At 67.6% G+C, this 44,680-nt stretch carries 42 protein-coding genes (1 of these 42 only partly in view); 27 read left to right on the top strand and 15 right to left on the bottom strand.

Annotated elements, in window-relative coordinates; all coding sequences use genetic code 11:
- Window positions 1-368: GlsB/YeaQ/YmgE family stress response membrane protein (locus tag ACIQF4_RS09880; protein WP_400579949.1), on the top strand; the 368-nt coding region annotated here is incomplete at its 5' end.
- A 123-nt stretch (window positions 369-491) separates the two neighbouring features.
- On the opposite strand, the gene nhaA is transcribed toward ACIQF4_RS09880, so the two are convergent.
- A complete protein-coding gene (nhaA, locus tag ACIQF4_RS09875) occupies window positions 492-1,844 on the bottom strand; it encodes a Na+/H+ antiporter NhaA (RefSeq protein WP_400514798.1) in 1,353 nt (450 codons plus the stop codon).
- 233 nt (window positions 1,845-2,077) lie between these two features.
- On the opposite strand from nhaA, the gene ACIQF4_RS09870 reads away from it, so the two are divergent.
- The 3 genes from ACIQF4_RS09870 to ACIQF4_RS09860 all read left to right on the top strand — a co-directional run bounded on the left by ACIQF4_RS09870 (window position 2,078) and on the right by ACIQF4_RS09860 (window position 4,360).
- Window positions 2,078-2,854 carry a hypothetical protein gene (locus tag ACIQF4_RS09870; protein ID WP_400514800.1) on the top strand — a complete coding sequence of 259 codons (777 nt, stop codon included), beginning with the start codon at window positions 2,078-2,080 and terminating at the stop codon, window positions 2,852-2,854.
- Between the two features lie 33 nt (window positions 2,855-2,887).
- Window positions 2,888-3,592, top strand: coding sequence for a sortase domain-bontaining protein (locus ACIQF4_RS09865; protein WP_400515175.1), 705 nt, complete (start codon window positions 2,888-2,890; stop codon window positions 3,590-3,592).
- A 99-nt stretch (window positions 3,593-3,691) separates the two neighbouring features.
- Window positions 3,692-4,360, top strand: coding sequence for a hypothetical protein (locus ACIQF4_RS09860; protein ID WP_400514802.1), 669 nt, complete (start codon window positions 3,692-3,694; stop codon window positions 4,358-4,360).
- Window positions 4,361-4,366: 6 nt separating this feature from the next.
- On the opposite strand, the gene ACIQF4_RS09855 is transcribed toward ACIQF4_RS09860, so the two are convergent.
- Window positions 4,367-5,038 (bottom strand): PAS and ANTAR domain-containing protein, encoded by a 672-nt coding sequence (locus ACIQF4_RS09855; protein WP_400514803.1) that lies wholly within the window; start codon window positions 5,036-5,038, stop codon window positions 4,367-4,369.
- 290 nt (window positions 5,039-5,328) lie between these two features.
- Here ACIQF4_RS09855 and ACIQF4_RS09850 point away from each other — a divergent pair, with 290 nt between their 5' ends.
- The 4 genes from ACIQF4_RS09850 to ACIQF4_RS09835 all read left to right on the top strand — a co-directional run bounded on the left by ACIQF4_RS09850 (window position 5,329) and on the right by ACIQF4_RS09835 (window position 9,173).
- Window positions 5,329-5,664: a heavy-metal-associated domain-containing protein gene (locus ACIQF4_RS09850; protein WP_400514805.1), complete on the top strand. Its 336-nt coding sequence runs from the start codon at window positions 5,329-5,331 to the stop codon at window positions 5,662-5,664.
- Between the two features lie 54 nt (window positions 5,665-5,718).
- Complete coding sequence (locus ACIQF4_RS09845) at window positions 5,719-7,902, top strand: copper-translocating P-type ATPase (RefSeq protein ID WP_400514807.1); 2,184 nt, start codon at window positions 5,719-5,721, stop codon at window positions 7,900-7,902.
- A gap of 61 nt (window positions 7,903-7,963) precedes the next feature.
- Window positions 7,964-8,482 (top strand): hypothetical protein, encoded by a 519-nt coding sequence (locus ACIQF4_RS09840; protein ID WP_350002745.1) that lies wholly within the window; start codon window positions 7,964-7,966, stop codon window positions 8,480-8,482.
- Between the two features lie 73 nt (window positions 8,483-8,555).
- Window positions 8,556-9,173, top strand: a complete 618-nt coding sequence (locus ACIQF4_RS09835) for a DUF305 domain-containing protein (protein ID WP_350002747.1) — start codon at window positions 8,556-8,558, stop codon at window positions 9,171-9,173.
- Window positions 9,174-9,232: 59 nt separating this feature from the next.
- Here the strand turns inward: ACIQF4_RS09835 and ACIQF4_RS09830 are convergent, their stop codons facing one another.
- Window positions 9,233-10,480, bottom strand: coding sequence for an FAD-dependent oxidoreductase (locus ACIQF4_RS09830; protein ID WP_400514809.1), 1,248 nt, complete (start codon window positions 10,478-10,480; stop codon window positions 9,233-9,235).
- Between the two features lie 238 nt (window positions 10,481-10,718).
- Here ACIQF4_RS09830 and ACIQF4_RS09825 point away from each other — a divergent pair, with 238 nt between their 5' ends.
- The 6 genes from ACIQF4_RS09825 to ACIQF4_RS09800 all read left to right on the top strand — a co-directional run bounded on the left by ACIQF4_RS09825 (window position 10,719) and on the right by ACIQF4_RS09800 (window position 17,598).
- The gene (locus ACIQF4_RS09825; protein WP_400514812.1) at window positions 10,719-11,357 is read left to right on the top strand and encodes a low molecular weight phosphatase family protein; all 639 of its coding nucleotides are present in this window, start codon (window positions 10,719-10,721) and stop codon (window positions 11,355-11,357) included.
- A 100-nt stretch (window positions 11,358-11,457) separates the two neighbouring features.
- Window positions 11,458-12,612 (top strand): LCP family protein, encoded by a 1,155-nt coding sequence (locus ACIQF4_RS09820; protein WP_400514814.1) that lies wholly within the window; start codon window positions 11,458-11,460, stop codon window positions 12,610-12,612.
- Window positions 12,613-12,783: 171 nt separating this feature from the next.
- Window positions 12,784-13,845 carry an LCP family protein gene (locus ACIQF4_RS09815; protein ID WP_400514816.1) on the top strand — a complete coding sequence of 354 codons (1,062 nt, stop codon included), beginning with the start codon at window positions 12,784-12,786 and terminating at the stop codon, window positions 13,843-13,845.
- A gap of 246 nt (window positions 13,846-14,091) precedes the next feature.
- On the top strand, window positions 14,092-15,792 hold the full coding sequence (locus ACIQF4_RS09810) for an alkaline phosphatase D family protein (RefSeq protein WP_400514818.1): 1,701 nt from the start codon (window positions 14,092-14,094) through the stop codon (window positions 15,790-15,792).
- 119 nt (window positions 15,793-15,911) lie between these two features.
- Window positions 15,912-16,688 (top strand): histidine phosphatase family protein, encoded by a 777-nt coding sequence (locus ACIQF4_RS09805; RefSeq protein ID WP_231456995.1) that lies wholly within the window; start codon window positions 15,912-15,914, stop codon window positions 16,686-16,688.
- A complete protein-coding gene (locus ACIQF4_RS09800) occupies window positions 16,672-17,598 on the top strand; it encodes an NAD(P)H-hydrate dehydratase (RefSeq protein ID WP_400514820.1) in 927 nt (308 codons plus the stop codon). Before ACIQF4_RS09805 ends, ACIQF4_RS09800 begins: the two co-directional genes overlap by 17 nt.
- Window positions 17,599-17,810: 212 nt before the next feature.
- Here the strand turns inward: ACIQF4_RS09800 and ACIQF4_RS09795 are convergent, their stop codons facing one another.
- Both ACIQF4_RS09795 and ACIQF4_RS09790 read right to left on the bottom strand, forming a co-directional pair.
- The gene (locus ACIQF4_RS09795) at window positions 17,811-18,233 is read right to left on the bottom strand and encodes an Hsp20/alpha crystallin family protein (RefSeq protein WP_400514821.1); all 423 of its coding nucleotides are present in this window, start codon (window positions 18,231-18,233) and stop codon (window positions 17,811-17,813) included.
- A 241-nt stretch (window positions 18,234-18,474) separates the two neighbouring features.
- Complete coding sequence (locus ACIQF4_RS09790; protein WP_104184607.1) at window positions 18,475-18,666, bottom strand: hypothetical protein; 192 nt, start codon at window positions 18,664-18,666, stop codon at window positions 18,475-18,477.
- Between the two features lie 324 nt (window positions 18,667-18,990).
- On the opposite strand from ACIQF4_RS09790, the gene ACIQF4_RS09785 reads away from it, so the two are divergent.
- Window positions 18,991-21,222 (top strand): S9 family peptidase, encoded by a 2,232-nt coding sequence (locus ACIQF4_RS09785; protein WP_400514822.1) that lies wholly within the window; start codon window positions 18,991-18,993, stop codon window positions 21,220-21,222.
- Between the two features lie 86 nt (window positions 21,223-21,308).
- On the opposite strand, the gene ACIQF4_RS09780 is transcribed toward ACIQF4_RS09785, so the two are convergent.
- On the bottom strand, window positions 21,309-21,761 hold the full coding sequence (locus ACIQF4_RS09780) for an SRPBCC family protein (protein WP_400514824.1): 453 nt from the start codon (window positions 21,759-21,761) through the stop codon (window positions 21,309-21,311).
- Window positions 21,762-21,947: 186 nt separating this feature from the next.
- On the opposite strand from ACIQF4_RS09780, the gene ACIQF4_RS09775 reads away from it, so the two are divergent.
- From ACIQF4_RS09775 to ACIQF4_RS09765, 3 genes are all read left to right on the top strand, one after another.
- Window positions 21,948-24,548 (top strand): AMP-binding protein, encoded by a 2,601-nt coding sequence (locus ACIQF4_RS09775; RefSeq protein WP_400514826.1) that lies wholly within the window; start codon window positions 21,948-21,950, stop codon window positions 24,546-24,548.
- Between the two features lie 146 nt (window positions 24,549-24,694).
- Window positions 24,695-24,901: a DUF2945 domain-containing protein gene (locus ACIQF4_RS09770; RefSeq protein ID WP_104184611.1), complete on the top strand. Its 207-nt coding sequence runs from the start codon at window positions 24,695-24,697 to the stop codon at window positions 24,899-24,901.
- Between the two features lie 4 nt (window positions 24,902-24,905).
- On the top strand, window positions 24,906-26,102 hold the full coding sequence (locus tag ACIQF4_RS09765) for an NAD(P)/FAD-dependent oxidoreductase (RefSeq protein ID WP_400514828.1): 1,197 nt from the start codon (window positions 24,906-24,908) through the stop codon (window positions 26,100-26,102).
- 94 nt (window positions 26,103-26,196) lie between these two features.
- Here the strand turns inward: ACIQF4_RS09765 and ACIQF4_RS09760 are convergent, their stop codons facing one another.
- Complete coding sequence (locus ACIQF4_RS09760) at window positions 26,197-27,351, bottom strand: acetate kinase (RefSeq protein ID WP_400514829.1); 1,155 nt, start codon at window positions 27,349-27,351, stop codon at window positions 26,197-26,199.
- Window positions 27,352-27,487: 136 nt separating this feature from the next.
- On the opposite strand from ACIQF4_RS09760, the gene ACIQF4_RS09755 reads away from it, so the two are divergent.
- Window positions 27,488-27,787, top strand: a complete 300-nt coding sequence (locus ACIQF4_RS09755; protein WP_400514830.1) for a hypothetical protein — start codon at window positions 27,488-27,490, stop codon at window positions 27,785-27,787.
- 59 nt (window positions 27,788-27,846) lie between these two features.
- Here the strand turns inward: ACIQF4_RS09755 and pta are convergent, their stop codons facing one another.
- Window positions 27,847-29,928, bottom strand: coding sequence for a phosphate acetyltransferase (pta, locus tag ACIQF4_RS09750; RefSeq protein ID WP_400514832.1), 2,082 nt, complete (start codon window positions 29,926-29,928; stop codon window positions 27,847-27,849).
- A 306-nt stretch (window positions 29,929-30,234) separates the two neighbouring features.
- Between pta and ACIQF4_RS09745 the strand changes: the two genes are divergently transcribed.
- The 5 genes from ACIQF4_RS09745 (at window position 30,235) to ACIQF4_RS09725 (ending at window position 34,339) form a co-directional block, all read left to right on the top strand.
- Window positions 30,235-30,765: a hotdog fold thioesterase gene (locus ACIQF4_RS09745; RefSeq protein WP_400514833.1), complete on the top strand. Its 531-nt coding sequence runs from the start codon at window positions 30,235-30,237 to the stop codon at window positions 30,763-30,765.
- 7 nt (window positions 30,766-30,772) lie between these two features.
- Window positions 30,773-32,140 carry a phenylacetate--CoA ligase PaaK gene (paaK, locus tag ACIQF4_RS09740; protein WP_400514835.1) on the top strand — a complete coding sequence of 456 codons (1,368 nt, stop codon included), beginning with the start codon at window positions 30,773-30,775 and terminating at the stop codon, window positions 32,138-32,140.
- 69 nt (window positions 32,141-32,209) lie between these two features.
- Window positions 32,210-32,827: a TetR/AcrR family transcriptional regulator gene (locus ACIQF4_RS09735; protein WP_350002777.1), complete on the top strand. Its 618-nt coding sequence runs from the start codon at window positions 32,210-32,212 to the stop codon at window positions 32,825-32,827.
- A gap of 84 nt (window positions 32,828-32,911) precedes the next feature.
- Window positions 32,912-34,021, top strand: coding sequence for a S1C family serine protease (locus ACIQF4_RS09730; RefSeq protein ID WP_400514836.1), 1,110 nt, complete (start codon window positions 32,912-32,914; stop codon window positions 34,019-34,021).
- Window positions 34,022-34,033: 12 nt separating this feature from the next.
- Window positions 34,034-34,339, top strand: a complete 306-nt coding sequence (locus ACIQF4_RS09725; protein WP_350002780.1) for a hypothetical protein — start codon at window positions 34,034-34,036, stop codon at window positions 34,337-34,339.
- A 357-nt stretch (window positions 34,340-34,696) separates the two neighbouring features.
- Here the strand turns inward: ACIQF4_RS09725 and paaZ are convergent, their stop codons facing one another.
- Entirely contained in the window at window positions 34,697-36,808 is a 2,112-nt protein-coding gene (paaZ, locus tag ACIQF4_RS09720; protein WP_400514837.1) for a phenylacetic acid degradation bifunctional protein PaaZ, read from the bottom strand.
- Window positions 36,809-36,975: 167 nt separating this feature from the next.
- Between paaZ and ACIQF4_RS09715 the strand changes: the two genes are divergently transcribed.
- Window positions 36,976-37,425, top strand: coding sequence for a hotdog fold thioesterase (locus ACIQF4_RS09715; RefSeq protein WP_350002784.1), 450 nt, complete (start codon window positions 36,976-36,978; stop codon window positions 37,423-37,425).
- 60 nt (window positions 37,426-37,485) lie between these two features.
- Here ACIQF4_RS09715 and ACIQF4_RS09710 read toward each other — a convergent pair whose 3' ends face one another.
- Entirely contained in the window at window positions 37,486-39,630 is a 2,145-nt protein-coding gene (locus tag ACIQF4_RS09710; protein WP_350002786.1) for a peptidase, read from the bottom strand.
- A complete protein-coding gene (locus tag ACIQF4_RS09705) occupies window positions 39,627-40,346 on the bottom strand; it encodes a tyrosine-protein phosphatase (RefSeq protein WP_400514838.1) in 720 nt (239 codons plus the stop codon). The genes ACIQF4_RS09710 and ACIQF4_RS09705 overlap by 4 nt, the downstream gene beginning before the upstream one ends.
- Before the next feature lie 97 nt (window positions 40,347-40,443).
- On the opposite strand from ACIQF4_RS09705, the gene ACIQF4_RS09700 reads away from it, so the two are divergent.
- Window positions 40,444-41,274 carry an SGNH/GDSL hydrolase family protein gene (locus ACIQF4_RS09700; RefSeq protein WP_400514840.1) on the top strand — a complete coding sequence of 277 codons (831 nt, stop codon included), beginning with the start codon at window positions 40,444-40,446 and terminating at the stop codon, window positions 41,272-41,274.
- Window positions 41,275-41,284: 10 nt separating this feature from the next.
- Here the strand turns inward: ACIQF4_RS09700 and ACIQF4_RS09695 are convergent, their stop codons facing one another.
- Window positions 41,285-41,893, bottom strand: coding sequence for a GNAT family N-acetyltransferase (locus ACIQF4_RS09695; protein WP_400514841.1), 609 nt, complete (start codon window positions 41,891-41,893; stop codon window positions 41,285-41,287).
- 78 nt (window positions 41,894-41,971) lie between these two features.
- On the opposite strand from ACIQF4_RS09695, the gene ACIQF4_RS09690 reads away from it, so the two are divergent.
- Window positions 41,972-42,205, top strand: coding sequence for a DUF6480 family protein (locus ACIQF4_RS09690; protein WP_350002791.1), 234 nt, complete (start codon window positions 41,972-41,974; stop codon window positions 42,203-42,205).
- A 9-nt stretch (window positions 42,206-42,214) separates the two neighbouring features.
- On the opposite strand, the gene ACIQF4_RS09685 is transcribed toward ACIQF4_RS09690, so the two are convergent.
- The 3 genes in view from ACIQF4_RS09685 to ACIQF4_RS09675 are tightly spaced (each overlapping or abutting the next) and all read right to left on the bottom strand, a layout consistent with a single transcriptional unit that may run on beyond the window.
- Window positions 42,215-43,099, bottom strand: coding sequence for a 3-hydroxyacyl-CoA dehydrogenase family protein (locus ACIQF4_RS09685; RefSeq protein ID WP_400514844.1), 885 nt, complete (start codon window positions 43,097-43,099; stop codon window positions 42,215-42,217).
- Window positions 43,096-43,947 (bottom strand): enoyl-CoA hydratase/isomerase family protein, encoded by an 852-nt coding sequence (locus ACIQF4_RS09680; RefSeq protein ID WP_350002795.1) that lies wholly within the window; start codon window positions 43,945-43,947, stop codon window positions 43,096-43,098. Before ACIQF4_RS09680 ends, ACIQF4_RS09685 begins: the two co-directional genes overlap by 4 nt.
- A protein-coding gene (locus tag ACIQF4_RS09675) for a thiolase family protein (protein ID WP_400514847.1) crosses the window boundary here: on the bottom strand, window positions 43,947-44,680 show its 3' portion. 493 nt of this gene lie beyond the right edge of the window; only the last 734 of its 1,227 coding nucleotides appear in the window; its start codon lies off the right edge, out of view; it ends in the stop codon at window positions 43,947-43,949. The genes ACIQF4_RS09680 and ACIQF4_RS09675 overlap by 1 nt, the downstream gene beginning before the upstream one ends.

Below are 44,680 nucleotides of genomic sequence, written 5' to 3'. Positions count from 1 at the left end.
CGACGCCCGGAACACACCCCTGCCCGCGGCGCATCATCTCGCACCGGTCACGCCAGGACGGCCAGCCGAAGGCTCATCGGTGGATCGAGGCTAAGGAGCACACCGTGATTGGATTCATCGTTGCCGGCCTGATCATTGGCGCATTGGCCCGCCTCATCAAGCCGGGCAAGCAGAACTTGGGCCTGCTGGCCACTCTCCTGCTCGGCCTGGCCGGCTCGGTCATCGGCGGAGTGATCGCTTCGCTGCTGGGCACCGGCGACATCTTCGAGCTGAACTTCCTGGGCTTTATCGTGGCCGTCATCGCCGCGGTGCTGTTGGTGGGAACAGCCGAGGCCATCGTGGGCCGCCGGAGGTCGGTGCGCCGCTAGGCGCCCTCGCCGGTCCGGGCTGCACCGCCCACTGCTACGCCAAAACGCGGGGTCGTTCCGCACCCTCCCGAGGTTTCGGGAAGGCGCGGAACGACCCCGCGTTGCTGTTAGGTGAGTGCGCCGTCAGTTCCGTTCCTGGTACACGTCCGGGATGCCGTCCTGGTCCGCGTCCACCTTCTCCAGCGCCTCGGCTTCCCGGTACTGCCGGTTCCTGGTCTTCAGCACGGCAGTGGCCAGCAGCGCCGCCAGGACGGATGCGGCCAGGATGCCCACCTTGGCGTGGTCGTCGTGCAGGCTGCCCTGGCCGAAGCTGAGCTCGGCCACCAGCAGGGACACGGTGAATCCGATCCCGGCCAGGAGTGCCACGCCGAAAATATCGATCCACTTGAAGGACTTGTCCAGCTCCGCCCGGGTGGCCTTGGTCAGGAGCCAGGTGACGCCCAGGATGCCGATGGGCTTGCCCACCACCAGGCCCACGATGATGCCCAGCGCCACCGGATCCGCAAGGGCTGAACCGAGCCCCTCCCAGCCTCCAACCGCAACGCCGGCGGAGAAGAACGCGAAGATGGGAACGGCCACGCCCGCCGAGATGGGCCGGAAGCGGTGTTCGAAGATTTCCGCCAGGCCGGGCCCTGCATCCGGACCGCCGGAAGCCTGGGAGCGGAAGACGGGGACGGCAAAGCCCAGCAGCACGCCGGCCACCGTGGCGTGGATGCCGGACGCGTGGACAAGGGCCCAGGTGACCATGCCAAGCGGCAGCAGGATGAACCAGGCAGCGGAGGCCTTCATGCCGAAGAAGTGGCGGTATTTGTGCGCCAGGAAGGCGTAGAGCGCCAGCGGAATGAGGGCCAGGAGCAGCGGCGTGACGTCCAGGTCGCTGGTGTAGAAGAACGCGATGATGGTGATCGCAATGAGGTCGTCCACCACAGCGAGCGTCAGCAGGAAGATGCGCAGGGCGCTGGGCAGGTGGGACCCGATGATGGCCAGAACCGCCACCGCGAATGCGATGTCCGTGGCCGTGGGGATGGCCCAGCCGCGCAGGGTTTCGGGGCTGGTGAGGTTGATGGCAACGTAGATCAGCGCCGGAACCACCACGCCGCCCGCGGCCGCGGCAACGGGGACGATCGACTTGCTGATCTGGCGGAGGTCCCCCGCCACGAACTCGCGTTTGAGCTCCAGGCCAACCAGGAAGAAGAAGATGGCCAGCAGTCCGTCCGCCGCCCAGGCCCCAAGGCTGAGTTCAAGGTGCCAGGGCTCGTAGCCAACCTTCAGATCCCTGAGGGCAAAGTAGCTGTCCGACGCCGGCGAGTTGGCCCAGATGAGGGCGATGACCGCAGCGGCAACCAGCAGGGCGCCGCCAACGGTTTCCTTGCGGAGAATCTCCCCGATCCGGAGTGCCTCGGCGTAACTGCCACGGGAAAGGACTGCGGATTTCCCCGGCCTGGACGGGGGTGTAGGGGGCGTGGGCTGGTTCATGGAGTCTCCTGGCATTTGGGGTCTACAAGACTATGCCGACCAGACTTCCCGGCGCACCTTCGTTCCATCCTACAGGGGTGCGTTGCCCTTGCCCCCGCCGGGTTTTGCGTACCGCACGGCACCGGCCGCTGTGGTTCATTTCACTTATTTCCCATCCGTAACAGCAGTGGCTCCGAAGTACTCCTGTCCCTCATCTGGGACGAACGCCACGTGTATGAGGAGACTGCTTTCCGATGAACAAGACACTTCGCTTCCTTGCCGTACCTACCCTGGCTTTGGGCGCCCTTGCGCTTTCAGGCGCCCCCGCCATGGCCCACGACGGCGCCGACCACTACCAGTCCACCCTGGGCCAGATCAACGGCAGCTCAGCCTCCGGCACCATCACCGTTGATGTCACGGGCAACCAGGCCCACGCCGTCCTCAAGGTCTCCGGCCTGGCCGCAACCTTCATGGACGCCCCCTACCCCCACGTCCAGCACATCCATGGCGGAGCCCAGGGCGTGTGCCCGGCACCGTCCGCGGACAAGGACGGCGACCAGGTTGTCTCCACCACCGAAGGCGCACCAAGCTACGGCGGCATTGTCACCACCCTGTCCACCAGCGGCGACACCAGCCCCGCCGCCGGCCTTGACCTCAAGGTGGCGGGCCAGGGCGCAAGCTACACCGTGGACCGCACCTTTGAAGTGAACGCCGAGACGAAGGCCGCCCTGGAAGCAGGAACCGCCGTGGTTGTGGTCCACGGCCTCGACCCGGCAACCCTGAGCGCAGCAGGCCAGGCAGCCAAGAGCGACCTTGTTCCCGAGCTTCCGCTGGCGGCCACCTCCCCCGCCCTCTGCGGGACCCTGACCGCCGGACAGATGAAGATGCCCGCGGGCGGCGCTGACACCGGCATCGCCCAGGAAACCGGCACTGACACCGGCGCCCTGGCCCTCGGTGGCGGCCTGGCCCTGGTTGCCCTTGCCGGCGGCGCCTACGTTGTCCGTCGCCGCAGCGCCGGATCCGAAGCCTAAGCCCGGGCTGACTGGACCAATACTGTGACACTCATGAAATCCGGCCGCCGCGGGGGCCTTCGGGCCACCACGGCGGCCGGGCTTCTGCTCATTCTGGCCCTTACCGGCTGCGGCACCTCAGGTGCCGGGCCGTCCGACGCCGGTGCCGCACCCTCCGCTTCCGGCGCACCTTCGGCATCCGGGGCGCCTTCCACGGCGCCCGCCCCTCCTGCGGCCGGCCGGGCGGTGCCGGCACCAGCCCCGTCCACTCCGGCGCCTGCGGCCGCCGAACCGCCAGTCCTGTCCCGGTCAGAGCCGGTGGTCCTGGAAATCCCCGCCATCGGGGTGCGGACCGATCTGCTCAAGCTGGGCCTGCGGGAGAACGGCTCACTTGAGGTACCGCAGGACTCCGGCAGCGGCGCTCCGGCCAGCTGGTACAACGGCTCCCCCACCCCCGGCGAACGTGGACCGTCCGTCATGCTGGGCCACGTCAACTCTCCCAGCGGCCGTGGCGGAGTGTTCGCGGACCTCCGCAAGCTCACCCCGGGAGCCGAGATCAACGTCTCGCGAACCGACGGCAGCACCGCCGTGTTTACCGTTGACCGCGGAGCCCTCTACAGCAAAAACGACTTCCCCACGCTGGAGGTCTATGGAAACACGGCAGGGTCCGAACTCCGGCTGATCACCTGCGACGGCTACGACCCCGCCACGGGGCTCTTCGACGACAACTACGTCATCTACGCCAAGCTCAAAGCCTGAACTGCTACCCGCCAAACCTTTCCCGCCGACGCCCAATCCCCCAGGAACCGAACAAACGGCCGCGAACCCGTACAGGAGTGCGGCCAGGACGGACGAGTCATGACCCACCGCACCCCGCTGCTTGCTTCGCTTGCTGTCTCAGCCCTGCTGCTCTCCGGCTGCGCTGCTGCGGCGGGGTCCGTGGGAGCGGCTCCAGCGCCGTCGTCGGACATTTCCTCTCCTGTGGACGGAGCACCGGAAGCCGAATCCCCGTCAGCCGCGTCCCCCTCAACGCAGGGCGGCCACGCGGGGCACCACGGCGGGGGCTCCCCCTCTCCGCGCACCGCCGCCAGCGGACCCAGTGAAGCCGCCAAGATGGTGTGCGGTGAACAGCCAATGGACCGGCTCACCGAGATCCTGGACCTTGGGCAGGATCCGCACACAGTGGACAGCTGGGCGGACAGCATCTTCACGTGCACGTACCACCTGAATGAAGGTGCCTTGGACATTTCCGTCAGGGAGGCGCCGGGCAAGGCCGCCGCGCTGACCTACTTTGACGCCATGCAGGCGCTGGCGGTGGACGCGGCGCCTATCGAAGGGCTCGCCAACCTCGGCTTTCCGGCCTACGAAACCGCGGACGGATCGGCAGTGTTCCAGAAGGACAACTTCGTCCTGCACGTGGACGCCTCGGACCTGCCGGAGGCCATGGGACCGGACGGCATCAGCCGCAATGCGCTGGCCTACCAGTTGTCCACCACCATCCTGGCGTGCTGGGTGGAGCATCACTAACCGGCCCTAGACAGCCCGCTTCCGCGTCGCGGCAGTTCCCCGGCCATCCATCTGGATGGCCTTGACGGCAGCGTCCAGGTACTGGCGCGACTCTGCCACGTTGGCCAGTTGCACCAGCTCCGCTGCCACCACCACCAGCTTCACGTTCCGGTGGCTGCTGGTGCTCACCAGCATCTGGAAAGCGTCCTCGGAGCCCATACCCAGCTGGCCCATGAGGATGCCCCGGGCCTGGTCTATGACAGTCCGCGTTGACGTGGCTCCAATGACCGCTTCCCGGGCCGTATGCTCGGTTTCGCGCTGGAGCGTGGTGGTGAGGTCCACCATCACACCTTCGAGGGCGGTGACCTTACCGTCCTTGGTAATGGCGTCACCGGAGGTCAGGACCCGGCGGGTGCGCCCCTGGGCGTCGATGATGCGGTGGTACATACAGAAATAGCCGCCGGTCCGGACAACCTGGGCAACAATTTCCTCGCACCGGGGCCTGTCCTCCGGATGCTTGTGGGAGTAGAGCAGCTCCAGGGTGGGCACCACCTCGCCCCGGCGGTATCCGTGCAGTTGGAATATGTCGTCAGACCAACTGATCTTCCCGGTTTCAAGATCGGCAAGGAACGTCCCCGCAAGGCACTGGTTGTCCCCCAGCGCGCTCGAGTAGGTATAAGGGCCGGTCAGCTCTGACACAAGGCCACCTCCATGTAGCGTCCAACACGTCCCCGGCCGTTGGCACAGTCCGCACTATTTCCCATTATGGCCGGGTATGGCCCCTGCTGGTAAGGCCTAATGGCCCCTTCCCCCTTGTGGGGTGTTGCATGACGGGAGAAAGGGTTGACGCGTATACCCCCTAGGGGTATATTCAAGGTGTTGTCAGTGAAGTGGTATGTCCCGGCCGGTGTCCCGCACCGCCATCACAGCCGTTCAACCCCAGCACCTGCCCCGAAAGGAATAGCCCTTCACCAAGGAATGGAACTGACATGTTTGACATTGAGAACCGCACCGAGCTCCCCCTGGCCTCCAGCGCCGGCTGCAGCTGCTGCTCCCCCGCCGGCCACGCGCAGGAGGCGCCGGCCGCCGTCGTAATTTCCGACGCCGATGCCCCCTCCCCGCGGACGTTCGCCGTTGAGGGCCTCACCTGCGGGCACTGCGTGCAGACGGTGGAGAAGGCCGTCTCCGCCCTTGACGGGATCGACTCGGCGTCCGTTGACCTGGTGGCAGGCGGCCGTTCCGGCCTTACCGTTGCCGGCTCCACCACAGACGCGGCGGTCCGCCAGGCCGTCACCGCAGCCGGGTATTCCCTGGCTTCCAACTGATTTTTCTGCACCGGGGCTGCTGCCCCGGGTGCGGCGCCCTCCAAGGAGGAACAGATGCAGGACCACCAGCACCACCATCACGACGACGACCGCCCCTCAGGCGGAACAGTCACCGCAGCGGAAACTGCCTCAGCCGGCGCCGGGCACGCGGGCCACGGCGGGCACCAGCATCCCGGGCACCACGGTCCGGGGCACCACGGTGACGAATCCACCGCCCGCCACGACGACGACCATACTGTCCACACCCACGGGCAGCATGCCGGACACAGCACGGCCATGTTCAAGAACAGGTTCTGGCTGACGCTGGCCCTCTCCATCCCCGTGGTCTATTTCAGCCCCATGGTGGGGCACCTCCTGGGCTACATGGCCCCCATGTTCCCCGGCTCAACCTGGATCCCGCCCGTCCTGGGCACAGTGATCTTCCTCTACGGCGGCCAGCCCTTCCTCAAGGGCGGCCTGCAGGAGCTCAAGGACCGCCGGCCGGGCATGATGCTGCTGATCGCCATGGCCATCACCGTGGCATTCGCCGCCTCCTGGGTCACCAGCCTGGGGCTGGGCGGCTTCGACCTGGACTTCTGGTGGGAACTCGCCCTGCTGGTGGCCATCATGCTGCTGGGCCACTGGATCGAGATGCGCGCCCTGGGATCTGCCCAAGGGGCCCTGGATGCCCTTGCCGCGCTGCTGCCTGATGAAGCCGAGCGCATTACGGACACCGGCACGGAAACCGTTCCCGTGTCCGAACTCCAGCCTGAGGACCTGGTCCTGGTCCGCTCGGGCGCCCGGATGCCGGCCGACGGAACAGTGGTGGAAGGGCAGGCCGAGTTCGACGAATCCATGATCACCGGCGAATCCAAGACCGTTCCCCGCGGCCCCGGAGACGCCGTGGTGACCGGAACCGTGGCCACCGACACCAGCGTCCGCGTCCGGGTCACCGCCGTGGGCGACGACACCGCCCTGGCAGGCATCCAGCGGCTGGTGGCCGAGGCACAGTCGTCATCCTCGCGCGCCCAGGCCTTGGCCGACCGTGCCGCAGCCTTCCTGTTCTACTTTGCCGCCGGCGCAGGTGTCCTGACGTTCATCGCCTGGACCCTGCTGGGCAGCATCCCGGAAGCCGTCACCCGCACCGTCACCGTCCTGGTCATCGCCTGCCCGCACGCCCTGGGCCTGGCCATCCCGCTGGTGATCGCTATTTCCACCGAGCAGGCCGCGCGCGCCGGGGTCCTGATCAAGAACCGGATGGCGCTGGAGCGGATGCGCACCATCGACGTTGTCCTCTTCGACAAGACCGGCACGCTCACCACGGGCGCACCGCAGCTCAAGGACGTGGCGGCCGCCGAAGGAGTGGACCCCGATGAGCTGCTGGCCCTGGCCGCCGCCGTCGAGGCGGACAGCGAGCATCCCGTGGCAAAGGCGATCGTCCGCGCGGCCCGGGAACGCAACCTCACCCTTCCGGTCGCCAGCGGGTTCACCTCCCTCACCGGACGCGGCGTCAAAGCCAGCGTGGACGGACGCACCGTGCACGTGGGCGGGCCCGCGCTCCTGCGCGAGCTGGACGCCGTCGAACCTTCCGCACTGGCACAGTCCACCCGGGCCTGGATGGACCGCGGCGCGGCCGTGCTGCATGTGATTGACGGCGACGGCCGCGTACTGGGCGCCGTCAGCCTGGAGGACGCGGTGCGTGCGGAGTCGCGCCAGGCCGTGGCGGCGCTGCAGAACCGCGGCGTCAAGGTGGGCATGATCACCGGCGACGCCCGGCAGGTGGCCCAAGCCGTGGCCGAGGACCTGAACATCGACGAGGTGTTCGCCGAAGTCCTGCCGGCGGACAAGGACAAGAAGGTTGCCGAACTGCAGGCCCGCGGGCTGAAGGTGGCCATGGTGGGCGACGGCGTCAACGACTCCCCGGCGCTGGCACGTGCCGAGGTGGGCATCGCGATCGGCGCCGGCACGGATGTGGCCATGGAGTCCGCCGGGGTGGTGCTGGCCGGAAATGATCCGCGTGCCGTGCTGTCCATGGTGGATCTGTCCCGCGCCAGCTACCGCAAGATGTGGCAGAACCTGGTGTGGGCCACGGGCTACAACGTCCTGTCCGTGCCGCTGGCCGCGGGTGTCCTGGCGTTCGCCGGGGTGGTGCTCTCGCCGGCAGCCGGAGCCGTCCTGATGTCCGCATCCACTATTGTGGTGGCCTTGAATGCCCAGCTGCTGCGGCGGGTGAAACTCAACCCGTCGGAGGTACGTTGAAAGAACTGGGCACCGCCTGCCCTGCAGCAGTCCAGTCCAGCCCCGAGAAGGAGGAACCAGCATGACCGCACGCGCCAGCGTCCTGTCGGCAGCGCTCCTCCGCGCGGGGCTGCTGGCTGCGGTGATGGCCATCGTGGCCGGAATCTTCGGCATGCACGTCATGACCGCGGACCATTCGTCCCACGCAGCCCCCACGGATGTCACCCTCACGGCCGGGGACCCCGCCGTCGGGCACGCTCCCGTTGCCCATACCGCGGAGGAACACGCGGCCGTGGGGCACACGGCCGGGCACGCCGCCGTCGGACATTCTGCAACTGGCCACCCAGCCAGCGCGGCAGACGCAGCTGGTGCGGGCGCATCCTTCACCACCTCCGCATCCTGCAGCGCGGGCTGCCCGGATGCGCGGGAAGCCGGCGCGTCCTGCACCCCGCTGGCAAAGGCCGGATCGCTGGCGGCCGTCCCGCCCCCGGCCGGCCAGACCGCACTCCTGGCGCCGGCGGCCGGCACCCTAGGGGCCAACCGCTACTCCTTCATTCCGCCAAGCCCAACGCCCTGCGAATTGTCCATCAGCCGAACGTAAAGAGACTGCGGAGGCGTGGCCACCCACGCCTCCAGACGTCCAGTTCACCTACTTCCCTGAAGGACCATCAAGAATGAACAGCACGATCAAAACCCTGTCCGTCGCCGCTGCGCTGGCAGCCTCGCTCGGCCTGGCCGGATGCGCCGCCGATTCCGGCAGCACCGGCGGAAGCACCATGCCCATGAACCACAGCTCCGGCCCCGCTGCCAGCATGATGCCGGATGCAAGCGCCAACCATAATCCGGCGGACATCGCCTTTTCCCAGATGATGATCCCGCACCACGCGCAGGCCGTTGAGATGAGCGACATGATCCTGGCGAAACCGGACATGCCCGCGGACGTCACCGCCCTGGCCACCAAGATCAAGGACGCGCAGGCTCCTGAGATCGAAACCATGACCGGGTGGCTCGAGGGCTGGAACGTGCCCGCCATGATGTCCGACCACTCCGGCCACGGCATGACCGGCATGGTCGATTCGGAGGGCATGGAGAAGCTCAAGGATGCGCAGGGAATGAACGCCGTCCGGCTCTTCCTGGAGCACATGATCGGACACCATGAAGGCGCCGTGGACATGGCGCAGCAGGAGATCGGCGCCGGCAAGCACCCCGAAAGCATCCAGCTCGCCCGCGACATCATCACCGCCCAGGAGGCGGAGATCGCCGAGATGAAGGAGATGCTGGCCGGGCTCTAACCCTCCCCCGGACGCTCTCTCACTTTCCTTGGGAAGGTGGGAGAGCGTCCGTCTGGCGATCAGCGCCGGCGGGTGGATCGCCTGGATGCGGGTGCCGCGGGGTTCACGTGCTCGGGACGGATTCCGACGCCGATGAACCGTGCGGTGAAGCGGCGCAGCAGCGGCGAGGCGAGACGGATCAGCGCAACCACCCAACCCGGTGCGAAGCGGCGGCCCGTCGCTGCCCTGGAGATGGCCTTGTGCCCGTTGCGCTGGATCAGCTGCATGACCTTCACCGGCAGCTCGCGGCGCCGCTGGACCGCTGCGAGTTTCTCCACCGGCACAGCCCCGGCAGCCAGGTCCCCGGAGACGGCGTTGAACAGCGCTACCGCGTCCTGGATGGCGAAGTTAACCCCCACGCCGAACACCGGTGACATTGCGTGGGCGGCATCGCCGATCGCCATGAATCCGGGCCGGTACCAGCGCCGCAGCCGGTTGATCTGGACGGAGAGGAGTTTGACCTGCCCCCAGTCCTGCAGGGTGCCCACCACCGGCTGGAGCACGGGAGCCGCGCGTGAAAGCCGTTCACGGAAGGCGTCCAGCCCTTCCCCGCGCAGCTCGTCCAGACCTCCTTTTCGGATGGCCATGCCCGACTGGTACCTGTCGCCCCGGTCAAGCGTGAGGACCATCCCGCGGGAGGAGATATACCCGAGGGTCACGGGCGGCGGCGAGGGCGGCTTGGGAAGGTTGAACCACAGCACATCGATGGGCACACCGAATTGGTCAGGTACCAGCCCCGCCGCGGCCCGCAGCACCGACGCCCGCCCGTCCGCTGCGACGGTCAGCGTGGCACGGACGTCCCGTCCGCCGTCGGGCGTTTCAACCCGCACGCCCCGCACCTGGCCCTGCTCCATGATCAGCCCGGTGGCCTCTGTGTTCATGAGCAGCTCAAACGTGGGGAACTCTGCGGCCTCGCGGGCCAGGAAGTTCAGGAAGTCCCACTGCGGCGCCAGGACCAGGAAGTTGTCCGGGGCCCTGAGGGTGCGGAAGTCAGCCATGGTGATGCGCTGCCCCTCCACCACGGCGTCAAGGGTGGGCAAACGCGTGAGGGGCAACTGCAGGAATTTTTCACGCAACCCGAGCTCGCCGAGCAGGGTCACCGTGGAAGGGTGCACCGTGTCGCCGCGGAAGTCGCGCAGGAAGTCCGCGTGCTTCTCCAGCACGGTGACTTTCAGGCCGGCGCGCGCGAGCAGGTAGCCGAGCACCATGCCGGCCGGGCCGCCGCCGGCAATCACGCAGTCGCGTCCGGGCTGGTCTCCTGGGCTCATGGTGCCACTCCTCCGCATCGGTGCCTGCCTCAATGGTGGCCGCAGTGCCGCTGGAATGGTAGTGACGCGCACCGGTTTCGCCGACGTCTGGTGAGAGAGCGTCACGTCAAAAGCAACGTCAAGTGAGAGAGCGTCACGGGAAAAGCAGCGTTAAGTGAGAGAGCGTGGGGGTGTTGCGTGTTAAGTTGAAACGTGCGGGCCGGACGGTCCGCGCACCGGCTGGAAAGAGAAAATCCCCTTGGACACATCCGCACCAGTACGAATCCTCACCGTCTGCACCGGCAACATCTGCCGCTCGCCGGTGGCCGAGAGGCTGCTGCAGGCAGGCCTGAACCAGGCGGTGCCGGGCGGTTTCGTGGTTTCCAGCGCGGGGACGCGTGCCATGGTGGGTGAGCCCATGCAGCCCATCTCAGCTGACATAGTGCGCACCTTCGGCGGTGACGCTGACAACTTCGCGGCCCGCCAGTTGACCCCGGCCATCCTGCGCGGCGTGGACCTGGTGCTCACCATGACCACGGCACACCGCGGCGAAGTGCTGCAGCTGGACGCCTCGCTCCTCAAGCGGACCTTCACCATCCGCGAGTTTGCCCGCATGCTCGACGTCCTGGACGAGCGCGCGGCAGCAATGGACGGGGGCACACCTCCTGCAGGAGCGTCCGACGACGGCGACCGGCTGGCTGCCAACGCCGCCTTCTGGAAGAGCCTGGCAGCGCGCGCCGCGGGGGTCCGGCACTTGTCCCTGCCGCCCAACGCAGGGGATAACGACATCATCGACCCCTACCGGCGCTCGCCCGAGGTGTACCGGCAGATGGAAGACGAACTGGCTCCGGCCATCGTCTCCATCCTCCGCCATGCCCGACTTAACGTTCCCGCCTGAGCCGGCCTCCGCCGTCGTCATTCCAACCTGTGGTTTTCTCTGTGGTTTTTCTGCGGATTCCCCCGATGTAACGAAAATTTGCCGATGCTAATTTTCCCAAATGGGCATCCAGCTGCACGATCCAAGCACCCAGCCAGCCGACGCGTCCGAGCCGGCCAAACGCCGCAGGCGCCACCCGTTGCGGACCATCCTGCTGGTGCTCCTGGCCGTGGCAATCATCATTCCTGCCTCCGCCGGGGCCTACCTGTACAGCCTGGGACAGATCTACGAGTCCGAGATCACCACCATCGACTCTCCCTGGCCGGCGGAATCCACCCGGCCCCAGCGCCAGCAGCCGGACGCGGCCGCGGGAGAAGCAGCACCGGGTGACGCCGGGGGGTCGGGCGGAAGCCAGAGCGGCGGCGGAACGGCGGAGGGCAGCCAAAATGCCGTGGCCGACGGCATGCTGAACATCCTGGTGATGGGCAGCGACAGCCGCGGCGCCACAACGGAGGAAGCGCTGTCCGGCGGCAACTCCAACCAGCGCGCCGACACCCTCATGCTGGTGCACGTCCCCGCGGACAGGTCCAAGATCTTCACCGTTTCCCTCATGCGGGACCTGTGGGTGGACATCCCGGGCCGCGGCCAGGCCAAGATCAACGCAGCCCTCGCGTACGGCGGCGTCCCGCTGATGGTGCAGACGGTCGAGTCATTGTTCAACCAGCGCATCGACCATGTGGCCATGATCGACTTCGAGGGCTTTGTGGGCATGACCGATGCCCTGGGCGGGGTGGAAGTGAACGTCACGCAGCCGTTCGTGTCGCCGCACAGCAGCAAGAAGTACGCCAAGGGCCCCACGGTCCTGGACGGCAAGGGCGCCCTTGACTTCGTCCGCGAGCGCTACGCCTACGCGGACGGCGACTACCAGCGGGTGCGCAACCAGCAGGCCTTCCTGCAGGCGCTGCTGGCCAAGAACCTCAGCCGGGACACGCTCCTGAACCCCGTGAAGATCCACAACGTCATCAGCTCCATGGCCCCGTTCGTCAGCGCGGACAGCGGCCTGAACGCCGGAACCCTGGCACGGCTGGGGCTGGAGCTCCGGAACGTCCGGTCCGACGACATGGAAATGTTCACCCTCCCAACCCTCGGAACGGGAACGTCGGCGGACGGACAGTCGATCGTGATCCCGGACCGCAACGCCATTGCGGGGCTCTCAAGGGCGCTGGCAGATGACAGTTTGGACAAGTTTGTAGCCAGCAGGGGCCTTGCGGGCTGACACTGATCCCACCTACCCACAATGAGGTGAGACATCGTGAGCACACCTGGCGGTCCTGATTCTTCCGGTCCTGATTCTTCCGGTCCTGGTTCGTCCGGGGCCGGTTCGTCCGGGGCCGGGGGCACAGGCCCCACCGATCCCCCCGCGTCCGGTCCGCATGGCGGCAGCTGGGTGGCACACGGCCGGCGGCGGTGGATCGCAGCGCTGCTGGCGTTCGTCCTGGTGGCGGTGGCCGCCGTCGCCGTCATCAGCCTCAACCGGCCCGGCACCGAGGCACAGCCCGCGGCAACGCAGAGTGAAACGCCGTCGCCCTCGCCGTCGGAGACCCCGTCCCCCTCGCCGTCGGAGACACCTTCAGAAACACCTCCCCCGGCCCCGGCTCCCCCGCCGCCTCCGGAGCCCATCCCGGATCTGCCGGCTGTGCCCATTAACGTGCTGGTGATCGGCAGTGACATGCGCGGCGTTGCGAAGGACGCGGCGGCGCACACGGCAGCAACCGGCGAAGCGATGGACCACCGGTCGGACACCCTGATGGTGGTGCACGTCCCGGCCGACCGCAGGACCCTGTACATCGTGTCCATCAACAGGGACACCTGGGTGGACATCCCGGGCTTCGGCGGCGGAAAGATCAACGCCGGGCTGCAGTACGGCGGGATCGACATGACCACCCAGACCGTGCAGCAGCTGCTCGGGATCACCATCGACCACACCCTGATGCTGGACTTCGGCGGCCTCAAAGTCCTGGTGGATGGGCTGGGCGGGATTGACGTCAACGTCCCCATTCCCTTCCAGTCCACGCACGACACCGGCCACGTCTTCGGCCCCGGCGTGAACCACCTGGACGGACAGGCGGCGCTGGAGTTCTCCCGGGAGCGGTACGCCTTCGCGGACGGCGACTTCCAGCGGGTCCGCAACCAGCAGATCCTGCTCAAGGCGGTCCTGGCCCGGCTGACCTCGGGCGGCGGCCTCAACGATGTCAATGCCGTCCGCGGGCTGGTGGACTTCGCTTCCTGCTGCCTCACCGTGAACAAGGGCTTCGACCCAGTCCAGGCCGCCATCCTGGCCTACAGCCTGCGGAACCTGGACACCAACGCCATCGGCACCATGACGCTGCCCACCGCCGGAGCGGGGTTCGTGGCAGGCCAGTCCGTGCTGTTCCCGGACTACGGCGGCATCGCCGCTGTTGGCGCGGCCCTGAGGGAGGGGCGCATCGGCGAGTTCGCGGTTCCGTAAGCCGGCCGGGGGTCAGCGCGGACACATCTCCTTAGACGCTGGCGACCAGGATAGTGGCGGGCGACGCGCACATTCGCTGGCGCGGGTGAAATGTCCGGTGCGCCGGCGATCCTGCATGTCGCCAAAGAATTGGAGCATCGAAAACGGGGCGCCCTGGCCACAGCCCTCCCGCTGTTCATCACCGAATCACCCCGCGTTCACCCGCGGGCCAGCGTCCGTGCGCCCGCCGGCGGCAGCCTGAGGGGCATGACTTCCACTCCATCGGCCGACGTATCGCGCCGCACCATCGTCAAGGGATCCGTCCTCGCCGCCGCGCTGGCCGCCGTACCCGCCGCAGCGCAGGCCGGCACCGTCCAGGCTGCCCCGCGCAACACAGGAGGGGTCGCGCTGGTGCGGAACCGGCTCACGCTGCCCAGCGGCATCGCCACCGGAGACGTCACGTCGGACTCGGCGGTGCTGTGGTCACGCGCCTCGGGGTCCGGTCGGATGAAGGCGGTCCTGCGGGCAGTGAACGACGGCGGCGAGGTCCTGCGCGGGCGCGGCGCCTTCGAGCGCGTCCTGCGGGGCCCCCGCGCCACCCAGGCCTCCGACTTCACCGCCAAGATCCACGCCGGCAACCTGCCTTCCAACACCCGCTTCGCGCTGGAGATCAGCTTCGAGGACGACGGCGGCGCATCCGGTGAGAGCGTGCGCGGCACCTTCCGCACGGCTCCGGACGCCGGGACGTACAACGGCCGGGGCCGCACCGGCGACTCAAGCAACGGAGGCGCCGCGCCGGCGTCGTCCGCCCAAAGCTTTGTATGGACCGGTGACACCGCCGGGCAGGGCTGGGGCATCAATGAGGAGATCGGCGGCATGCGCGGCTACCGGGCCATGCACCAGACGCGGCCGGACTTCTTTATCCACTCGGGAGACACCGTGTACGCGGACGGTCCGCTCACTGAAACGGTGGTTGAGAAGGACGGGCAGGTGTGGCGGAACCTGGTCACCGAGGAGGTGTCCAAGGTGGCCGAAACCCTCACGGAGTTCCGCGGCCGGCACCGTTACAACTCCATGGACGCCAACATGCGCGCCATGTTCGCCGACGTCCCGGTGATCGCCAACTGGGACGACCACGAGACCACCAACAACTGGTATCCCGGCGAAATCCTGGAGGACCCCCGCTACACCGTGCGCGACGTCAATACCCTCGCCGCCCGCGGCCGGCAGGCGTGGCAGGAGAACATGCCCATCGCCGAGTCCGCCGCGCTGTGGCGGCCGGGAACGTTCGACGACGCCGGCCAGTACCAGCCCGCCCGCATCTACCGCAAGATCTCCCGCGGCCCCCAGCTGGACATCTTCTGCCTGGACATGCGCACCTTCAAGTCCCCGAACACGGACGGCAAGGAGCCTTACGCCACTGCCCTCCTGGGCCAGGAGCAGGTGGACTGGCTGATCCGCGAGGTCGCGAAGTCGAAGGCGACGTGGAAGGTGATCGCAGCGGACCTGCCGCTCGGGATCATCGTGCCCGACGGCGCCGTGAACCAGGAGAGCCTGGCCAACCGCGATCCCGGCGCCCCGCTGGGCCGCGAGCTCGAGATTGCCGGGGTGCTGAGCGCCTTCAAGCGCAACCGGGTGAAGAACGTGGTGTGGCTGACCGCGGACGTGCATTACTGCGCGGCGCATCACTACTCCCCCGAGCGGGCGGCGTTCACCGACTTCGACCCGTTCTGGGAGTTCGTGGCCGGTCCCATCGCGGCGGGATCTTTCGGCCCGAACGCCATGGACGGCACGTTTGGTCCGGAGGTGGTTTTCTCGAAGGCCGGGCGCTTCCCCGGGGAATCACCGCGCGACGGCGAGAACCAGTTCTTCGGGCACGTCCAGTTGGATTCCGACACTTTCACGGTGAGCCTGCGGAACGCCAATGGCGCCACGGTGTTCTCGAAGGTGCTGACGCCGGAGCGGTAGGGCTGTCGCGCCGCTGCACCGGCCGCCAGCCGCCGTCGTCCGTTATTTTCCCCGGCCCATGGGTACGCCGCTGGTAGTGTTCCTGCATTCGGCAAGGCACGCGGACGGAGTGATTCTTTGTGAAAGACGACGGACTGACAGAAGCTGTGCAGGAAGCCGGGGCGGTGGAGCTGCTGCTGATCCGCCACGGTGAAAGCGAAGGGAACGTGGCTGCCACCGATGCGCGGATGGCCGGGGCGGAAGTCATCGCCGTGCCTGCCCGGGACGCCGACGTGAACCTCTCGGGCACCGGCCAGGACCAGGCCAAGGCCCTCGGCGCGGCACTGGCCCGGATCGCCGAGGAGTTCCGGCCGGACGCCGTGGTCTCCTCCCCCTACGCGCGGGCCTTCCAGACCGCCGAGATCGCTGTGGAGGCTGCCGGCTGGCCGGTGAAGGTCCAACTGGATGAGCGGCTCCGGGACCGCGAACTGGGCATCCTGGACAGGCTGACCCGGCTCGGCGTGGAAAAGCGCTACCCGGAAGAGGCCGAGCGCCGCGAGTGGCTGGGCAAGATGTACTACCGGCCGCCGGGCGGGGAATCCTGGGCGGACGTGGCGCTCCGGCTGCGCTCCGTCCTGGACGAACTGAACAACCTCGGCAGCGGGCACCGGGTGATGCTGGTGTGCCACGACGCCCTGATCATGCTGTTCCGGTACGTGCTGGAGGGAATGACCGAGAAGGAGCTCCTGGACCTGGCCGCCAGCACCTCCGTACTCAATGCCTCCATCACCCGGTTCGTGCGGCCTGCCGGCGAAGGCCCGTGGACGCTGGAGAGCTTCAACGTGGCGGACCACCTGACCGAACAGGGCGTTGCGGTCACCGAACACGGAGGGGATTCCAGTGTCCACCCGAAGTGATTCCGGTTCGCCCACCCTTGTAACGCCGTCGCTGCTGCGCGACTGGCCGCTGCCTGCACCCGGGGAGGACAAGTATTCGCGCGGCTCGGTCCTGGTGATCGGCGGCGCGCGGGCCACGCCGGGGGCGGCGCTGCTCGCCGGTGCAGCCGCACTGCGCGCCGGGGCCGGGAAGCTCACCCTGGCGGTGGCGGAATCCGTGGCGGTGCAGGTGGGGGTGGCGCTGCCTGAGTGCGGGGCGATGGGACTACCCGAAACGTCCAGCGGGTCCGTGACAGGCCAGGGACTGGACCGGATCTCCTCGTACCTCGACAACGCCGACGCCATCCTGGTGGGCCCGGGCCTTGACGATCCGGACCTCGCCGAGGACCTGCTCCGTGCCCTGCTGGAGCGGGAGGCCGCCGCCGGGGAGAAGAACGACGGCGGAGGTCCCGCCGTCGTCCTCGATGCCTTTGCTTTGGGTGCCTTGGTGAACGTGGAGGACCGGTTCGACCCGTGGAAGGGCCGCCTGATCCTGACTCCCAATCCAAAGGAGGCGGAGATCCTGCTGGGGCGGGACCTGAAGGACCTGCCGGCGGATGTTGCGGAAATTTCCGACAGGTACCAGGCCGTGGTGAGCTGCCAGGGGCTCATTGGCCGCCCGTCCGGTTTAGATGTGCCCGAGGGATCAGAGCTCTGGAAGATCACCACCGGCTACGGCGGGCTGGGCACATCCGGCAGCGGGGATGTCCTGGCGGGTGCCATCACCGGCCTGCGCGCCCGTGGAACCACGGGCCCGCAGGCTGCCTGCTGGGGAACGCATCTTCACGCGGCTGCCGCTGACCGGCTTGCCAGCAGGCTGGGACCCTTGGGATTCCTGGCCCGCGAACTGGCCGACGAGCTGCCTGCCCTGATGCTGGAACTGAACACCTGATTCCGGGGCCGGGCCACGGGCGCCGGGCCACGGAGTCCGGGCCTAGGAGTCCGGGCATGGGACGACCCCCGGCCGAAGCCGGGGGCCACCGTATCGGGAAGTCCAGGCGCAACCTGCCGATGCGCGAGAAGCGCTGTGGCGTGCTCAGAATAGCCATCCGCCCTAAGAGGCAGTACACAATCAGTGCCCGACGTCCCGATCCTGTGTTGAAACTAGGCGGCGATTTCCTGCTTTGCCCCCTTCGTCTCAATTTCGATCTTCCGCGGCTTGGCCTTTTCGGCGACAGGAATCCGCAGTGTCAGGACACCGGCGTCGTACGTAGCCTTTACATTCTCAGCATCCAGGGTGTCCCCGAGGATCAGCTGGCGGCTGAACACGCCGCGCGGCCGCTCGGCGGCGATCAACTCGGTGTCCTTGCCCGCAGGATCAGGCCGCTCGGCCTTGACCGTGAGGACGTTCCGTTCCACATCCAGGTCCACTGAATCCACATCGACGCCGGGCAGATCAAAGGCGACTACAAATTCCTGGTCCTCACGCCATGCGTCCATCGGCATTGCTGCCGGACGCGCTGCGGTGCCGAGGACCTGCTGGGCCAGCCTGTCCAGCTCGCGGAACGGATCGGTTCGCATCAACATGGCTTCCCTCCTCGTAAGAGACGGTCCAACACTTTTTGATTTCAGCCGATCTGTATTGGCTGATACAGATTTTTTATCACTGGAGAGGCAGGTCCGCAAGCGTCTCGCGGGAGATTTCTTACCCTTTTTTTGGCTGGTGTGACGCGCGCAGGAATGCGGAAAAGGGGCCCTCCGCTTTGCGCGGAAGGCCCCTTCGGAGAAACTGTTGGGTTGGAATTTGGCGACGTTCCCCGGTGCCGGCCTAGTCCCGGGTGGGGTCCGGCCGCAGCGGAGCGGGTCCCGGGTCCGGCACAGGCAGGGGCCCTGGAGGTTCGGGGGCAGGGAACGGATTGGGCGCCGGCGGGCCGGGGTGCCCGGGATGGGCTGGATCAGGCTGGGTGGGGCCCGGTTCCGGCGGGAACGGCTCGGGCTCGTGCACTGGCGGGATGGTCATGAACTTCCCCTCTCACGCTGGGCGGATGTGCCTTGGCGTGAACAGGATACGCCTGCCACCTCAAGCCCACTAGGCGCCGCCGGTTGCCTTCGCGTTGCCATTCCCTCTCTGCCACCGGAACCTCCTGCCATCGGCCGCCCCGGTCTTCTTGTGCGGTCGGGTGAGAGAGCGTCCGGGGAAAACCGACGTCAAGTGAGAGAGCGTCCGGGGAAAACCGACGTCAAGTGAGAGAGCGTCCGGGGTGGGAGGAGACGGGTTTGGCGGTGTAATCCCCCGGTAGCGAACGGCGGCAAAATTGTCCGGGCGGCTCTATATATTGAAGGAATGACCCAGACGCCGCTGCAGGATTCCGCCGCCACCGCCGTTCCCACCGCGCCGGCAGCCAAGAAAATCCCGTCCGAACGCCTCCACCACGGGGACACCTTCGTGGACAACTACGAGTGGCTGCGGGACAAGGAATCCGCCGAGGTGGTGGAGCACCTGAAGGCCGAGAACGCTTACCAGGAAGCCGTCACCGCACACCAGGAGCCGCTGCGGGAGGCCATTTTCCAGGAGATTAAGGGCCGCACCCAGGAAACCGACCTCTCCGTGCCGCACCGCAAGGACGGCTGGTGGTACTTCAGCCGCTCGGCCGAGGGCAAGGAGTACGGCATCCAGTGCCGCGTCAGGGCCGCGGATACCGGGGACAAGATTGCCGACTGGACTCCGCTGGCAGTACAGCCCGGCGTCGAGATTCCGGGCGAGGAAATCCTTTTGGACGGCAACGTCGAGGCCGAGGGCAAGCCGTTCTTCTCCGTGGGCGGATCGGCAGTGACTGTGGACGGCAACCTCTACGCCTACGCCGTGGACAACTCGGGAGATGAGCGTTTCACCCTGCGCATCAAGGACCTCCGCACCGGGGAGCTGCTGCCTGACGTCATCGAGAACATCTTCTACGGCGTCGCTTTCTCCCCGGACGGCACCCGGATCTTCTACACCGTGGTGGACGACTCCTGGCGCCCTTACCAGGTCAAGGCCCACACGCTGGGAACGCCCGTGGCCGAGGACGTTGTCATCTACCAGGAGGACGACGCCGCCATGTGGCTGGGCTTCGAGCTCTCCTCCGACCGCCGGTACCTGGTGCTGGGCATCGGATGCTCCGAATACAGCGAGACGCGCCTGCTCCGCTTTGACGATCCCGCCCAGGAGCTGACCACCGTCATCTCCCGCAACGAGCGGGTGCTCTACGAGGCCGAGCCGTTCCTGCTCACCCGCCCGGACGGCACCGTCAGCGAACACATCCTGCTCACGCACAACCGCGGTGCCATCAACTCCATGGTCTCCCTGGCGGACCCGGCCGAGCTTTCCAGGCCGCTGTCCGAGCAGGACTGGGCCACCGTCGTCGCGCATTCCGATGACGTCCGCGTCAACGGAGCCGGCGTCACCTCCACGCACCTCATCGTGTCCATCCGCAAGGACACCATCGAGCGGGTGCAGGTCATCGGGCTGAACGGGCTGGGTACCCCGGCGCAGGAGGCACCTGTTGAACCCGCCTTCGACGAAGAGCTCTACACCGCGGGCGTGGGCGGCTCGGACTACGAAGCCCCCGTGATCCGGCTGGGCTACACGTCCTACTTCACGCCGTCGCGCATCTACGACTTTGTGCTGCCCACGCCGGAGGTGCCGGCGGGAGAGCTGCTGCTGCGGAAGGAAAGTCCGGTCCTCGGCGGCTATGACGGCGACGACTATGTGGCCACCCGCGAATGGGCCACCGCCGCCGACGGCACCCGGATCCCGCTGTCCGTTCTGCGGCACAAGGCCGTGAAGCAGGATTCGACCGCGGCAGGCCTGGTGTACGGCTACGGCTCCTACGAGATGAGCATGGACCCCGGCTTCGGCATTGCGCGGCTGTCGCTGCTGGACCGCGGCGTGGTGTTCGTGATCGCCCACATCCGCGGCGGCGGCGAGCTTGGCCGGCACTGGTACGAGAACGGCAAGAAGCTCACCAAGAAGAACACTTTCACCGACTTCGTGGACGCCACCGACTGGCTGGCAGCCTCGGGCTGGGTGGACCCGGCAAGGATCGCCGCCCTGGGCGGTTCGGCCGGCGGCCTGCTGATGGGCGCCGTGGCGAATATGGCACCCGAGAAGTACGCCGTCATCGTGGCGCAGGTGCCGTTCGTGGACCCGCTGACCAGCATCCTGGATCCGGAGCTGCCGCTGTCCGCCCTGGAGTGGGAGGAATGGGGCAACCCCATCACCGACCCCCACGTCTACGAGTACATGAAGTCCTACTCCCCCTACGAGAACGTGCGCCCGGCCGCCTATCCAAAGATCGCCGCCGTCACGTCCTTCAACGACACCCGGGTCCTCTATGTTGAGCCTGCGAAGTGGGTGCAGGAGCTGCGCAACAAGACCACCGGCCCAGAGCCGATCGTCATGAAGATTGAGATGGACGGCGGCCACGGGGGTGCCTCCGGCCGCTACGTGCAGTGGCGCGAGCGGGCCTGGGACTATGCGTTCATCGCGGATTCCCTCGGCGCCACGGAGCTGCTCCCGGGCGCCGGCCTGAAATAGCAGCCCGGAACAAAAGCCAAGGGTACGACGGCGGGCGCTTCCCGCCGTCGTACGTTTGCTTTGGCGGTGCTTCAGCCTGCCGGACCTTAGGTTTGCGGGTGCTCCACCAGCCACTCGGCCAGCGTTTCAAGGTTGGCGCGGACAGTGCGGCCCTGGGCACGCTCAACGAGCGGGTCTGCCAGCTTGCCGAAGACGCCGCCCAGGCCGGACGCGGCGTCGATCCGCTGGGTGAGGCGGGTGCCGCCGTCGGCCGGTTCAAGGGTAAAGGTGATGGTGAAGTCGAGCTTGCCCTCGACGGAGCGGGACACCATGCGCCGGGGCGGATCGAACTCGATGACCTCCACGGTCCAGTCGAACTGCCGGCCCATGACCTTGCTGGTGCCGCGGCCGCGGGTGCCGACGCCGAGGGGGCCGTCCCCCACCTGTTCCGAGGCGGTAACCGAGGAGTCAAAGACCGCAACGTTCTGGAACTTCGACACGAAGTCGAAAACTTCCTGCGGCGGCCGGGTAACTACAACACTTTCTTCCACAACAGGCATTGGAGCCTCCTTCAAAGGGCACCTGATGCCGGCTCGGCTCTGCCGGCACGATAGGCAGGCACAGCGCCAGAGTGGACCGCCCGCCACACCCTGTCAAGAGGGCGCCGGCCAGCCGATTATTTCTCCACTCAATGGTCTATAACAGCGCTTTTTACTTAGGTGAGGCTTAGCTAATACCATCGTCGGATGACCACGCAGCTTGATTTCGCGCGGGTACCTTTCGCTGCCGATCTTTCGAGCTACGGAAACAGGCCTGCCATCATCACCGACGGACTGACCCTCACCTACGGCGAACTCGCCGACCGGGTGGACAGCTTCGCCCGAAGGCTGGGCACCGAACGGCGCCTCGTCGCCCTCGCCGCCTCCAACGACGTGGAGTGCGTGGTCGCGTACCTGGCAGCCCTCGCCTCCGGCCACCCGCTGATCCTTCTCCCGGAGGACAAACCCGCCGCCCTTGACTCCCTGGTGGCCGCCTACGATCCGGACGTTGTGGTGCGTTCAGCCAACGGGCAGTGTGTCTTGGACGAACGCCGCCCGGGGACCCGGCACACCCTGCATCCGGACCTTGCCCTGCTCTTGAGCACCTCAGGGTCCACCGGCTCCCCCAAGCTGGTGAGGCTTTCCCACGCCAACCTCCAGGCAAATGCCGAATCCATCGCCACCTACCTGCAGATCACCCGGGACGACCGCGCCGCCACCACGCTGCCCATGTCCTACTGCTATGGGCTTTCGGTCATCAACAGCCACCTCCTGCGCGGTGCAGGCCTGGTTCTCACTGGGCTGTCCGTCGTCGATCCGTGCTTCTGGGAGCTGTTCCGGCGGGAGGGGGCCACGGCGTTCGCCGCCGTCCCGTACACCTTCGAACTGCTGGAACGCGTGGGCTTCGCGGACCTGGACCTGCCCAGCCTGCGCTACGTCACCCAGGCCGGCGGCCGGCTGGCCCCTGACTCCGTACGGCACTACGCCGAACTGGGCCGCCGGCAGGGCTGGGACCTCTTCGTGATGTACGGGCAGACAGAAGCCACCGCCCGCATGGCCTACCTGCCGCCGGACCTCGCAACCGACCATCCCGGTGCCATCGGTGTTCCCGTTCCCGGCGGAGCCTTCCGGCTCGAGCCAGTCCCGGGACTTGCAGACGGCGAACTGGTGTACACCGGGCCGAACGTGATGCTGGGCTACGCGGAGGCCCCGGGTGACCTGGCGTTGGGCCGCACGGTGACCGAGCTGCGCACCGGCGACCTGGCCCGGAAGAACAATGCCGGGCTCTACGAGGTGACGGGACGGCGGAGCCGGTTCGTCAAGATCGTGGGGCTGCGGGTGGACCTGGGCCAGGTGGAACGCCTCCTCGCCGACCTCGGCGTGGTCGCCGCCAGCGCCGGGACGGACCAGCGGCTCGTCGTCGCCGTCGAAGGGGACCACGACACCCACCTGCTCACCAAGGTCCTCGCCCAGGGGCTGGGACTGCCGCGGGCCGCCGTCGACCTCCATGCCGTGGAGGAGCTCCCCCGCCTGGGCACGGGCAAAGTGGACTATCCGGCCGTGGCTGCCCTGCCGGCAAAACACCCCGCAACGGTCCCGCCCGCGGTGGACGTTTCCGGCGGAACGGCCCGGCACAGCAGCGCTGTACAGCCAGACACTGTCAGGCGGATCTTCCAGGACACGCTGGAACTGACGGACATTGCCGACGACGACACGTTCGTTACGCTCGGCGGCGACTCGCTGTCCTTCGTGGCCGCCTCCGTCCGGCTGGAGCAGGTGCTGGGCCACCTGCCGCCGGACTGGCACGTGACGCCGGTCCGGGACCTCAAACGGCGGCCCGACCGGCGCCGGGAGCGGCATCCCGCCAGTGAAGCCGGCGGGCATCCGGGCGGGCGCCTTGGTGGAAATCCGGGCCGCGCGTGGACGGCCAGGCTGCTGGCCCCGATGGACACCAGCCTCGTCCTCCGCGCCGTGGGGATCTTCCTCATTGCCGGCACCCACATCGGCCTGTTCAGCTGGCAGGGCATGGCGCACGTGCTGTTCGCCGCGGCAGGATTCAACTTCGCCCGCTTCCAGCTCTCCGGCGACAGGCTGCCCCGCCTGCGGCGCCAGCTCACCAGCGTGGCCCGGATCGCGGTTCCCAGCATGGTGTTCATAGCCTTCGCCTACCTGGTGACGGACCGGTACGGCCTGGTTAACATCGTGCTCCTGAACGCCGTCCTCGGCCCGGAGCAGGTGACCACGCAGTGGCATTTCTGGTTCATCGAGGTGATGGTCTACATCCTGCTGGCAATGACGGCCCTGCTCAGCGTCCCCTGGCTCCACCGTGCTGAACGCAGGTTCCCGTTCGTCTTCCCGCTGGTCCTGTTCGGCGCCGGACTGCTCACCCGCTTTGAGCTTGTCGAGCCGGGCATACCCCATACCGTCCCGGCCCTGTGGCTGTTCGCCCTGGGCTGGGCGGTGGCCCGCTCCCGCACCCTTGCCCAGCGTTGCGTGGTCACCGCCCTCACGGTCCTTACCGTCCCGGGGTTCTTCGAGAACCCCTACCGGGGCCTCACCGTGATGGCCGGGATCCTGATGCTCGCCTGGCTGCCCACCCTTCCGGTGCCCCGCGCCATGAGCCGCCTGGCGGTCCTGCTGGCCAGCGCCTCGATGCATATCTACCTGGTGCACTGGCTGGTCTACCCCCTGCTCACCGGCATCAGCGTTCCCCTGGCCGTGGCAGCCTCGCTGGCTGCCGGGGTAGCCTATTGGGCGCTGTGCAACAGGACCGCCGGGGCGGCAGCCCGCTACCTCGCACGCAGGTGAGGTGACGACGGCGGCAGCCTCCCGCCGTCGTCCGCCCACCTTCAGGCCGCGGCAGTACCCGGAAAAGCTAACCGTGCTTACTATTGTGGAGCATCCGTATTCCCACCGGAGACCGCCACGGCCCGGACCCCACCAAAGGAGCAGTCATGCCGCTACGCAAGGGAACTTCCGTCGAATGGAACACGTCGCAGGGCATGACCCACGGAAAAATCGTTGAGAAGAAGACCAGCGACTTCGAGCTGGACGGACACACGCACCGTGCCAGCGAGGACGAGCCGCAGTACGTTGTGGAATCCGCCAAGACCGGCGCCCGGGCCGCGCACAAGGCGTCCGCCCTGACCGAAAAGAAGTAGCGCTGTGGCCGCCCAGCATGAAGTGGTGATCATCGGCGGGGGCAACGCCGGCGTATCCCTGGCAGCCCGCCTGGAACGCTACGGGGTCAAGGACGTGGCCGTCATCGAGCCCAGGGACCACCACCTCTACCAGCCGCTGTTCTCCCACATTGCCGGCGGCCGGGCGCAGGCCCAGGAGGCCATCCGCTCCCAGGAGTCGGTGATGCCCCAGGGCGTGACATGGATTCATGACGGCGCCGTGGACGTGGACACGGACACGAACACCGTCAGCCTGGCCTCGGGCTCGTCCGTGTCCTACGGGCAGTTGGTGGTATGCCCCGGCCTGCAGTACGACTGGGACGGCGTGCCGGGCATGGCCGAGGCCGTGCATTCGCAGCATGGAGCGTCGCATTACGAGTTCGAGCTGGCACCCAAGGCCTGGACCCTGCTGAGCGGTCTCACGTCCGGAACCGCCGTGTTCACCATGCCCGCCGGCCCCATCAAATGCGGCGGCGCCAGCCAGAAGCCCATGTACCTTGCCTGCGACTACTGGCGGAAACAGGGCGTGCTGGACCAGATCCGCGTGGTGATGGTCCAGCCCTACCCCACAGTTTTCGGGGTTCCAGAGATAGACCGGGAACTTGACCGCAAGATCGCTGAGTACGGGATTGAACTGCGGACCAACAGCGAACTGGTATCTGTGGACGCGGCGGGCAGGAACGCCACCATTCGGGACATCTCCACGGGCGCCGAGGACACCATCCACTACGACGCGCTGAACGCTGTTCCGCCGCAGTCGGCACCGGACTGGCTCAAGGCCACGGACCTGCCTGCCGCCGGGGACGCCGGCGGGTTTGTCGAGGTGGACCGCCAGACGCTCCGCCACATCCGGTTCCCGAACGTCTGGTCCCTGGGGGACGCGGCAGGGACCACCAACTCAAAATCCGGCGGCGCCCTCCGGAAACAGACCAAAGTGCTGGCCCATAACCTGGTCTCCGCCCGGAAGGGGAAGCCACTGCACGCGAAGTACAACGGCTACTCCGTGTGCCCGTTCACGGTGTCGCGGGACACCGTGGTGTTCGCCGAATTCGACGACCGCTACCGGCCCATGCCCACCATTCCCCGGGTGCCCACGTGGAACGAGAGCAAGCTGTCCTGGGTGGTGGACCGGGACATCTTCCCGCAGGTCTACTGGAACCTGATCCTCAAGGGCCGGGCGTAAGCTTCGATTCTGGTGGAGTTTTTGTCCAGATACGCAGGCTTCCAGGCGGGTTAGGTCTGCATATCTGGACAAAAACTCCGGCCCGGGGCGGGTTTTAACCGCTGACGACGGCGGCCGTCGCCTCCGCGATGGCGCGCTCCTCGTCGGTGGGAACCACCAGGACGGGGATGGCGGAGCCCGCCGTGGAAATGACGCGCGGTTCCTTGGACCGCTCCGCGTTCAGGCCGGCGTCGAGCTCTACGCCCAGCGCGCCCAGCCGGTCCGCCACCAGCGCACGGAACTGGTGCGAGTTCTCGCCGATGCCGGCGGTGAACACCAGGGCCTTCGCCCCGCCCACGGCCACGTGGTATCCCCCGATGTACTTGGCCAGCCGGTAGGACGTGACGGCGAGTGCCGTGGCGGCCTTGGCGTCACCGGACTCGGAGGCCTCCACCACCGAGCGCATGTCATTGTTGCCGGCCAGGCCCTTGAGCCCGGACTCCCGGTTGAGCATGGTGTCCAGGTCCTCAGGGGTCCAGCCCGCCCGGCCCAGGAACACCAGGATGGAGGGGTCCAGGTCGCCCGAGCGGGTTCCCATCACCAGGCCCTCAAGCGGCGTGAAGCCCATGGAGGTGTCCACCGAGTGGCCGCCCCGGATGGCCGTGACCGAGGCGCCGTTGCCCAGGTGGGCGATGACGCCGTCGAACTCTTCGACGGGCAGGTCCAGCAGCGCGGCGGCGCGCCGGGTCACGTACTCGTGCGAGGTGCCGTGAAAGCCGTAGCGGCGGATGCCGTGGTTGGTGTACAGCTCGTCCGGGACGGCGTAGCGCCAGGCGTGCTCGGGCAGCGTGCGGTGGAAGGCGGTGTCGAACACGGCAACCTGCGGCATGTCCGGCCACTTTTTGGTGATGGCACGGATCCCCAGGACGTTGGCCGGATTGTGCAGCGGCGCCAGCGGGTTGAGCCGCTCGATGGCGCGGGTGATCTCATTGTCGATCAGTACAGGCTCCGCGAAACGCTCCCCGCCATGCACCACCCGGTGGCCCACCGCGGCCAGCTCCAGGCCCCCAAGTTCCTGGTGGATGGCGGCGTCCACCTGCTCCAGCGCCTCGGCGTGGTCCCGCGGGCCCTCGATCTCGCCGTCGCCGTCGCCGCCGTTGCCCATGCCGATCTTCTCGATCAGCCCCTCGGTCAGGACGCTCCCGGCGGCGACGTCGCGCACCTGGTACTTGAGCGAGGACGAGCCGGAGTTGATGACGAGCACGAGCATGTGGGGCCTCCTGAGCCTTGCTTCTGCGGTTCAAACCCCACTATAGGCGGGCCTGGGTGCGGGTTTCTTGCGGACAGGCGCCGTCGGCGCCTAGAGTCGGCAACACGAGCTGGACCACGCCCGAGAGGACACTTCCATGACGAACGAGCCGAATTCGATCGACGAGAACGACCCCACCAACACCGGATCCAGCAGCACGGCACCCCTGGACCCGCAGGCGGATTCGGATACCGGTTCCGGGAAGAAGGACCCCACGGGCGTGGAAGGTGCCAACCCCGCCCTGGACGACACCGGCGCCCTGAAGGCCGGGGAGACCGGCGAGGCACCCGAAGCCCCCGAGAACACCGAGGACCTGGACCTCACCCCGCAGGGCCTCTCCGATGAGCCTGCCAAGCAGGAGGACCCGGCCAGCCTGGCCAAGCCGGACAACAGCTGACAATTCACCGCGCAGGCAAGGACGACGGCGGCACCTGGGCAGGTGCCGCCGTCGGACGTTTAAGCCGTGGCGGGCGCCTGCGCCTGGATGGCCGTGATGGCCACCGTGTTCACGATGTCCTCAACGGTGCAGCCGCGGGAGAGGTCGTTGACCGGCTTCCGCAGCCCCTGCAGGACCGGACCGACGGCCACCGCCCCGGAGCTCTGCTGCACCGCCTTGTACGTGTTGTTGCCGGTGTTGAGGTCCGGGAAGATGAACACGGTGGCCTGCCCAGCCACCGAGGATCCCGGCATTTTGGACTCGGCAATGGAGGCGTCCACGGCGGCGTCGTACTGGATGGGGCCTTCGACGGCGAGGTCCGGACGGCGCTCACGGACCAGCTCGGTGGCCTGCCGCACTTCGTCCACTGCCTCCCCCGAGCCCGATCCGCCGGTTGAGTAGGACAGCATGGCCACCCGCGGATCCACCCCGAACTGCGCCGCGGTCTCGGCCGAAGCCAGCGCGATGTCCGCCAGCTGCTCAACGTTCGGGTCCGGGTTCACGGCGCAGTCGCCGTAAACCAGCACCCGGTCCGGCATGAGCATCAGGAACACCGAGGACACGATCTTCACGCCTTCGCGCGTCTTCACGAACTCCAGCGCCGGCCGGATGGTGTGGGCGGTGGTGTGGGCCGCACCGGACACCATGCCGTCCACCACGCCGAGCTGGACCATCATGGTGCCGAAGTAGCTGACGTCCTGCATGATTTCCAGCGCCTTCGCCACGTCCACACCCTTGTGCGCCCGCAGTTCCGCGTACTTCTCGGCAAACTTCTGGCGCAGGTCCGAGGTGGCCGGGTCCACGATGTTGATGCCGGAGAGGTCGATGCCCCGGGCGGCCGCCAGTTCGCGGACTTCCGACTCGGGGCCCAGCACGGTGAGGTCACAGACGTCGCGGCGGTGCAGGATCTCGGCAGCCCGGAGGATCCGCACGTCGGTCCCTTCCGGCAGCACCACGTGGCGGCGCTGGGACCTGGCGCGTTCAATGAGGTCGTGCAGGAAGCGCAGGGGCGTCATCCGCTCGGCCCGGGGCAGGTGCAGCCGCTCCACCAGTTCGGTCTCATCCACCCGGCGGGACCAGAGGCCCAGGGCGGACGCCACCTTGCGGCGGTGCCCGGACCAGATCTCGCTGCGGACCTCGGAAACCCGGCGGGCCGTGGTGTAAGTGTCCTCCCTGGCGGCGAACACGGGGAACGGGGCCTGCGCCAGGAGCGGGTAGATATTGGCATCCGGGGCGAGCCCGCCGGTCAGGATGAGGGCGGAGGCCACCGGGAATTCGGGCGAGAAGGACGCCGCCAGGCATGCCACCATCACGTCCGCCCGGTCGCCGGGGACGATCACCAGGGCGCCGTCGTCCAGCACGTTCAGGAAGTTGCCCACGTTCATGGCAGCCACCTTGATGTCCTTCACGTCGCGTTCCATGTCCGGCCGCCCGGCGATCTGGCGTACGCCCAGCGCCGCGGCAACCTCGCCGGTGGTGGGCCGTGCGATCGCCTCAAGTTCGGGCAGGATGTACACCGGCCGCTTGGAGGCCCCGGGCTTTACCGCGGCGGCGATCGCGTCCAGGTCCTCCGGATCCGCGCGGTTCACCATGATGGCCAGCAGGGTGCACCGCTCGGCGGCGAGTTCCTTCCGGGCAACCTCGACGGCAGCCGCGGCCTCGGCGACGGTCCTTCCCTTAGCGCCCACCACCGCAACAATGGGGGCGGCCAAGTTGTTGGCCAGGCGGGCGTTGAGGTCGAATTCGACGGCGGAGTCCTGGCCCACCAGGTCCGTCCCCTCCACGATCACCACATCGCAGTGCCGTGAGATCTCGGCGAAGATTTCCACGCAGCGGGCATCTATCTCGGCCCGGTTCCCCTCGGCCAGCAGGGACCGGACTTCCTCGTGGGTGAGGCCGCCGCGGCAGCGCTCGTCCTCCAGTGCGAAGCGGGACTTCATCAGCGCGACCATGGGATCGGCCGCGGCGTCCGGGCCATGGACCACGGGCTTGAAGAAGCCGATCCTGTCCGCGTGCCGGTGGAGGGTGTCCGCCAGACCCAGGGCCACAAGTGACTTGCCCGATCCGGGGGTGGTTGCGCTGACGTAGATGCCTTTGGCCATGGTCCGCCCTTTGCTGTGCTGGTGTCCCTCCATCCTTGCACTTCCCTCCCCGCGAGATGGCACTTCACAGCAATGTCCGCCGCCGGGACTGCCGTCAAGTGCCACCTCGCGGGGACATGCGGGCCGCCGACGTACATTCCAGCCCGGTTTTGGACCGGCCCGCGCGGAGGTAGCCGCCAGAAAGCGGGTCTGGCGCCGGAAAACCGGGCTGGAGCGGCGGCCGCAGACGCCCCGGCCCTTGACACCGGACCCCTCCATGGGATTACCTAATGAACATTCGGTAAATAAAGCTGGAGGCAATGACGCATGGCTGAAACCACCCTTTCCGGGCCCACACACCAGATCCTGGAGAACGACTACGCCTCCGAGTGGATGGGCATCGAAGTCCTCGCCATCAGCGACGGCCACGCAACCATCCGGATGACCCTCCGGCAGGAAATGCTCAACGGCTTCGGCATGGCCCACGGCGGAATGATCTTCGCCTTCGGCGACACTGCCTTCGCCCTCGCCTGCAACCCTGCCGTCCAGGCACCCGGGGAGGAAAACAGCATCACTGTGGCCTCCGGCGTCGACATCAACTTCCTCAAACCGGCCTTCCGCGGCCAGGTACTGACCGCGGTGGCGGACCGCCGCTCCAGCGCCGGACGCAGCGGCCTGTATGACATCCAGATTTTCGCCACGGATGCCCAGCCTGGCGCCGCGCCAGCCACCTCGGCCCAGCCGCCAGCGGGCCGGCCCACCCCCGCCCAGCCCAATACTGCCCAGCCCAGTTCAGCCCAGCCCGGTGAGCTCATTGCCGAGTTTCGCGGACGCAGCCGCACCATCCCCAAGAAGTAGGAAAACCATGACCCTGCATGCCCCCGAAACCCCCGCCGCTGCCGCAGCAACGGCCGCCGGCACTAACGTCATCCTGGACCGCGAGGAGACCATGTCCCGCGACGAGCTCGAAGCCCTGCAGCTCAGCCGCCTGCAACACACCGTTGCCTACGCGTACGAGCGCGTGCCCCTGTACAAGCGCAAGTTCGACGACGCCGGCGTCCACCCGAACGACCTCCGCGAACTCAGCGACCTGGGCAACTTCCCCTTCACCACGAAGGACGACCTGCGCGAGGAATACCCGTTCGGCATGTTCGCCGTCCCCCAGAACGAAGTGGCCCGCGTGCACGCCAGCTCGGGCACTACGGGCCGGCCCACCGTCGTCGGGTACACCAAAAAGGACCTGGCGGACTGGGCAAAACTGGTGGCCCGCAGCTTCCGCGCCTCCGGCATCCGCCCCGGCATGAAGGTCCACAACGCCTACGGCTACGGCCTGTTCACCGGCGGCCTGGGCGCGCACGCCGGCGCCGAAGCCCTGGGCTGCACGGTCATCCCCATCTCCGGCGGGCAGACCGAACGCCAGATCCAGCTGATCCAGGACTTCAAGCCGGATGCCATCCTGGCCACCCCCACGTACCTGCTCACCATCGCGGACGCCATGGCGCACATGGGCATCGATCCTGCATCCACGTCCCTCAAGTACGCAGTGCTGGGCGCCGAGCCGTGGACGGAGGAGATGCGGCACGAGCTTGAGGTCACCATGAACATCAAGGCCTGCGACATCTACGGGCTCTCCGAGGTCATGGGTCCCGGCGTGGCCGGCGAGGCCGTGGAGACCCAGGACGGCAGCCACATCTGGGAGGACCACTTCCGCCCCGAAATCATCGACGCCTTCAACCCGGTGGTGGGCAAGGAGAACGTGCTGCGCGACGGCGAACACGGCGAACTGGTGTTCACGTCCCTGACCAAGGAAGCGCTGCCCATCATCCGGTACCGCACCAAGGACCTCACCCGCCTGCTCCCCGGCACGGCCCGCCCCGCGCACCGCCGGATGGGACGCATCACCGGCCGCAGCGATGACATGATCATCCTCCGCGGTGTGAACGTCTTCCCGTCCCAGATCGAGGAGATCGCCCTCCGCATTCCCGAGCTCAGTCCACACTTCCAGCTCGAGCTCACCCGCCCCGAGGGCCAGCGGATGGACCAGATGACGGTGAAGATCGAGCGCCGGGAGACCGTCACCATTGAGCAGAGCACGACGGCGGCGCGCGCCTTGAAGGAGCAGATCAAGATCCACGTGGGTTCTTCGTGCACGGTGGCCGTGGTGGAGCCGGGCTCGCTGGAGCGGTCCAACGGCAAGCTGCGCCGGATCTACGACATGCGCCCCAAGGCGTAGGGAAATTCAGCGGTGGCGCAGGCTCCGGGCTGCGCCACCCTACCGACCGTTCATGAGAAACTAGCCACTATGCCCAGCAGCACTGAGACAGCCAGCACCGCCAAGCGCGGCCGCCCCGGATACGACCAGCAGTCGGTGCTGCGCATCGCCGTCGACGTCTTCAACCGGCACGGTTACGACGCCACGTCCATGGGGATCCTTGCGGACAACCTGGGCATCTCCAAGTCCGCCATCTACCACCATGTGCCATCCAAGGGCGACCTCCTGAAGCTCGCGCTTGAGCACGCGCTCGGCGGGCTTGAGGCCATCCTGGAAGAACCCGCAGCCACATCCGGTGCGGCCGATGCCCGCCTCGAGTTTGTGCTCCGGGAAACCGTGGCCGTCCTGGTGGACCGGCTGCCGTTCGTCACACTGCTCCTGCGCCTGCGGGGCAACACCGAGATCGAACGCGACGCCCTGGAGCGCCGCCGCGCCTTCGACCACAAGGTGGCCGGACTGATCTCCGCGGCACGCGACGAAGGCTCGCTGCGCCAGGACATCGATCCGCGGACCGTCACCAGGCTGCTGTTCGGCATGATCAACTCGATCGTGGAATGGTACAAGCCGGGCGGGCCCCTCTCCCCCCAACGCCTCGCCGATGACGTGATCACCATGGCGTTCGACGGACTGCACTCCGCCCAGCACTGAGCCAAATACTAAGGGTGCTTGGTATTTTCTTCGATCCCCGGCTACGGTGGTAGAAAGCCAGCCAGGACCCGGAGGAGGCCGTCCATGAACACCGTCACCCGCCTGGCCGTGCCGCGCCCGGCCCGCTTCCGGTCAGCGGCGGGAGCAGCGCTCCTCACGGCGTCCCTGGCCCTCACCGCCTGCACCGGCTCCACTCCCTCCCCGGAACCCAGCAGCACCTCCACATCCGGCCCGACGTCCTCGACCACGCCTGACCGCACGGCTGCTCCGGCCCCCGCGCCGGCTGCGGAGGGCGATATCCCCCAGCTGGTGGAGAACCTTGCTCCGTCCGTGGTCACCATCTTTACGGAGGGCGGCCTGGGCAGCGGCGTGGTCTACTCCGAGGACGGCCTGATCCTCACGAACGAGCACGTGGTCCGGGGCAACACCCGCGTTGAGGTCGCCTTCGCCGACGGCCAGCGGGTGGAGGGAACCGTCAAGGCCACCGACCCCGTGACGGACCTCGCCCTGGTGCAGGCCAACCGGACCGGGCTGCCCAAACCCGTGTACCAGACAGACCTGCCGCGGGTGGGCGAAGGAGCTGTAGTGCTCGGCTCGCCGCTTGGCTTCGAGAACACGGCAACCGCCGGAATCATCTCGGGGCTGCACCGGTCCATTCCGGGTTCGGCCTCCAACAGCCTGTCCCTGGTGGACCTGATCCAGACAGACGCCCCCATCAGCCCGGGCAACTCCGGCGGGGCCGTCATCAACCTGCGCGGGGAAATCATCGGCATCAGCGAAGCCTACATTCCTCCGTCCGCGGGGGCCGTGGCCCTCGGGTTCGCGATCCCGGCCGCGACCGCCGTGGAGGTGGCCGAGGAACTGCTGGCGGACGGCACCGCCGAGCACGCCTACCTGGGCCTCACCCCGGGCGAACTGACGCCGCAGATCGCCGGACAGCTGGGCATTGACGCAAGCGCCGGCGTCGTGGTTCTGGCAGTGGACGAGGACGGCCCGGCCGGACGCGCAGGCATCCGCCCCGGTGACGTCCTGGAATCCGTGGAAGGCGTGGACCTCAACGCACCGGAGAAGCTCCTGGCGGAACTCCGGAACCGCAACCCCGGCGATACCGTAGGCTTCAAGGTCAAGCGGCAGGACCAGAGCCTTGACCTCAAGGCGGACCTGATCGCGCGGCCCACAAGTAACACCCGATAGGAAGGTAAGAAAATGAGCCACCCCAAAGACGAAGCAGACGCCGGATACATCATTCCGGACCCCTCGAAGGTCCGTGAGGACATTCCCGGCGACGCCGGCGACGAAGCCAATGTGATCCGCTTCAGCGAAGAGCAGGCACTGATCGAGGAACAGTCGCACGGCATCCGCCCGGACACCTACAGCGTCCCCTCCGGCGGCCCCACGATGGACGAGGCCCGGGGCAACATGGACCTCTCGGACCAGAGCGAAAGCGGCCACGGCACCGGCCGCGAGGATGACAGCAGCGACGACAGCCTGCACGGCGGCGCCGAGTCCTGATTTTTCGGCGGCACAACAGGAGGGGCGTCCCGGTCAACCGGGACGCCCCTCCTGTGTTTTGCGGACTTCTCCGCCTGGCTACAGCTCGTACTCAGCCTGGATGCCGAGCCTTTCGTGGACACACAGAATTTTACGCTTCCGCCCGCCCAAAAGATCTGTCCACTGCCCGGCCCGGTCCAGGACGAACGCTCTATCACTCCATGCGGGAAAACCCCCAACGCTCTCTCACTCGATGCCGGAAAACCCCGAACGCTCGCTCACTTTCCTTATGAGAGTGAGCGAGCGTTAGGGAAAAACGCACGTTAAGTGAGAGAGCGTCACGCCAAAACGCACGTTAAGTGAGTGAGCGTGCCCGGGTTATTTGGCTACGAGGGTGAGGACATCGTAGGTGGCCACGATCTCGTCGTTCTGGTTGGTCAGGACGGCATCCCAGGCCACCTCGCCGTATTCGTCGGTCTCGCGCGGGGTGATCTTCTTGGCCGTGAGCGTCACCCGGATGGAGTCACCCGCCGCAACGGGGGTGATGAACCGCAGGTTTTCCAGGCCGTAGTTGGCCAGCACCGGGCCCGGAGCAGGCTCCACGAACAGGCCCGCACCCCAGGCCAGCAGGAGGTAGCCGTGCGCCACGATTCCCGGGAAGAACGGGTTGGCCTCCGCGGCCTCGTGGTTGGTGTGGGCGTAGAAGGTGTCACCGGTGGAGTTTGCAAAGGCGGTGATGTCCTCCAGGGTGACCTGCCGCAGGTCGGACCGGACGGCGTCGCCGATCCGCAACGTCTCCAGGGACTTCCGGAACGGGTGCGTCCCCTCCGTCTCAACCGTGAAGTTCCGGCTGGCACCGGCATGCCACACGCCCGTGACGGCGGTAAGCATGTTTGGTGAGCCCTGGATGGCGGTGCGCTGCATGTGGTGCATCACCGAACGGATACCGCCGAGCTCCTCACCGCCGCCGGCCCGCCCGGGCCCGCCGTGGACCAGGTGCGGCACGGGCGAGCCGTGGCCCGTCGACGAACGGGCGTCCTCGCGGTTGAGCATCAGCACGCGGCCGTGATGGGCGGCGATGCCGGTCACCAGTTCGCGGGCCACGGACGGATCATTGGTGCACACCGAGGCCACCAGGGAGCCGCCGCCGCGGGCGGCGAGGCGGACGGCATCGGCAAGGTCCTTGTAGCCGATGACCGAGGATACGGGGCCGAAGGCCTCGAGGGAGTGGACTTCCTCCGCCTCGGGGTCCTGCCAGTTCAGCAGCACGGGCGCCATGAACGCGCCACCGTCCACCACGCCCATGGAACCGTCCGCGGACGTGACCGACGGCGAATCGAGCGTTCCGTACGCAAGCTCACCGCCGGCGTCGAGCATTGACTGGACGGCCGCACGCACGTCCTCAAGCTGCTCCACGGAGGCGAGCGCTCCCATGGTGACCCCGTCCGCACGCGGGTCACCCAGGACCACGCGCTCCTGGATCCGCTTGCCGATGGCCGCAGATACGGCGGGAACCATCTCCGCCGGCACCAGGGCGCGGCGGATAGCTGTGCATTTCTGGCCCGCCTTCGCCGTCATCTCCGTGACCACGGATTTCACGAAGGCATCGAACTCTGGGGTTCCCTCCACGGCATCCGGACCAAGGATGGCGGCGTTGAGGGAGTCGGTCTCGGACGTGAAGCGGACACCGCCCTGCACCACATTGGGGTGCGACTTCAGGGACAGGGCCGTGGACGCGGAGCCGGTGAAGGCCACCAGGTCGCGGTAGTCCAGGACGTCCAGCAGGCCGCGCACGGAGCCGGAAATGAGCTGCAGCGAGCCCTTGGGGAGGATGTTCGATTCAACGATGGCCTTGACCACCGCAGCCGCCACGTACCCGGTGGGAGTGGCGGGCTTGACGATGGTGGGAACGCCCGCGAGGAACGCCGGGGCGAACTTCTCCAGCATGCCCCAGACGGGGAAATTGAAGGCGTTGATCTGTACTGCCACGCCCGGGATGCGGGTGTAGATGTGCTCACCGGCGAAGGAGCCGTCCTTGGACAGCACCTCCATGGGCCCGTCCACCACCACCTGGGAGTTGGGAAGCTCGCGGCGGCCCTTGGACCCGAACGTGAAAAGGACCCCGATGCCGCCGTCGATATCAATCATCGAGTCCACCTTCGTGGCTCCGGTCTGGGCAGAGAAGGCGTAGAAGTGCTCGCGCCGGGCATTGAGGTACTGCGCCAGCTCCTTGAGCTTGAGGGCGCGCTGGTGGAAGGTAAACCCGCCGAGTTCCTGCTGGCCCGTGGTGCGGCCGTAATCAACGACGGCGGCCAGGTCCAGCCCCTCCGTGCTCACCTTGGCCAGGACTTCCCCGGTGCTCGCGTCCCGGACGGGCGTTGCGGAAGCTGCCGCTCCGGCGTCGGGCGTCCACCACGAATCCATGATGAAGCTGGGCACTGTCTCCACGGTGTCCACCGTGGCCTGGGGAGCTGTGGCTGTGGTTGTCATCGTTGACGGGTCCTTCCAACAAAGGGGCAGACAGAAGCGGCCAAAGATTACTGACCGTCCGTTCGGTAATATATTTACCATACATGAATGTGCCCCGCTGCACACTAGGAGTCCGGTGCACAGTGGAAGCCGCGTACAGTAATGCCAGCCGCGCAGAAGGAGAACATATGAGCACGCCATCACCGAAAGATGCAGCAGCGGAGGGCCACCCCGGCGGCGACAAGGAGCTGTGGAAGATCACCCTCGGCGAACTGGACGAGAAGATGGGCGTCAAGATCGTCGAGGAGTCCGTCCAGCGCGTGGTGGCCACCATGCCTGTGGAGGGGAACAGGCAGTCTTTCGGGCTGCTTCACGGCGGGGCGTCCCTGGCCGTGGGTGAAGCGGTGGGTTCCTGGGCGGCCGTGATCCATGCGAGCACGCTGGGCAAAACGGCCGTGGGCGTGGATGTCTCGGCCACCCACCACCGCTCAGCAAGGGAAGGGCAGATCACCATCACGGCCACACCCATCCACCTGGGGGGCACACTCACCACCCACGAGGTGCTCATCACCAACGAGGCCGGTCAGCGGCTCTGCACCCTCCGCATCACCAACCTGCTGATGCGGCGCCACAAATAAGCCCGTTGATCTGTCAGACGGCGATGTTATGCGCTGGCTCTGACCTTACTGGGTGATGGGTCATCCGGGGGTGTTCTGCCTCCGGCGGCGGACGAGTGCCGTCAACAGCGTTCCGACGGCGATCGCCCCCGCAGCAGCACCCGCTGCGGGAAGCACGCCGGCACCGGTATACGCCAGGCCCCTGCTGTCACGGTCCTGGGCGTAGCCGCCTGGCGGGTCAGCGGGAGGGGTGGCAGCAGGCGGGGTGGCTGCAGGCGAAGGTACGACGACGGCGTCCTGGCCAGGCGGCTTGGAACTCGCCGGGGACGGGGCCAGGTCAGCCGGGGCCGGGTCAGCTGGTACAGGCGCCGGGCTTGCCGGGGGCTCTTCCGGAGCCGGCTGCGCCGGCGGAGCAGGTTCAGTTGGATCCGGTCCGGCCGGGACAGCGGGGGCGAACTCAAAGTCCGCAGCGCCGGAGGCACTGAAACCGTTCACAGTCTCCGCGGTAAACCGGAGTGCATCCTTGCCCTCCGGCGCCGGGAAGCTCCAGGTCCCGTCGGCGTTGACCGGGACGTCGAAAGCGTCCTGTCCCGGGATGGTGATCCGGACGCTGGAGCCCTCAGCGACGGCGGTGGCAGGGGCTGCCGAAACTGTGCCGCTGATGGCCTGCCCCGGTTCATAGGTGGCGCCGGGCGCGGGAGAGGACACTGCAGGCCTGTTGAGGAAGAGTTCCAGCTGGTAGCCGGGCAGCACGGCCAGGCTGTCCGCCAGGGTGGCCCCCACCGCGAAATTCTCCACCACGTTGCCCTGTTCGTCAGGGGTGTCTCCGGCAGCGTGGGTGCCCACGGCGTAGTTGCCGCTGAGATAGGGGCCGCCGGAATCGCCGCCGCTGGACTGGACGCCATAGGACAGGAATCCGTTGAACGCCCGCAGGTCGTTGGGGTCCGCAGCGTAGCCGGGCCCGGGAACCACAAAGATCCCCACGGCGTCCACCCTGCCGCAGGACCAGGCCGAAGTCCGCCCCGAACGGCAGACCGGCATCCCCGCAACGGGCTCGGCCGTGCCGATGATCTTGACCTCGGGTTCCGGCTGGGACACGTCCCCCCAGGTGCTCGCGGCCGGCAGCGGGTCAAGGTCCGCGCGGAGGGACTCGACCACAGCAATATCGGTTCCCACGTTTCCCGGATCGCCCGGCTGCAGCGGGTCGTTCACGCTCCCGGGCCGCAGGACCGGGCTGTTGCCCGGGCCGCCGAACTGGCTGAAACCGAACTTCCCGAGCGGCCCTGTCCGGTTGAACTGGAATTCGAGCTCTGCGGTTTCCGCTGCCCCGTCAGAAGCACAGTGGCCTGCCGTAAGGACGGCCGGCAGGCCGGACGGGCCAAACGCCGAAAAGCCCGTGGAACAGATCCAGCCCGTGTCCGCGATGTACCCGACTCCCCCGCGGAGGTCCTCTTCCGGCGCCAGCGGAGTGCCGTCGTCGAGCTCCACGTTGGCGAACCGGGCAACAAATTCCGCCGGCGATTTCCTGCCGGTGCCCACACCTACGGAGTCCGCGGCGTCAGTAGCCTGACCATCCGGCCCGGCAGCAAGGGCGCCTGGGTTCCCGGCGGACTGCTCATCAGCGCCGTGCGGGGCCCTTTCCGGGGCCGCTTCCAAAGCGCCGACGCCACCGGTCCGGATGACGAACTTTCCTCCTGAGGTGACCACCGCCTGCAGTCCGTGGAGCCCCACCTCAGCCACGTACGCCTGGAACAGCTGTTTGGTGCTCAGCGCCAGCTCGGCACCGGGGTCCGGGGCAACAGGGTCCGGCGAAGCGGGCACCACGGCGCCGGCCGGCGCCTCAACAACAAGGCCAGGGATGCCGGCGGCGAGCGCAGCCACCGCGTCCTGGAGCTCGGCACCCGTTCCGGACACCACGATCCGCCCATCCTGCAGGCGGGTGCCCGCATAGCCGGGAACAGTCCGGAGCTGCCCGGCGGCGGCTGCGGCGCGGGAACCAAGTTCCCCTGCCGCAGCAAACTGTTCCGGGGTCAAGCCAAGGTCCCGCTGCACGGCATCGGCAAGGGCAGCGTCGGACAGGGATGAAGAGCCCAGGCCACCAACAGCCCCCTCCGCCGGAGGAATTTCAGTGTCCGCCCAGCCCGGGGCAGCAGCAACAGCGGAGGTTGCGAGGATTCCCGCAGCTGCGCCCAGGGAAAGGACCCGGCGGAGTACCTGCCCGGTCACCGGGCCACCCCCGCTCCGCACAGGGCCAGCACGGCGTTCAGCTCAGCGGCACTGAGGCCGTTGTCCAGCAGGAACGCGCGGGTATCCAGGCTCCGCACGAATTCCGCCACGGCCTCCCCGCGTGCTTCGAGCAGCGGGACCAGCTCCGCCTCGCTGAGGTAGCGTTCCCGCGCATGGGGCGGGCCGTGGGTGCGGTAGCGCTCGTTAATGCCGCGGGCTGCACGCCGGTAGCCGTCGGCGATGTCCTGCCCGGAGTCCCCGGCGAGGTCCTGGACCATGGCCGCCACCATGCCGCTGCGGTCCCGCCCCGCCGCGCAGTGCAGCACCACGGCACCGCGGGCAGAGGCTGCCGCAAGTTCGCGGAAGACGCCCACCAGCTTGTCCGGGAACAGCCGCGCGTTCTCCGGGTAATGGGCCGGATCATTGAGGTAGGGGCCGGTCACCGCGGTAAAGCGGGGGTGGCCCGGCTCCTCGGTCGGCGCTGAAACCACCACCATCCCGGACCAGGCTGCCCCGCCCACCACGGGATCCGTGTCCCGGCGCTGCGCCTCCGCCGCGTTGCGGAGGTCAATCACCGTGCGGATGCCGTCGTCGTACGCCTGCCGCCAGCCGGCCTCGGTGAGCCATTCCCGCCGGCCCATGCGGTAGACGCCGCCGGCCACATGCCATGCGTTGACAGCACCATCCCAGTCCATGGGCCTGCCCGGTTTCTTCATTCGCACAGCTAATCACACCCGCCACACGAGGCGCATGTCACAGGTGAGTAGTACGGTGGCTCGTACTTGCCTTCTTCCACCGTTCAAGGAGAGCCACTTGGGAAACATCACTGCACGACGGCGCCACTCAGCTCTTGCAGCAGGCCTCGCCACCCTAGCCATGGCGGCAGGGCTGGCCACTGTTCCTGCACAGGCGGCGGACAAGACCAAGTACATTGCCCTGGGCGACTCCTTCGCCGCCGGGCAGGGAGCAGGACCGTACCTGGATGACTGCTACCGCAGTGACAACACGTATTCGGAGCTCGCTGACGGGCCCAAGGCCATCAAACTGGTGGTCAACGAGGCCTGCAGCGGCAAGACCACCCAGGATGTGGTGGACGCCCAGCTTAGCCAGCTGAACAAGAGCACCGAACTGGTGACCATCACTGCCGGCGGCAACAACCTCGGCTTCGGCGCCATCATCACCTATTGCGGCGTGGCCTTGGCAGGTGTGACCCCGGGCGCGGAGTGTGACGCTGCCACCGCCTATGCAGCCGCCCAGCTCGAGAGCGGGCAGCTGTACCGTGACCTGGTCTCGATGATCGAGAGCGTGCAGGCTGCCGCGCCCAACGCCAGGATCGTGGTCACCGGGTACCCCTATCTCCTGGACCCAATCCCGGCCGGCCTGACCGACCCGGCTGCGCTGTTCATCTACCAGGCCACCGAGTTGGCTGACGCCCTGAACGGGGCCATCGCCGCTGCCGCGGGCAGCACCGGGGCAACCTACGTTGACGTGGGATCCGCGTTCCTCGGCCATGGCGCCCTGTCCCCGGATCCGTGGATCAACCTCGGCGGCGCCGGGAATCCCGATAGCTTCCACCCGAATGCCGAGGGCTATGAGGCGTATTACAAGGCCCTGAACGCCGCCGGGGCCTACTCCGCCGGGTAGCAGGGCACGGCTAGCCGCGCTTTGCCAGCCGGTACTCCAGGCCCGCCCGGACCATGGGCCACTCGTGCTCCAGGATGGAGAACACCACGGTGTCCCTGAGGAGCCCGTCGCGGGTCCGGGAGTGGTTGCGCAACACGCCGTCCTGCTTGGCGCCCAGCCGGGCGATGGCCTCGCGCGACTGGTGGTTCAGCCAGTGCGTCCGGAATTCCACGGCCGGGCAGCCCAGCGTCTCGAACGCGTGCCGCAGCAGCAGGAGCTTGGAGTCGGGGTTGGTCCCGGTTCCCTGCACGGACGCGGCGTTCCAGGTGGAGCCGATCTCCACCCGGGGCGTGCCGGCGTCGATATTCATGTAGGTGGTCATCCCGATGATCCGGCCGGGAGCGCCGGTGGCGGGGTCCACCAGCCGGGCAGTGAACGGCAGCATGGATCCCTGCTCCTGCAGGGCGAGGCGCCGCCCGATCTCGGCGGCCATCTCCTCGGGGGCAGGCACGGAGGTGTACCAGAGCCGCCACAGCTCGCCGTCCCGTGCCGCGTCCACCAGGCCGTCGTGGTGCTCCACGGACAATGGTTCCAGGGTTACATACCTGCCCGTGAGGGTAAGGGGTTCTAGGAAAGTCACGGCACCAGCCTAGGTGCTACCACCACCGGGGCCGGTTACGCTGGGGACAGCACCAGGACGGCGAGCGAGGGAGTTTACGTGTCAGGAACCAATCCGGACCCTGAGGATGACAAGATCACAGGCCTGGAGCCCGGCGGCGGGGTGCCGCCAGGCGAAACGCCTCCCGGCGAAGGGTCGGTGGCAGGCAGCCAGGAACCCAGGCAGAAGGGGTCCGGAAAGGGCCAGCAGATCTTTTGGCTCGGAGCCATCGGGGCCGGCGTCCTGCTGTTCCTCCTCTACTTCATCGGCTACATCGTCGGCTTCTTCGACTGACCGGCGTTCCTAGCCGGGCCAGCTGAAGAAGCCTTGGCCGGTCTTCCGCCCCAGTTCGCCCCGGGCCACCTTGTCCTTGAGGATCTGGGGCGGGGCAAAGCGCTCCCCCAGGGTGGAGTGCAGGTATTCTGCAATGCCCAGCCGCACGTCCAGGCCCACGATGTCCGTGGTGCGCAGCGGCCCGGTGGGGTGCTTGTAGCCAAGCACCATGGCGTTGTCGATGTCCTCGGCGGAGGCTACGCCTTCCTCCACCATCCGCATTGCCTCCAGTGCGATGGCCACGCCCAGGCGTGAGGAGGCAAAGCCGGGCGCGTCATTGACGACGACGGCGGTCTTGCCGAGTGCCTCCACCCACTTTCTCGCTGCGGCGGCGAGGTCCGGTGACGTTTGCGCGCCGAGCACCACCTCGATGAGCGTGGATGCCGGAACGGGGTTGAAGAAGTGCAGCCCGAGGAAATTCCCGGGCCGCTTAAGTTCTCCGGCGAGGCCGTTCACGGACAGCGATGAGGTGTTGGAGGCCAGATAGGCGTCCTCGGCCAGCCGCTCCTCGATGCCGCGCAGTGAGGTGACTTTAAGGTCCCAGTCCTCCGGCACCGCTTCCACCACCAGCTGGCGGTCCTTGAAGTCGTCGTAGTCCACGGTGACAGAGAGCCGGGACACCATCTCGTCCAAATTGGCGTCCGTCATACCGCGCTCGATGCTCTTGGCCGCCGCTGATTCGACGCGCTCACGGGCAGCTGCCGCGGACTGGTCGTCGCGCTCCACCACCAGCACGTCTGCGCCCTTGATGAGGAAGGCGTGGGCGATGCCGGCCCCCATGCGGCCGCCGCCGAGGACACCCACGAAGTGGGGAAGATCAGCGGGCATGCCGGAGGAAAGTTCTGGTGTGGTCATCGGTTCTGCTCTCCGCTCTCGGTGCCGGCCGTGGTGCCGTCGTTCTTGGCAGCGTTGCCGCCTTCCTTGCCGCCGGCTTTCGTGCCGGCCTTCCTGTCCAGGAACTCCTGCATCCTGTCGAACTTGGCCTGGGACTCGAAGAGGATTCCCTGTGCCAGCTGGTCGATGACGGGATGCGCTTCGGCAGGGGCGTGGAACACGGACTTGGTGATCCGTACTGCCAACGGATCCTGCCGCCCGATCCTGTCCGCCAGGCTGTGCGCCGCATCCATCAGTTCCGCGGCTTCGTGGATCCCGGTAATGAGGTTTACGGCCAGCGCTTCCTCGGCGGTAAGTACCCTGCCGGCCAGGAGGATCTGCTTGGCCACGGGCTCCCCCACCAGTTCCTTCAGCCGCCAGCTGGCACCGGCGGCGGCGAGGATTCCCAGCCCGGTTTCGGGGTTGCCGATGCGGACGCTGGACGTCCCGATCCGGAAGTCCGCCGCGTAGGCCAGCTCTGCACCTCCGCCCAGGCAGTACCCGTCCAGCGCGGCAATGACGGGCATGGGCAGCTTGGCGATGCGGACGAAGATGGTGGAATTGATGCCCTGCAGGGCGTCGTCGCGGCGCCGTTCGCGCAGCTGCGCAATATCGGCGCCGGAGGCGAACACCCCCTCCACTCCGCCGATGATCAGCACCTTGGGGTTCTGCTCCAGGGCGGTGCAGACCACGTGCAGCTCGTCCACCATCTGCTGGTCAATGGCGTTGCGCACCTCGGGCCGGTTCAGCAGCACCACCACACGGTCGGTGCGTTCCTCCACAAGGAGCGTGTGGAACTTCTCTGCCGCCAGGTCCACGCGGCCGGCCATCAGACCTTCTCCAGCAGCATGGCCGTGCCCTGGCCGACGCCGATGCACATTGTGGCCAGGCCCATCTTGGCGTCCTCGCGCTCCATCCGGCCCAGCAGGGTGATGGCAATCCGTGAACCGCTGGAACCGAGCGGGTGCCCCAGGCTGATGGCGCCGCCGTCGTTGTTTACAACGTCCGGGTTAATGCCCAGACGCCGGACGCAGGCGAGGGATTGCGTGGCGAAGGCTTCGTTGAGTTCGACGGCGCCGAGGTCGCCTACGCTGTAGCCGCTCCGCTTGAGCACCTTCTGCGTGGCGGGGACGGGGCCGATACCCATGATTTCCGGCTCGCAGCCGGCGGAGGCGCCGTCGATAATGCGTGCGCGGGGCGTCAGGCCCAGCCTTTCAATGGCGGCTTCGGAGGCCACGATGATGGCCGATGCGCCGTCGTTCAGCGTTGAGGAGTTGCCTGCGGTGACCACGGAACCTCCGTGCGTGACGGGCCTCAGTCCGGCCAGGACGTCCATGGTGGTGCCTTCGCGGGGTCCCTCATCCGTGTCCACCACAGTCTCGGACTTGCGGGTCCTGACGGTGACGGGAACGATCTCGTCCTTGAACCGCCCGGCGGCGATGGCCGCGAGCGAGCGTTCGTGCGACCGGACGGCGAACGCGTCGGCGTCCTCGCGGGAGATGTTGTCCACGCGGGCAACTTCCTCGGCGGTCTCCGGCATGGAGTAGGTCATTTTGCCGTCGC

Source organism: Pseudarthrobacter sp. NPDC092202 (genome assembly GCF_044755505.1).
In the GTDB taxonomy this organism is placed as follows: Bacteria; Actinomycetota; Actinomycetes; order Actinomycetales; family Micrococcaceae; genus Arthrobacter.
This window is presented reverse-complemented; position numbering and strand designations above follow the sequence as displayed.

Coding starts and splice junctions, on each gene's coding strand:
- ACIQF4_RS09820 (WP_400514814.1), top strand. CDS start 11,458: ATGGGCATCCAGCTGCACGATCCAAGCACCCAGCCAGCCGACGCGTCC.
- ACIQF4_RS09840 (WP_350002745.1), top strand. CDS start 7,964: ATGACCGCACGCGCCAGCGTCCTGTCGGCAGCGCTCCTCCGCGCGGGG.
- ACIQF4_RS09770 (WP_104184611.1), top strand. CDS start 24,695: ATGCCGCTACGCAAGGGAACTTCCGTCGAATGGAACACGTCGCAGGGC.
- pta (WP_400514832.1), bottom strand. CDS start 29,928: ATGGCCAAAGGCATCTACGTCAGCGCAACCACCCCCGGATCGGGCAAG.
- paaZ (WP_400514837.1), bottom strand. CDS start 36,808: ATGACAACCACAGCCACAGCTCCCCAGGCCACGGTGGACACCGTGGAG.
- ACIQF4_RS09780 (WP_400514824.1), bottom strand. CDS start 21,761: ATGCCTGTTGTGGAAGAAAGTGTTGTAGTTACCCGGCCGCCGCAGGAA.
- ACIQF4_RS09860 (WP_400514802.1), top strand. CDS start 3,692: ATGACCCACCGCACCCCGCTGCTTGCTTCGCTTGCTGTCTCAGCCCTG.
- ACIQF4_RS09775 (WP_400514826.1), top strand. CDS start 21,948: ATGACCACGCAGCTTGATTTCGCGCGGGTACCTTTCGCTGCCGATCTT.
- ACIQF4_RS09790 (WP_104184607.1), bottom strand. CDS start 18,666: ATGACCATCCCGCCAGTGCACGAGCCCGAGCCGTTCCCGCCGGAACCG.
- ACIQF4_RS09745 (WP_400514833.1), top strand. CDS start 30,235: ATGGCTGAAACCACCCTTTCCGGGCCCACACACCAGATCCTGGAGAAC.
- ACIQF4_RS09845 (WP_400514807.1), top strand. CDS start 5,719: ATGCAGGACCACCAGCACCACCATCACGACGACGACCGCCCCTCAGGC.
- ACIQF4_RS09850 (WP_400514805.1), top strand. CDS start 5,329: ATGTTTGACATTGAGAACCGCACCGAGCTCCCCCTGGCCTCCAGCGCC.
- nhaA (WP_400514798.1), bottom strand. CDS start 1,844: ATGAACCAGCCCACGCCCCCTACACCCCCGTCCAGGCCGGGGAAATCC.
- ACIQF4_RS09865 (WP_400515175.1), top strand. CDS start 2,888: ATGAAATCCGGCCGCCGCGGGGGCCTTCGGGCCACCACGGCGGCCGGG.
- ACIQF4_RS09730 (WP_400514836.1), top strand. CDS start 32,912: ATGAACACCGTCACCCGCCTGGCCGTGCCGCGCCCGGCCCGCTTCCGG.
- ACIQF4_RS09810 (WP_400514818.1), top strand. CDS start 14,092: ATGACTTCCACTCCATCGGCCGACGTATCGCGCCGCACCATCGTCAAG.
- ACIQF4_RS09680 (WP_350002795.1), bottom strand. CDS start 43,947: ATGGCCGGCCGCGTGGACCTGGCGGCAGAGAAGTTCCACACGCTCCTT.
- ACIQF4_RS09735 (WP_350002777.1), top strand. CDS start 32,210: ATGCCCAGCAGCACTGAGACAGCCAGCACCGCCAAGCGCGGCCGCCCC.
- ACIQF4_RS09795 (WP_400514821.1), bottom strand. CDS start 18,233: ATGTTGATGCGAACCGATCCGTTCCGCGAGCTGGACAGGCTGGCCCAG.
- ACIQF4_RS09705 (WP_400514838.1), bottom strand. CDS start 40,346: ATGAAGAAACCGGGCAGGCCCATGGACTGGGATGGTGCTGTCAACGCA.
- ACIQF4_RS09785 (WP_400514822.1), top strand. CDS start 18,991: ATGACCCAGACGCCGCTGCAGGATTCCGCCGCCACCGCCGTTCCCACC.
- ACIQF4_RS09870 (WP_400514800.1), top strand. CDS start 2,078: ATGAACAAGACACTTCGCTTCCTTGCCGTACCTACCCTGGCTTTGGGC.
- ACIQF4_RS09685 (WP_400514844.1), bottom strand. CDS start 43,099: ATGACCACACCAGAACTTTCCTCCGGCATGCCCGCTGATCTTCCCCAC.
- ACIQF4_RS09715 (WP_350002784.1), top strand. CDS start 36,976: ATGAGCACGCCATCACCGAAAGATGCAGCAGCGGAGGGCCACCCCGGC.
- ACIQF4_RS09835 (WP_350002747.1), top strand. CDS start 8,556: ATGAACAGCACGATCAAAACCCTGTCCGTCGCCGCTGCGCTGGCAGCC.
- ACIQF4_RS09755 (WP_400514830.1), top strand. CDS start 27,488: ATGACGAACGAGCCGAATTCGATCGACGAGAACGACCCCACCAACACC.
- paaK (WP_400514835.1), top strand. CDS start 30,773: ATGACCCTGCATGCCCCCGAAACCCCCGCCGCTGCCGCAGCAACGGCC.
- ACIQF4_RS09760 (WP_400514829.1), bottom strand. CDS start 27,351: ATGCTCGTGCTCGTCATCAACTCCGGCTCGTCCTCGCTCAAGTACCAG.
- ACIQF4_RS09725 (WP_350002780.1), top strand. CDS start 34,034: ATGAGCCACCCCAAAGACGAAGCAGACGCCGGATACATCATTCCGGAC.
- ACIQF4_RS09830 (WP_400514809.1), bottom strand. CDS start 10,480: ATGAGCCCAGGAGACCAGCCCGGACGCGACTGCGTGATTGCCGGCGGC.